Raw genomic sequence first — 57671 nt, 5'->3', positions numbered from 1 at the left:
TTAGTACATTTCTAGATTCTGTCCAATGGTTATCCCATATTAAATTTTCTTGCTGTATAAATTGTGGAATGAGATACGGATGTTTCTTTACGAATTCTCCTTGTTGCTTACCAATTTCATAATAATTTCCTTTTAGTGACGAAAAATACCCCTTTATTTGATACACCTTAAATTCCCCCTCACATTGAATATATCCATATCATACCGAAATCTTTTTGTTCATTCTTGATGTTTTTCGCTCTTTTCCACATACCTTAACAATCCTTTTTCCTTTTCAATCAGGTCAGTTAATAACTATTTGATACCTACTCAAAACATTGTTAAAATTACCGTAAGAACAAGTGTTCGAGAGGTTATTAGGATGAGTACAGTATTTCGAAACTAGTTAAAATAATATCAAATGGAATAAACTCTACATTGAACCTGTTTATTGGCGTTCAACTGATTATGAAAATGCGAAAACTTGTATTTCAAAGGGATGCAAATGGCCATATTGTTCAGTTAAAGAAAGAAAATTTTTTAATCATCCATTTATTATGATAAAGGGAGTAATTGTATATGAGTAAAAGCAAACCCGTTGACGAATTAACCATTGAAGACTTAAAACAAAACCCAATATGGGAATGGGCAATAGATGAAGAGGAAAATGAAGAGTGCAATGAAACGTGGGTAAAACCAGTGGAAACTATAAATCTCACAGAAGAATTAAACGGTTCAATAGTACTGGGCGAATTAATCATACATAATGATGAGAAATCCCCTATGATGTGTAGTATTGATATTGAAAATAACGAGGTATTAATTAGTTCCATTGTTTTTTATAACGAAAAAGAAAATGAGTATATTGCTATAGAAGATATAGTAAAAAAGGTTGAGATGCCAATCTCCATTAATATTTATCTCACAATTAATGGAGAGCCTAGATCTTTAAAATTCTCTGCAAATAAAATTGATATTTATAAAAACACTATAAAAACTAACTTAAATTAAATTCAAATTGAAGTTAGGAGAATACTCATTAAGTAAAAATGGGAAACCATTATAATTAACGGTTTCCCCATATATCCTCCTATTTTCAATGTTTAAATAAATTTATACTAAATAATCCCCTTTTCCACCAATGTCTCTGCGATTTGAACTGAGTTCCAAGCCGCACCTTTTAATAAATTATCAGAAACAATCCAAAGATGGAATCCTTTTGGCGTATCCGGATCTTTGCGTATTCTACCTACAAATGTATCTCTTTTACCCTCTGCATATAATGGCGTTGGATAAATTTGTTCACTAGGATTATCTTGTAAAATAACACCTGGTGCATTCAGTAGTACTTCTTTAATTTCTGCAACGGTCGCTTCTTTTTCAAGTTCAATATAAACCGATTCAGAATGCCCCGATACAACTGGAACTCTGACACAAGTAGCTGCCATTTTCAGATTTGGATCTTCTAAAATTTTCTTCGTCTCTTGAATCATCTTTACTTCTTCGAATGTGAAATCGTTGTCTGTAAATATATCCACTTGCGGCAATACATTAAATGCAATTGGATAATGTTTCTTATCTTTTTTCGCTGGTAATATAGTACTCTTCACTTCTTCACCTGTAAGCATTGACTTAGCCTGTTCTTTTAATTCATGAATCGCATGAATTCCTGAGCCTGATACGGCTTGATACGTTGAAACAATAATTCGTTCTATACCAAATGATTTTCGAATTGGCTGAAGAGCTGTTACCATCTGTAGTGCTGAGCAATTCGGAACTGCAATGATCCCTTTATGTTCCCTTAAAGTATGTGCATTTACTTCTGGAACGACGAGTGGTACATCGTGTGCCATTCGGTATTCACTTGTGTTGTCAATTACGATTGCGCCACTAGAAACTGCATGATTTACATATTGTCTAGAAACTTCTCCTCCAGCACTAAAAAATGCAATGTCTACACCTTCAAAACTAGTTGTTTTTGTCTCTTGTACAATTATCTCTCGTCCTTTAAATTGCACTACCTTACCAGCGGATTGTTTTGATGAAAGTAATATAACTTCAACTATATTAAATTTAGTTTCTTTCTCTAACAGTTCAATAATTTTCTGCCCAACTGCACCTGTAGCTCCAACAACAGCTACATGATAACCTTTTTTGATCATCTTTTCTCCTCCAATATCACTTAAATGAATATTGCTACAATTTCATCTTATAAAGAATTTAATCATTTGGAAAATTGAAATACATGATATAATCATTCACAAATCATGATAATAAAAGAGGGATTGCTTATGGAAATGAGACATGTTAAAACATTTTGTGCCATTGTTAAATATGGCAACTTTTCTAAAGCTGCTCATGCATTAGGTTATGCGCAATCTACAGTGACCGCCCATATTAAATCATTAGAGAGCGATTTAAACATTCCTCTATTCGATCGATTAGGGAAAAAAGTACTTCTTACAAAAGCAGGTTATCAATTTCATCCTTATGCCTTAGAATTACTTGCTATTTATGAAAAAGCGCAAGAAATCCCTCAAAATAATGATAATTTAGAGGGAACATTAACAATTACCTCTAACGAATCATTAGCAGTGTATCGTTTACCACAATTATTACGTACTTACAAACAGGAAAATCCGAAAGTAAATATCGTATTGGAAACAACTACAAACGAACAAGCAATGAATAAGCTGCGTGAAGGAGAAACAGATGTTATTTTCATAATTGGAGAAAGTATGGAACATAATGATTTTATTACGCGTACTTTTTGTAATGAAACATTTGGATGGATTTTACCTACTCATTACTCAACACACTCTAATCCATTTTGTTTATTAAAGGATACCCAGTTTATCTTTACAGAACAAAGCTGCGGCTATAGACCGATGGTAGATCGTTTTTTACGTCAAAGCGGGACTATTCCAGCTAAAACATTTGAAACCTCCAATGTTGAAGTCATTAAACAATCCGTGATGTGTGAGTTAGGAATTTCAATTCTTCCTTACATCGTTGTACAAGAAAGTTGTCAAAAAGAGCAACTCTGTTATCAGCCTATCGAAACTCCAACAGTTATTCAAAGCCATGTAATCTATCATAAATCTAGATGGATTTCACCCGTTTTACAATCGTTTCTTACATTATTAAAAAAGACAAAAATATAATAGAGATAGTAGTTAACTTATATAGTCATTTTCTTTTTATTAGACGTTTCCTTTTCTTTAACTAAAGCATATACGATTGGAAGAACTAGTAAACTAGCAATTGCACACATAATTCCTAAAGAAGAAAACGACAATCCATTACTTACTGCAAGTGAAGCTGCTCCAGAAGCAATGGTCATTCCAATATACATGGCAGAACTATTTAATGCCATCACAGTCCCTCGCACAGCTGGTTTTAATTCTGAAATTAAAGCCGTTAATGATGCTTGACCAAATCCAATAAATAAACTCCAAATTATATGTACAGTAATTGCAATTGCTAGATTTTCTATAGAAAGCGAGAATATCATTACACTAATTGAGGCTAAAATACTGGCAATGGAAACAACATTCCTCTTTCCTACTTTATCAGCTAACTTTCCACCAAAAATATTCCCAGCTAAACTACCAATTCCCGCCAGAAAGATGACCATCCCTATCTCGCCAACAGAAAGTCCAAAGTTACTTCCATAATAAACACCTATGTATGAAAACATTCCGTGTAATCCAATTGTCCATAGGAACGTTGCTAATAATGCAAATAAAACTGATACATTTACTAAAACCATTTTTAACGATGCAATCAACGTCTTCGTTATAGAAACACGCACCTCATCTCTCGGTTTTTCGTTTTCTAATAGCTGATTAACTAGTAATGTAATAAATAAAGTTAATAGTCCTATACAATAAAATGTCCACTGCCAATTTCCTACTTCAGATAAAAATGCGCCTATGGGTACTCCGATGACTGTCGAACCTACCATTGCTCCCATAATCGTTCCCATTGCATTTCCCCTTGACTCATATGTAACTTTATCTCCTACTAATGCAAATATACTTGGCATAATCATTGCACCGGCTAAACCTGTTAGACCACGAAATAATAAAAGTATTTCAAAATTCTTAGCTATTCCTGTACAAAATGTAGAAATGGAGAAGATAACAAACCCCATTATGATCATACGTTTCCTTCCAACTCTATCAGACATTGGGGCCGAATAAAGGTGCCGTTATTCCATAACAAAGCGCATAAATAGTAATTAAAAGTCCTCCACTCCCATCAGGCATACTGATTGTTTCTGTAATAGCTGGTAATAAAGGTGCCACAAGTAATGAATCTAGCCCGACAAAAAAAGCTACAATTGCCAAAATACGTATCATCGACTTTACCTCCATATAAAACTCCCCTTTTATTTCACATATGAAATAAATCCTTATAATTATCTCCCTTCTTTTTTTTGTTGCACTAATTTTTATTTCATATATGAAGTATTTATATAAATAAAAATGTAACAGAATGTTACATTTTTATTATATTTAATTCAAATGCTTCTTCCACTTTAATAATAAAGCGTCTAAATGCTCTTCTTCTTCTTTCGTAAAACAACCACAGTTCTCTTTTAAAAAATCACTATATTGCACATCTACTTGCTTTTTTGTTTCTTCACCTTTTTTAGTTAAATAAACGAGCGTTTCACGTTGGTCATTGGGGTTCTTCTCTGTCATAACGTAACCATCACGCTTCATCCGTTGAATCATTGTTGTCATATTACTTGGAACACACCCCATGTTTTCAATTAACTTTGACATGGATACTTTCCCAGATTTTGCGAGTACTTGAATTACTCCGAATTGAACATAACTTATATCATATTGTTCAATTGCTTTATCTAAATTTCTTTGGAGTAAATGATAAACATCACGAATATTTCCGTAAAGCTCTCTGTTATTCATATGTATATTTAAGCCCCTCTAATTTATTTCACATATGAATCATATTCCCATTTATTTCTTGTGTCAATAAAAACACCTTTGCATTTATACCCACAAAGGTGTTTCAAAATCAATATGTATATTATTTATTAGCTTGTACCTCACCTGCAATTAATTTACTACCTGAATATGTACCTTTTTGTATAAAAACTTGATTAATTAATTCTTGTTGCTCCTTTTCTGACATTACTCCTTTCCCTTCTCCTAAATTCCCACTTTGCAATTTCCAAATCTTGTTGTGGTCCACATCAACCTTTTCATATTTTCCTTGTTTCCATCGTTCTAAAATATCCACATATGTACTTTTTTGTGCAACATCATTACTATTTATAATTTCAAGTAAACTTTCAATTCGTTCTTGTGTAATAAAAATATAGCCCCATTTTTGATCAGCTTTCGTTTTTTGATGTGCCATTTCATGTAGTGCTGTCTGTATGTTCTCATCTGTCCACTTAAAATTTTTATTAAAACCGCTATTCGGTAATGAATGATTGCCATTTTCTAAAAGCTTTGCATCTTCAGCTTTTACATTACTATCAGCTAGCACTTCTACTGCCGGAGCGGCTGGTGATTCCTTTTTCGCAGCTGGTTTACTGTGATTCAAATAATACAATATCCCATATGTTAAACCTACCCCAATTACTACCATCCCCGCGATAATCCCTAATACTTTAAATAGTGTTTTCATCTCGCCTGTTTCCTCCCACATAGCCCTTTTCATAATTTTTATCTATCAAAAACAGATGTAGCTTCTCTTTTTTCGCAACATACTGCAATTCATTTTTTCATACTAATTAACATAAATATAACTATTACTTTCTAGAAATGTAGCAACTCCATCCTCATCATTACTTTTGGCAATAAATTTAGCGACAGATTTTAATTCCTCAACAGCATTGCTCATCGCTACACCAATCCCACACTTTTCTATCATTTCCATATCATTGTAGTCATCTCCAAATGCAATTACTTCTGATACGTCTCGATTTAAGTACTGTAGAACATGCTGAATACTATTCCATTTTGAAACATCCGTATGCATAATTTGGCACAATGTTCCGTTATCTGTAATGACTGCCTTACACTCATCGGGCAATTCCTTAGTGAACTCCTTATTTATTGAGCCATGAGTACAAACAATTAATTTAGAAGCTTTTTCAAAGTTTAACTTTCTTATATCCATGACTTCAGACGGCACATCACCAAAATAATCAGTAACATCAAAATTTGAGTACAGCTTATCATTTATTTCAAGACAAATCTGATGAAGATTATACTTTTTTGCTATTTCTATAATTTCTAAAATATCATTTTTAGAAATCTTCATTTCATATAAAATATCATTACCTTTAAGAACTAGAGCTCCGTTATAACAAATGATAATCTCACTTTTTAACACGTTGGGAATATACTGTTTTATAGCCCTTGGAGGCCTTGCTGTAGCAAAAATCAATTCGTCTCCATTATTTTTACATTCCCTCAAAATATTAATAGATTTCTCTGAAATTGTTTTATCACTTCTTAATAAGGTCCCATCAAGATCTGAAATAATAATCTTTTTCATGCTTATATTTATTCCTCCTTCACAAGTTATAACTCGAAACATCGATTATTCGTTGAGGCAATCGAGCCTTTACGGGTAGTTGACCTCCGCTGAATTTTGAGTCTAATTTCCCGCAAATAGCGGAATTCATTTTCGTTTATTACATATTTTCTATTCCCTGAATCATATATGTATTTCCTTATATTGTATTTCTTTTCTTTATAAATTGAAAGATTATTCCGTCAAAATCCCCCGTCTTTTTCAAATGCAACTCCCCCTCTAAGCATTTCGTTTCAAATTCATAAAAATATATGCTAGCCTAAATATAAAGGAGATGAATAAATATGAGTTTATTGTATAGCGGTTTAACTTTTTTAAACTTTGATAATACATATTTATTACAAAATAAACTTCATTCTTATTCACATGAAGATATTGATTTTAGTCATTTAGAGCACTCAAACCTGTATTGCGAGACTCCTTCTTTAATGCGTATAAAACGGGAGTTATATCGTAGAAAACAAAAAGGAATCACCTTTATCGGTTCTGGAAATTATCATTATGTAACTTATTTGCTACTAAAAGAAATAGATGAACCATTTAGCCTTATTTTATTTGATCATCACACTGACATGAACTTAAAAGAAAAAAATGATCATACTCTTATTTCTTGCGGGTCATGGGTATCATTCGCTCTTCAAAACAACCCGAAATTAAAGAAAGTAATTATTATTGGACCTTCTTCTTTAACAATTCATTCTAATGATTATTCATGCGTAGAAGTGTTCCTGATAAATACATCTAATGAAGTTTCTGCACATACAATACTTTCGCATATTCATACAGAGACTATATATGTAAGCATTGATAAAGATGTTTTAGATTCAAAAGTAACTATTACAAATTGGGATCAAGGACATATGAAACTCTCTACACTTTTAAAATGTATTCATTCTCTTATTAGGAATAAAAATGTCTATGGTATTGATATTTGTGGTGAAATACCGGTTTATCCGTCTCAGCTCTTTCTAGCTAAATATACAAATGCTATTAAAAAAAATGAAAAAGCAAACTTACAAATTTTAAAATCAATATATAATACATAAAAAAACAACGAGTGCCTTATAAGGCACTCGTTGTTTTTATGCACGATGTTCTTTTAACCACTTCGTAATAGCATCTAATCTCGAAACATCAAAACGTCTCTCTTCACACACATTTAAACTGTTTAAACTTTTCACAATTTCTAATTCATTCGATTTTACACTTTCCGCGTCAATCATTTTACAGTACCCGTCTGTAACAGTATTTAAATTTTCGTAATAACGTTGAAGCGATTTTGATATATGTAAATGTTTTTCAAAATTTCTTCTTTTTCTCGTCTCGTCAGATTCTTTCCGTTTTCTAAGTTCTTCATCATTCGTATATAAATAAAAATATTGATCGGGAAAACCAATTTCCTTATGTATCAGTTTTTCTTTATAAAAGTTTTCTATTAAAGATAATGGTTGATTAAATATTTCAAAATGGAAACACCAATTATAACTAAGTGGCTGATAAATGTCTCCATCAAGTATTACTAATTCATATTGCTGCGACTTCTGCACCGCTATATTCCAACGCTCTACTTGTTTTTCAAAATACCATGTTCTATGTTCATTTTTCGGTCTTTCAAATAAAAAATTCACTTCAGGTATAATGTATGCATCATAATTTTTTTCTAGTTCACGACATGTGCTACTCTTACCAACAGCACTAGCTCCCTCAAACGCTATAATCCCCATAGTTTCTCCCACTTTCCTTAACTAAAATCTCGTTGTTTCACTCTTCTCCCCCATAACTGTCTCCATAAAACAATTGAAGCGATAGAAAGCATGATTGTTGTAATAATACTACCTTCAATCCCAAATGAGCCTCCATGAAGGACTTCATTGCCATTTGTTACAGGTTTAAAAAGTGGTGTAGAATACATTGACATTCCACTTACTGCAAAACCAAAGACGTTATATTGTGCCCAATTCCAAATGGAATGCCATGCGCAAATCCCCCAAAGACTACTGTCCTTTAATACGTAAAAAGCTGCAAATACACCAACTAATATTATATTCGATATTGAAAGAATTGTAATACCTGGATTAAGTAAATGAAGAAAACCAAATAAAAAAGAAGTCACAACAATCCCAATCCATATTCGGCTTCTAACAGAGAGAACTGGGAATAACCACCCTCGTACAACAATTTCTTCAGTTGCCCCTTGTATTAAAAATGCAACTAAAGACCCTACAATACCAAATATAGCTGTCATCGTAATTTCTTGCATTTGTAGTTTTACATTTCCTGTTAACACGAGTACAATTACTGGTATCGAAATGAAAATAAACCCTATAAATGCACCTCTCAAATACTTTCTCATCCATTTCTCTTTCCAAAAACCAATAGATGAAAATGACCTTTTCTCTACAAATTTAATCCATAAAAACACAAAAAATATAGCCCCACCAAACGTTAATATCATCTCAATATTACTATAAATTGCCTTCATAAAGGTTGTTTCTGTTTTCGGTAAAAACAGCATAAATAACATAAATAATTCACCTAAAGTCAAAAATACAATAGCAAGTATAACAGCGAAAACAGGATGAACTTTTCTTCTCCCTTCTTTTGCTGCTTCAATTATTTTAAATTGTTTATTTAGCAATATTCTATCCTCCTTATTATTGTGATCATCTGTATTCTTAAAATATATATCGTTTCCCTTAAACATACTTTTTAATATAAATGATTTCTGTTTGGAATATATTCAGATTAGGAATAATATATAAATAAAAGAGATGTCTATGTGCTTTTTACCATTATCACCCAATTCATTCACTGGTATTACCAGCACTTGCTATTTCACACCATTTGTTGTAAGATAGTAATTAAGGTCAATTTAACAATATATTTTCTTTGCATATTATCAAGTATCAATCAGGACCATTTCGTACTCCTTATGGGTTTTTGATAATATGTGAACTTTTATTTTCATTCAAATAAGGCCGATCATATTGTAATCTTTTTAAATTTTAGGAGGCATTACCATGACATTAACAGGTAAAGTAAAATGGTTTAACAGCGAAAAAGGTTTCGGTTTCATCGAAGTTGCAGACGGTAACGACGTATTCGTTCACTTCTCAGCTATCACTGGCGACGGCTTCAAATCTCTTGACGAAGGTCAAGAAGTTAGCTTCGAAGTTGAAGACGGTAACCGTGGACCTCAAGCTAAAAACGTTGTAAAGCTATAATTCAAACAATAAAAAGGTTGTTACCAGCTCGGTTAACAACCTTTTTAATATATAACTAAAAATTTTTACATAAAAGGAGTGGTTACATGTATCGCAATCGAAAGAACGATGTAGCAGAAGTACCACCGGAGCAAACACCTGTTTGGGAATGTGAATCAGAGGATTGTTTAGGATGGATGAGAAAGAACTTTTCATTTGAAGAAGAGCCTAAATGCCCTTTATGTAAAAGTAGCATGAAAAGCGGAGAACGTTTATTACCTAAGTTAGGTTAATTTTTACATGCCCCTCTTATTTTATTAAGAGGGGCTTTTTATTAATAATGATTATCCTCTAGATCTGTTCGCACAACAGAATACATTAATGCATCGTGTTGTTTATTTCCTTGATGAATGTATCCGCGTAACAGTCCTTCCTTTTGAAAACCTAATTTAGATAACATATTACACGAAGTTATATTTTCAGGATATGTAATAGCTCCAATTCTAAATAAACCTAAATCTTGAAATCCATAAGCAATAATTTCTCGAGCAGCTTCTGAAGCAAAACCATTCCCCCAATAACGAGGATGTAAATCATATCCAATCTCAGATCGTTTACTCCAAAGTTGTAAATTATTTAATCCAATTGTTCCTACTAAAGTATTTGTTTCTTTTAATACAATCCCCCAACGTATCGCCTTTTTCTCAAAGTAATTTTTCGAAAAAGATTCAATCATACGTGAAGCTTGTCCAAACTCAGTAAAAGAATTCATACCGTAATAACACGTTACCTCATCTAATGAGAATATTTCATATATTTTTTGACAATAAGATTGTTCTATTTCAACTAAGCGCAAGCGTTCTGTTTCTAACATAGGAAATGCCATAGGATCACTCCTTTCTCTCTACTCATTTATTATAGCAGAAAAAGTATTTATAATTAGGAAAGTCCTCAATGTCCCACAAATCAAATATTTCTAGCGATGTTTATCCTCTTAATAATATATAACTTCGTTGTATTTATTAATTCCCCTCTAAAGACCACCCCTAATTAATACCATCTCATGTTAAAATATAGAAAAACAGTAAATACTTCTGACGGAGGTGCTTAAACTTTATGTATATTTTCATTGGCTTATCCCTCTTGCTCATTTTACTCATTTTTTTATTCGCAAAAAAATTCACACCAAACTCATTCATGATGACTAGTTTTAAAGGAAATAGCTTTAAGACATTTTCAGTTGGTATATTAACGGCTGCCACAATCTCTCTTTCATACGGAATTTATCACGCAGCGACATATCAACCTAGATATTTAAATATTGAATTGCAAAATCAAAATTTTACTGTTTTCGGTAATGTTGGTGAATTGGGTTATTTCTCAGAAGAATTACTAAAAAAAGATGCAGAAGTTAAACTATATTTTGCCTCTTGGGAAACAATACAATTAAGTAATCCAGAAATAGTAGTAGCCTACCCTTCAGGAAAACAGGAAACATGGAAACCTAATATAACAATAATACCTACAAATAAATTACAAGAAGAACATAATATTAAAGAACTTTATCAACTCTCACCGTACTCCTTTAAAGAATCTGGAGAAATAACATTAACTATTAAAAATAATAAAGCCAATCATAAAAAGATTTCAATTAATGTGAAGTAACTACAAATAAAATGTCCCTCCATTATGTTGGAGGGACATTTTTATTTTCATATGTATTCAATATTATTATTTTGACTGCTCATTCAATGTCGCAATTATTTCATTGGCAGTATTCTTTCCGTTTCCAATACAAGCACCAATTCCGACACCGTAATATGAAGCTCCAGCTAAGTATACATTTGGATAAAGAGCCGTCAATTTTTCATTTAATGATTGCACTGCTTGACTATGTTCCAAATGATATTTCGGCATTAAATCTTTCCAATTTGTAACTTCAATTACTTCTGGTTCACCTTGAATTCCAAGGCTCTTTTCAATATCATATAAAGCTACTCGTACCAATTCCTCTTCACTATAACTTTTGATCGTTTCATATACTGGATTAGTGCTCTTATAAAACATTCTTACTAATAGCTTTTGTTTACCCGATGTATGTTTCCACTTCCTGCTTGTCCATGTGCAAGCATCACAATGCAAATCACTGTTTTCCGTTACGATAAAACCTGTTCCGTCAGCCGGTAGTTGTTCATCTAGTATGTCAAAGCCTAAATAAATACTTATAAGCGATGAATTTTTAAATTTATTAAAATTCTCGTTTAGCTCATAAGACTGTAATAAATTTTGTGCGATATCATGCGGAGCCGCTAAAACGACAGAATCAGCTTGTATTGTCTCATGATTTGCAAAAGAAATCTCATATTGATCACCTTTTTTACTTACAGCAGTCGTTACAACACCTTTTTTAATGACAGTCTCAGTCAGCACTTCTTCTAAGCGATTAATAATTGTAGATAGTCCACTTTTAAATGATACAAATTTTTTATTTCCTGCTGATTGAAATTGTTTTTTATTCTCTTCAAAACCTTTAATAATACTTCCGTATTTATTTTTATAATCCACTAAATACGGTAATGTAGATGCCATAGTAAGCTCATTCAATTTACCAGAATATACACCTGAAAGTACAGGCGCAATTTGTCTTTCCACTAACTCTTTCCCTAAAAAGCTTTCTAGAAATACAGCAAGTGATGTATCCTTTGTAAACTCTTTATTTTTCGTAATAAAATCTTTTAAAGCAACAATTTTCCCTTTTTTTGAGACTAGTGTACTGCTAAATAATGATTCAACACTCATAGGAATCCCAAATATAGTGTCAGCAGGAATTGGATGTAATATGTTATCAGAGTATATGTATGAAATACCTGTTTCGTTATATACCATTTCATTTTCTAAATTCAAATCTTTTACAAGCGGCAAAACATGTTCATTACGAGCAACGATAGAATCTGCTCCAGATTCCATAATAAAATTATTTTCTTCCACACTGTGGATTTTACCACCTAAATACTCTTCTTTCTCAATAAGGATTAAATTCATATCTATATTATAATCCTTCTTTAATTTTTCTAAATAAAACATAGTAGAAAGTCCAGTAATACCTCCACCGATGACAACGACTGTTTTCATATTTGCTGCGCTCCTAACCGATACAATTAATAATTCCTTTATTATTATACCCAAAAGTCCCTATATCCGACTAGCAGCTTGCGCATTCTGTAAGAAATTAGACAATATATTCGAATATATTCCCGGTTGATCATTATGCACTAAATGACCGGCAAACGGAATAACGGCAATATGTATATTATTGTTTAATTGTTTAAAAGTTGTAGCGGCTGTAACTTCATCTTCTGAATCTCCCCCAACAATACACAGTGTGGGTATTTGAAGATTAGCTACATCACCCGTTTCATGAAATGGGTACCAATCCTTAACTTGCCACGATTCAAGCAATCCTTTCCAATCACTTTTTACATGAATTTGATTCATATAAGTTACTACTTCTTCATTTTCCATCAACTGTTGATGACACTTTGCTTCATACTCCTGAGACTCTTCCCAATTATCTCGCTTAACTGGAAAAACACCTGAAAAGGTTAATGTCCTCACTTTATCTGGATATTTTTTTGCGAATAATAAAGCGGCTAATCCCCCTAGTGAAACACCCGCTATATGACAACTATTAATTTGCAAATGTTCTAGCGTATCATTTAAATCATCTGCAGAGCAAAGAAAATAATTATCTAATGTACCTCCTGATTCGCCATGTCCTCTTAAATCAGGACGAATTACTTTAAAATGCTTTTCTGTAAAAAATTCTACCTGCTCTTCAAACTCTACTAAACCTGTCATCCCACCAGAATGTAAAAGCACAATTGGTTCCCCTTCGCCTGAAATATGCGTATGTAAAATCATTTATTCTCCTCCTACTATAATGAATATTCTGTTTATTGATTGTATATCGAGTACCTTTCTATTACTAAATAATAAAGAACTATAACATATTCAAATCACGTCATAGTTCTTTCTATTTTAAAAACATAAACCAGTTAATTAATTTGTCAATTTCTTGGCTGAGCTCTATTACTTTTTCATGTTGAAGTCCATAATTTGAGACTAGATTCAATAATTCTTCTTTTTTCAATTCAATTACTTTTTCTAACTTTACTAATTCCATGTCGTCTATATTCGCTCCAATTTCAAAATATATGTATTTTAGTATAGCCTACTTACATAATAAGTAAAAGCCTCATACTCATGTAAAATCTTACATATTTGAAAAAATAATATACTACTAACAAAAAAGAGACTTATACTAAGTCCCTTCTTGCAAATCACACCAATTATCTACCATACTTACTATGCAATACTTCCTTACAATTATCCCATTTAGGAATCGTATCCTGCTTTTTCCCTTTAGACGCATTCTAGTAACAGAAATAAACATATTCTACATCCTCTCACGTAAAATATAATAAGTTATTACCAAAAACTTTCGTATTTTTATAAATATGTTACTGAAGCTCATGAATATGTACCAATTACTATTAATTTAAAGTTAGACACTTTTACTCATTAATAATAAAACAGAAGTTCTCAATTGTTTTATTTTTATATTCCGGAACCCTTGTTAAGTGATCAAAATAACTATATGAAAATTTAAATATGTGCCCAAAATCCCAATTAAATTCACTATAGTCTTTAAGCCAGAATGCATTATCTAGCGGAAGTGTATCAACTTGTTTTGCATTTGTGAGAGGTAAACGATCTACAGGAGAATTCAATATTATTTGAGCATTCGACATTAAATTGCGACTTTCTCTAAGTACATAAACTAGCTTTAATAGTGGTTTTATTCCTCGTTGAAATAATTCTATATGCCCTAAGTCATATAATATATTAACCGCATGTGAAAAGGTAAGCATATGGCCAATTAAATCGTGATGTGATTCCGCCTTATATATAACATGAAATTTTGATAACTCATTTAAAATAAATTTAGATAATTGCTTTGGGTTTTTAATTTCACTTTGAATCTCATCATAATTTATACTTAATTGCTTTACCTCTTTAGTTGTAAAACCAATCCAAGACCTACCGGGAATTGTTTTTTGAAACGATAAGATAAGGTTTGCTATATTATTAATATCTTGATTACTCCCCCAATGACTCAACTCCTTAATGGCTAATAAACTTAAAGAAGCGTAAATTACATTGTGACCAACCCAATGGAGTTCATCAATCGTTTGTTTCAAAGATTTGATTATCGTTTTTTCAGCACTTTGAAAATCGACACCTTGTTTATTATCAATTGTTTCTCCTAACATTTGCTTATGGAGCATCATTTTCGCTTGAGAATAAATGTTACATGTTGTTTCTTCATCAATGCTATTATCTTTAGCAAAAAAATAACTAGCAATTGCAGCTGCTCCAAAATGCGCATGCCAAATATCATTTGTTTCTTTTTTACATTGAGATATAATTGAAAGCCCACCTTTTAATACACTTATATTTTCCATCTCTATTATCCTCTCTAACCCCTAATAAAAATGGATTTTTAGCATCTATAAAGTTGCCAAAAAGTCCGGTAAAAATTCTTGAAACATTTCTTCCTTTACTGTTATAAATTTAAGTTGCCCCTGTCGTTCTACAAGAATTAAATCTGCTTCTAACAATATTTTGAGATGATACGATCGATTTGACTTATTCGTTCCTAATGCACTCTCAATTTTTCCACAAGTATGTTTGTTTTGATTACGAAATAAATAACGAACAATCTCGATTCGTTTCCCCTCTGCCAAAGCCTTAAAAATTTTCACTCTTTCTTCATCTGAATTATTTTGTTTGATAGTCATGGAACTACCATATTTTTGTTTTTTCTTTTGTCAAATCTCTCATCTTATTTAACATAAATAGTGAAAATCAAATGTGTATGTATTTATAGAAAGGCTTTTATTATACGCGCGAATCTTTACGTAATTCATATTTTCTATTATGTTACCACTAAGTATGTATTCTTAAGTTACTCTCTTAGCTTAAGGAAGGTGTTAGCACAAATAAGATATGATTCATCTCATCACTCTTATTCAAAAATCTATGCTTCACATTCGGTGGAATACGCACAACGTCTCCTTCTTCTAAAAAATATTCACGCCCTTCTAATTCCACATACACTTCCCCCTTCATTACAACTGCAATTTCTTCTTTATTTTCGTGAGAATAATGACTTTCTGTTGTATTTGCGTGTTCATTTAAATCCATCATTAGCATTTCAATGCGTGCTTTCATAAAATCTGGTGTTAGCACATCATAAACAATATGATCATTATTTTCTCGATATACTTTTTTTCGATCTTTCTTCTTAGAAATAAGTGAGTCTGTATCAATATCATTAATAAAAAGAGTAAATAGCGGGACATTTAATGCTTTCGCAATTAATTCCAATACATTTAAAGAAGGGTTGGCATTTCCTCTTTCAATTTGACTAATAAGTGAAGTACTAATTCCTGCATAATCAGCAAATTCACGAATTGTCATATTATTTTTCTTACGATAACTTAAAACAGTTTGACCCAGTCGATAATGAATCATTGTTACAACTTCCTTTCGTCCATCATAATACATCTTTTGTTCCTTTTGTGCTGACATACTAAACAGGAGCAATTAATCCTTCCTTATTTCACCTAAGGCTTATATACTAACTCTTGTACATTATATTATATATTATTCATTATAATAAACAACGTAACGGAGGGACAAACTTTGAAATCACCTATTCTTTCATATTTCACCTTATTTTTCGGCGTGTTCGCCTTATCTACTTCAGCTATCTTTGTAAAAATAGCTGATGCCCCTGCAGCAATTACTGCTTTTTATCGATTATTGTTTGCTACGGCAATTCTTTTACCGTTTCTAATATTTAATACAAGTAATCGAACCGAACTTCGCTCATTATCAAAAAAACAATGGGGATTTGGACTCTTATCTGGATTATTTCTAGCAGGTCATTATGTCCTCTGGTTTGAATCATTACAGTATACTTCTGTAGCAAGTTCTACAGTTATCGTAACGTTGCAACCTTTATTTTCAATGGTCGGTGGTTATTTTTTATTTAAGGAACGGTTTACAAAAGGTGCGATTATAGGCTGCCTTATTGCAATTTCAGGAAGTGTCGTGATCGGGTGGCAAGATTTTCAGATTAGCGGAGAAGCTTTATACGGCGATATTTTAGCTTTTATTGCTGCTGGCGTTATAACAGCTTACTTTTTCATTAGTCAACATGTTCGTAAAGACCTCTCCCTAATACCGTACTCGGTAATTAGTTATGGCAGTAGTTCTTTATTTCTCGGCATATTTGCTTACACACAGCAATCATCTTTCTTACATTACACTTCACAAACATGGTGGTCCTTTATAGGTCTGGCATTCATTGCAACGATTTTAGGACAAACAATTTTCAACTGGTTATTAAAATGGATGAGCGCTACGGTTATCTCGATGAGTATTTTAGGAGAAACAATTGGAACTTGCATTCTAGCCTACTTCATTTTAGATGAAACAATTTCTTTACAGCAAGGATTAGGAATTCTACTTATTTTCAGTGGATTAGCATTATTTTTATTACAACCGAAACAATTGGATCACAATTTATAAAGTGAAACTTTAATCAGTAGGTTTTTTGTTCACCTCCCGCTGATTATTAGGCCTCACCAATCGGGCGTTTACAGGCAGTAAAACTCCCACAAATAGTGGGATAAACAAGAAAAGCATGACAAACTAATGTCATGCTTTTCTTGTTTATTTATTATTGCGGAGATTGTTCTACCTGCTTTTGCTTTAGCCTTTGCTCCAATACATGAATCATGAAGAGGAAATGCTCTGCCTCTCTTGTAACATGATCAGCAAGCAACGGATTAATAACATTCCGAATTTGGCATGTCGATATTTCCGTTCAATTTACACCTCTATTTATTATGTACAATCAAACCATTTGGTCTAAAACGACTCATTATGATTTCGTTAACAAATTTCCCATGCGCCTTCAAATTCCCAACCTTTACACCCTCTTCGATAAATCCAAATTTTTCATATAATACTTTGGCTCTAGGATTCGTTTCTAATACACCAAGTTCCACTCGTTCTAACATTAGCCAATTATCAGCTAAATCCAGCATTTTTGTAAGAAGTGCTTTTCCAATTCCCTTATTGTGATATTCACTATCTACTCCGATGAATAAATCACCCGAGTGAGATCTTCGTCCTGGGCTTTGGGTTAAACCGACAAATCCAACAACTTCTCCATCATATTCTGCTACAAATTCAAATTGATTCTGCGCTAAATTTCGAATTCTATTCTCCATTGCATCTACACGCATACTAGGTAGAAAAACCATATATGGTAAAACATCATTTTGAATGCATATACGATGAATTGCTCTAGCATCTTGTATTTCTACTGCTCTAACGTTAATCTCCATCTTTCTCTCCTCCATTCAAGTATCATTATTCTAATATCCAACCGGAAAATCCTGCCTACCCTTATTTCTTTATGTTATTTTTATATAATTATTCCGATATAATATCCATTTTTGAACATCATCTCTTATTCATTATTCATACTCGTTCAAAATAAAAAATCACTTAGAAGACACTAAGTGATTTTTTATTTAACTTTTTACTTGATTATACAATTCAAGCAGCTCTTCTACTGGAATACCGTTTATTTTCATACCAGTTATATTACAATTTTCTATTTCCGCGTTTTCAAGATTACTATTACTTATTATACATCCTTCCAAATCACATCGTTCAAATGAAATAGGCTCCTTTTCAGTTCCAAGATTTGTATTCTTGAATTGCACTCCACCTAATGTCACCAAGTTAAATTCACTACCTGAAAGATTTAAATCTGTATATGAGGAGTTCCTCAAATTTATATTTTTAAACTTTGATTGACTTAAATTACAATTGCTCATATTAATATTCATTACATTGCTATAAACAAATGAACTACCTTTTAAATTCACTTGATAATACTCTGTATTTACCAAATTACAGTTTTCGTATTGCCCATTTTTCATATCATTATTATTAACTAAGTTTTCTTCGCTTGAAGCTTTCTTTATTCTTTTCACATAACAATATTCATCTTCCGTTTCAAAAATTGTTTCAAAGCCCATTTTTTTATAAAAATGGTGGTTATTTATTTGTCTACTAGATGTCTCAAGATCCCAAATTCTTACGCTCGGAAACTCTTCTTCTATAAAATCGATAACCTGTGATCCAATCCCTTTTCCTTGATGTTTGGGATTTACAAAAATACGATCAATTCTGCCGTAAGACTTACCAGAAATCGTAACTATAATTCCACCGACAATTTCTTCGTCCATTATCACTTTAAAATAATCTAATTCTTCGATCGAATATATAGTCATCTCAACTGAAGAATACCCTGGTGGTTGAATGTTATAATCAATTACCCCCTCTTGGTCACACAACCATCGTTTTGCTTCTTCATCGAATGTCCTTTTCATTATTTCTGTTAACTTTTCAGCATCTAAAATTGTAGCTTTTTCAATAGATATTATCGTCATTTTGTTTTCCCCTTAAATGTTATAAACCAATAACTTATATGTACAACAAAGTTATTTATTCACTTTTGTCTTTAATACTTTTCCCATTATTACATAAGGAACATCATCTTTACTTGGATGAAATGGTTCCAATACATTTACCCAATCTAATTTTCCATATAAAGAACGCGCTTTTTCATTGTTTATTTGTGTAGTTAAAACACTTGTTCTATTTGGAATCCCTTCTAATAATTCATTATGTAATTTCGTTCCAAGACCCTCATTTCGATATTCCGGATGAACTGCTAACTCTACAAATTCAAAACAATCTTCTAACCATTGGTCTACTTGTTCCAAATTCAATGATTTTCTCATTAATTGATTATAGTAGTATCCTTCCAAAGAACGATAACCATAAGTAAAACCAATAACTTCATTTTCATCATTTATTGCTAATACTCCTTTAAAATCTGTATATCCCATATGTCTTGTAATTCGTTCTACCATTTCATCAAAATTTCTTTTATCAAACACTTTACAATATAGTTTTTCCATATTAATAATTATGGCCTCATCTTTTCGTATAGGTAATATTGTCATTTCATCACTCCTATTTTTAGTGATTATATTTACTAATACTTATAAATAATTATAAAATAAAGAATATTAAAACGGAATATATATCTTCTTATTCATTTACTAAGTACAATAAAAAGCTCTGGAGCATTTTTATAAAAAAATTCATGCTTCAGAGCTTTTGTATATTTTTTGTTGTTTCTTTGTTATGCACCTTCCGTACCATAATCTTCAATTGTTAACTTTACATTATATTTAATTGGAGTCTTACTAAATACTTTATCCCAATCTTTTTCAACTTTTTTCCATACTTTTGGATACTCGATTTTCAAACTAGTGTTAAAGCCAGCAACGTCAGTTTTATATTCCTTTTGAATTTTTTGCAATGTATGTTTCACTAATCGCCTCACTTCTTGTTGGGCAGATTGCTCCACTCTTTTGAGAAATGCATTTTTAAAAGCTTCCTCTGACTCAGACCAGTTTTCGGATAACCGGCCCACAGACTGAACATTGACATCGAAAGAGAGCTTATCCCCTTTAACATGAGGCGTAATTTTACTTTTCATAGATTTCACTTCATACATAACTAATTTTCCCGTCTTTTTATCATAACTTTTCACCAAGCCACTTTTCCCTTTTGCAGTTATCCACATTAAGCCCTCTAATTCATTCTCGTTCAAAAAGCCACGGAGTTTTTTTGTACTTCCTTTCATAACAGCAGCACCTACATATTTCACTTCTCCGTCTATAGAAATCACGTTTGGCAAAAGAAAACTCGCTCCAGATTTCACCTTTCCTGGTAGTTTTGCAAGTGGCATCGGCGGTAAAATTCGTGAGGATCTATATTGGTTATCTTCGATTTCAATCAAGCGAAATGCTGGAATCTCCCCTGATTCTTTTGATTTTAACACATCACTAGCTACCCCTTTACTAACCATAATAAAGCAACTAGGTCTCATTTCATTATCACGAACATAAATGTCCAATAACTGCGTTAAATTATATGTTCGTGCAATACTTTCACTAACAACTATTACTTTTGTATGGTGAAAAATGATAGGCCTTTGCCTTCTTAATGCAACTTCACGTATTGATTGATGAACAGAATCTCCTGTTTCTGCAACATTCATATAAGCCTTTTGTTGTGATACTCCACCTTTTCCTCCGTCTGATGATGATTGTGCTTTAACAAACTGATAGGTGGTTGTTATTAAATTCTTCTTTTTATATCCGCCGCCCTTTTCTACAATCTCTTTCTCAATCTTAGTTTCTTTTCCTTTATCTATCGCTAAACCTACGGCGAAACCTAACTCCTCGATTTCATGACTACTCCAGCATCCTGTAAGTAATAAGAGAAAAACTATTGACGTTATTCTTATAATAAATTTTTTACCTTTAACATTTTGATTCATGCCTGTTTTTCCTCCCCTTTGCTATCATAAGGAGAAGAAACGGGAGAATACCAAATAATATAATCGCTGCGTTACTAATCAAATTTCCAAGTTCAAATAATTCATTTATGTTTTTAGGAATTGCCGCAACGATATATATTACCGGAAGTAATCCATATAAAAAGGAATGAATATTTTTCTTAAAGAGCTGCGCTAACCCTAAAGCAGCTGCATAATAACAAATTGTATATGTTGCAAAGATTTGCATAATCCATATCACTAGTAACAAAGATTCAAACCGTTCAAAAATTAAGCCTTGAATTTCAAAACTTCTCATAAGGTCAATTGTAGGCCATGTTCTCACCAACACACCATCGATAGAAAACGCTCCTATAACCATTACAACTGTAATGACATAAAAAAGTAAAGGAATCATAGTGCTAATTATTACAACCCTTACACCTTGAGATGGCTTCTTCATAAAGGCTAAAAGTATTAACATAATTTCAGCACCCGAATATGCCATAGTTGTTGTTTTTAAGCCTTTTAATACCGGAACAATCCCTAATCCTAATACAGGACGAAGATTATCCAGTTCAAATATTCCAATACTCATAAAAGATGTCACTAAAAAAATAAAAACTGTAATTGGAAAAATAATTTCAAATAAACGTGCTATCGCATTTATTCCGCCTAGATTTAAATAAAGACTTATCCACATGAATGGTATAAGAATAGCCCAGTCAGGCGTACCTTCTAATAGAAAGAAACTTGTTATACATTCCAACGTTCTAAGTTCAAAGGAAGAAAGTGTTAAAAAGTAACCGATAATCAACAAACTAATTAACACTCCAAGCCATTTCCCTACAAGTTCTTGGCTATATTGATAAAATGTTTTTTCAGGAAATTGTTGACTTAACTTCACGATAATTATACCTGCAACTATCGCAATTAATCCTCCTAAAATAACCGTTATCCAAACATCAGGAGTTTGCACTTTCTCAGCTGCTGTTCTAGGTAAAGTGAGGATTCCGATAGCAAGTATATAATTGATAAGAATCACAGCTGCCTGTGAAGTCGGAATTTTGTCCTTTGAGTTCATAATCATTCCTCTTCACTTCCTTTCCGTACATAGTCTTTTAAATTCAACATTTTCGGACGTCGCTTCATCATCTGAATTGGCATACGAACAATAAAATCCTTCCAATCGGTAACTTGATATAAGACAGCCGGGCTAGCATAAGGTACACCAAAACTTTTAAGCCTTGCAATATGACTGCATATAAATAAGAAAAATAGAATAACTCCATATAATCCGAATATAGAAGCGGAAAACATAGCTACAAAGCGAAGAATACGTAATGGAATTGCTGTACTATAATGAGAAAGTGCAAAAGAAGAAATAGCCGTGGCCGCCACAACAATTACCATGATTGGACTCACAATTCCAGCTGATACAGCTGCTTGCCCAATGATTAATCCTCCTACAATTCCCATCGCTGAACCAATCGGCTTAGGTAGTCGTAGCCCTGCTTCTCGTAAAATTTCAATAGCAATTTCCATAAATAATCCTTCTATAATTGCAGGAAACGGAACGCCTTCTCGCCCTCCTATAATTGAAATGGCTAACTTAGTTGGAATCAGTCCAGGATGGAATGAAATAAATGAAATGTACAGAGCGGGAGCAAATAGAGAAATAATAGCTGTTCCAAAACGCAATAAACGAATCAGTGTACCTGGTATCCAACGCTCATAATAATCTTCAGGCGATTGCATCATCATGCTAAATGTAACTGGAACAATTAATGCAAAAGGTGTTCCATCTAATAAAATTGCAACCCTTCCTTCCATTAATGCAGCGATAACTTTATCAGGACGTTCCGTACTCTGTACTTGGGGGAAAGGACTAAGATAATTATCTTCAATAAGTTGTTCTATATAACCTGACTCTGGCACATTATCAATATTAATTTTCTCAATTCTTTTCTTAACTTCTTCTACTAACTCTGGATCAGCAATCTCTTTCATAAAGGCAACAACCAAGTCTTTCTTAGCCCGTTCTCCTACATGAAATTTCACTAATGATAATCCTTCATTTTCACCGTGTAACCGCAACAAAGCAGTATTGTCCGACAAAACTTCTGTGAAACCTACCCGTGGACCCCTAACCGATCCCTCTGATATTGGCTCTTCAACATTACGTGTTTTTCCTTTTTTTGTATTAAGTATTAATACATCTGATAATCCATCAATTAATAATGCCGTTGAACCCATTAACACTTTTGGCATCATTTTTTGTATGGATTGTACTTCATCGATTCCACTAATAGAAAGAACCTGATTTCTAATATACTCTTTTGAAATACTCTCTTTCGCACTAGATGATTCATCTTTATACTCATCAAAAAAATTACCCATTAATGATTTCAAAATGTGCGTATCAATAAGATCTTTATCTGAAAGCCCTTCTACAAAAACAAGAACTGCCCGGATGCTAGTCCCACCGATATTAAACTCTCGACAATAAACGTCCGAGTTATCAAGAGCTTCTTTTTTTATAACCTCTAGATCTAAGTTGAAATCACCTGTAAAATAATCTTCAGAAACTGTTGTTGCGTTATTCTCATATGTATTTCCTTGTTCTTGGCTTTGGTTAACGATTGAATCCTGCGCTTTCACCTTCATCACTCTTTCTCAAAAAACTTCCTATACTAATCTTCTTAACATATCAATATTTATTCTCACTTAAGTCCTCCGTATGGTTCGTTATATTATTCTTTTTCTAGTGCGCGAATCCAACTAAAAAATCTTGAAATTATATATGGAATGAAAAGTACGAAAAAGGCGTGTATAAAAACTTTCCACTCAGGTACATAAGAAACAATCGTGCCCCACATTTTCATCATCCTATTACAATACATAATTTTAGAAATTCCTCACTCAATTGGAATTTCTTACGAATTATTATGTCTGATAAGAAAAATTTTGATGCACTTAGAACCTCATGTTACATTTCCTCTATATTTTTCGTTGCATATTCAAAATGGTCATTCTTTATCAAGCAAACAAAAAAGAAGGCTGCCTAAAAATCAGTTTTACTGACTTTATCGGCAACCTTCTTTTATAAAGTATCTTCTTTTTGTAATTGCTTTTCTTTTTTCCAAAGCTTTCCTGGCCAAAAAGCAAATCGTCCTAAAACGACCGTAATCGCAGGCACAAGTAGTGGTCTTACAATAAATGTGTCTAGCAATACACCAATTGCTGTCACAATACCGAATTGAACTAAAACTTGAATTGGTAACGTACCTAATACTGCAAATGTTCCTGCTAAAATTAAACCTGCAGATGTAATGACACTACCTGTTTGTATAACACCATTTTTCACTGCATCTAGATGATTTTGTTTCTTTCTGTTTTTCCATATTTCTGAAACCATAAAAATATTATAATCTTCCCCTAAGGCAACTAAAAATACGAATGCATATAACGGTATCGCACCTTGTATTGCTGGAGCTCCCATACCAAAATGAAGTAATATCCATCCAGCTCCTAATGCAGAGAAGAATGATAAAACGACAGTTACAATTAAGTAAATCATCGCAACGATTGAACGTAAATACACAAGTAAAAGTAATGCGATAATACTAATCATAACCGGAATAATAACCGCTTCATCACGTTCAGTAATTTGCTTGGTATCATATAATGACGCTGTTTCTCCGCCAATCCACAATTGATTTTCAGCATTACTAATCCCAGCATCTTTTAGTACTTTTTCTACACTACTTTTCAATTTAGGGATTTGATCTAATGCTTCAATTGAGTAAGGATTCTCCGCTAAAGAAACTTCATACATTTGTATCTGTTTATTGTCTTTTCCCTCTTTTGGCTCTTTCACTGTATTTACAAAAGAAAATTTCTCAATTTCTTGCTTAATAGGAAGCTCTTTTCCTTTCGTATCAACAACAATTTTTACAGGTGCTAGTTCACCAGCCGAAAAATGATCACTAATCAACGTAAACCCTTCACGTGAAGGCATATCTTTTGGAAATGATTCTAATAGGTCATAAGTGTATTGAATGCGCGGTACGAATGAAGCTAATCCACCTAATACAAATACGGTTAGCATTATAATTGTCCACGGTCTTCGTACTACAATATCTCCAAGCTTTTTACTAAATAGGCCTTTTGATTTTTTGACTTTTACTACTTTCTTTTTCTTTCTTGCAAACTCTTCATTCATCGAAGTCGTTCTCGGTATAAACGGGAAGAATGCAACTCTGCCGAAAATTAATAAAAATGCCGGAAGAATTGTTAAAGCAGCAATCCCCATTATGAATACAGCAACACTAAATGGTACTGCAAATCGATGAAAGGCACCATACTGAGCAAGTAATAATGTTCCTAATCCAAGTACAACAGTTAAGGCACTCATTATAATTGCCCCGCCAGATGCTTTAATCGCAAGTTGCAGCGCTTTATATTTACTTTCTTCTTCTAACAAGTAATCTCTATATCTCGAAATTAAAAATAAACAATAGTCCGTTCCAGCACCAAACAATAATACTGTCATGATTGATATCGCTTGGGCATCTACTTTAATCCATCCGTGATCGGCTAAAAAACCAAGTGTAGGACTAATAATACCGTATGCAAAGCCCACAACAAGTAAAGGTAAAATTGCTAAAATTGGTGAACGATACAATAAAATTAATAAACCTAATACGAGTAATACGGTAGCAACTAATAATTTCACATCTGCTTGACTAAATAAACTAACCGCATCCGTTTGAATACCTACAGGTCCAGATAATCGAACATGTAAACCAGAGCTGGTAATCTTTTGTTTAAAAGGATCTCCGTCCACTTTGCTATTCACTATTTTTCGTAACTCTTCTAAATTACCTTTTAATATATCCGTTCCAGCAGATTTATTAAAGAATACCGGTGTAACAAATGATGTACCATCCTTTGATGCGCTTTTTGATAATACTTGCTCTGGAATTGTATCAAATGGTGGTAATGTTGCTTGTTCTTTTAAAGGACTGGCCTTTAATTCTTTATAAACGTCTTGTATGAGTTTATAATCCTTTGACTGTAATCCACCATCTCTATGCCATACTACTAACAACGGATTTCCTGCATTATTAGGAAATTCTTTTTTCATAAGTGCTTCAGCTTGCTGTGACATAGCTGTTTCAGGTAAATTTTTCGGATTCGGTTCTTTCATACTGTTTACTTGTGGCAACGTAAATGAAAGTACCAATGTAATAAGAATCCATACCGATAATGTTATCCATTGCGTATTCTTCCCTGCTACAATCTTCCCTAACATATGTAACGGGTGCTTTTTCATAAAAACCCACCTTCCTTTTCCCTCCAATATTAATTATATATACTGGTCAGTTAATTAATCAAGTATGATTAAAAATTATGTTATAATTATCTCAATCATAAATGTCAGGAGCGAATGTAGTTGGAACAAAAACAACGTCCTCTCGGAAGGCCTCGTCAAAATAAAAATACAAAATCTACAAAAGAAATCATTTTAGAAGTTGCAACTAGGTTATTTCTCACTCAAAATTATCAAGTTGTTTCGATGGATGAGGTCGCGAAAGAATGTGGTGTTACAAAAGCAACCGTCTACTATTACTATTCAACAAAAGCGGATTTATTTACCGCTACTATGATTCAAATGATGGTACGAATAAGAGAAAATATGGAGCAAATCCTCTCTACAAATAAGAATTTGGAAGAAAGATTATTGGACTTTGCTACAGTATACTTACACGCAACGATGGATATTGATATGAAGAACTTTATGAAAGATGCAAAACTATCTTTATCTGCAGAGCAATTAAAGGAACTAAAAAATGCCGAAGATAACATGTATGAAGTATTGGAAAAATCAATTGCTAATACGATGCATATTGAAGAAATACCTAATGGGAATCCAAAATTAGCTGCCCATGCTTTCGTAGCTTTATTATCAATCGGGAATTTTAAAGATGAGAATAACAATCCTATTCTTGCAAATATAGATGAATTAGCAAAAGAAATCGTTTCTTTTTATTGGAATGGGTTAAGTCATTAAAATTAAATTGATTATATTTAATAAAGAGCATGTTTGAAATTTCTTCAAACATGCTCTTTTATAATTTAAGGGTTTTATTTATATACTAGCAATTAGATTGTACGTTAGCACTGATTAACAATACATTCTTGTCTACAGCTTTTGAATTTGTGCATTTATATCTCCCTTACTTAATCCCCCATGGTAACAAACTACTGATTCAATATCTAGATTTGAATACTTCTTCAAAGACTGCTGTGCTTCCTTAACATTTAAAGTTGTTGGGGCATGAATTCCTCCTAACATTCCATTCACACTGTACATTGAATCCCCGGCAACAAGAGTTTTACTTTGTTTCAAAAATAAACTGATATGACCCGGAGTGTGCCCTGGGGTATGGAGAATACGAATGCCACCGCAATACGGAAGTTCTTGACCGTCAATCAAAGTATCACTCACCTTTCCTTTCGGAGGATTCTGTACTTGTGCATCCTTCAATAAAGGTAACTCCCCCTCGATATATGGCTTATCTAGTTCGTGAGCATAAACTTTTATATTACTTCCAAGGTTTTGTAATATTTCAGGAAGACTACCTATATGATCTATATCCTGATGCGTCAAAATTAGGACTTTTAGCTTATCAAATGATACCCCAACCCTCTCCATCTCTACTTGTATATCTTCAAATTGTCCAGGGAAACCAGTATCTATTAAAACTGCCATTTCATCATCCCATAAAAGAATTGGGTGAATAATAAATTCTTGAAATTCAAGGTGTAGCATTTCTACTCCTTTAGCAATCTCCATACAGCAATTCTCCTTTATAATGAAGTTTGAAAATATGTACGAGTACACAGAAAATATAAAGCCCGGCTATCTTATAATATGTTTTGTCATTCCAATAGAGAATGCCTCAAACCCTATAGATTCATAGTAAGATTGCAGATTTTCTACACACATAAGTTGGGGAATAACTTTGTTTTGTTCACAGTGCTGGATTAATCGTCCCACTATTTCTTTTCCAATGCCAATGGACTGATATTCTTGCAATACACATACACCGCAAATAACCCCCGTTATTACACCATCGGATATAACACGCCCCATACCTATTAATTGGTTCTCTTTAAAAACATATATTACATACCAACTTTGTTTACACATTTGTTCCAATTCATTAACCGTTAATTTTAGAGAATTCCATCCTAAAGATTCATATAAAGCTAATAATTCATTGAATTTTGTTGGATGTTCAATTGTGTAGCTTATTTTAGTTTTCATAAACCCTCCCTATTCTCCTATTTATTTGTATCTTCTTTTACATTACTCTATTAAAAATTTCAGACCGTCATCAACTTAACTTGAACAAACTTCAATAACAAAAATAGAATTCCTTCTTAACATAAAAAAAAGTTACCTCACCTGAGATAACTTCTTTTATATAAAACTATCATTATATTATCAACCAAAAATCATACAGCTACATACGATAAGAATAAATAAAACTAATAAACTATTTGAGAAATAACCCATAGTATACTACCCCTTTATTTAATTATGTAAAAGATTTTACCATAAAATTATTAATAGTATAATGACTGAAAAAGACATTGGCTTCATTAGTTTTTTATGTATAAAGTAATATTTTATAATCTTTCTATTCACCTCTCATAAAAAAACTTTAATTTTTTCTCTACTGTATCTCTCACGATTTAAATAACATTGATATTAGTAAATGAATATTTACTAATATCAATGTTATTATTTGATTTTAAGTGAAAATAGTAATAAAATAATTACTAAATCGATAAAGGACGCCGAAAATAATGACTAATAAAGAATTAATAAACGAATACATGAATTTATTATTAAATATGTCAGGTACTTTCAAATTATTATCAGAGAAATCCACTGAATTTACACATTTAGAGCAACACATAGTTGAGTATATTGCCCAGCAAAAAGTCGCTGTAAATTTAAAAATGATTGCTAGTTATTTAAACATACCTAAACAACAATTAAGTGTAACCGTTCGTAATTTAGAGCAAAACGGATACATTATAAAAAAACAAGATACAGTAGATAAACGAGCTGTTTTAATCTCCCTAACAGATAAAGCTGAAAAAGCACATTATGAAAGATGGAAACAAATTTATAATAATTTCACTAGTAATCTTGAAAAACTCAATGAAGAAGATCAACGTGATTTAACTTACGGACTGTATAAAACAAATAAAATGCTATCAAAAATGCTAAATAACGACTAATCATATATAAAAATATTTTTTATTATTAAACGGAGGACATTTCATGGTTAAAGAAATAGATTTCCAATCAGTTCAAGGTACTATGCTTATCCCCCTATGGGGACGAGCATATGGTAGTGAGAAAAATAAGGATATTTTAAATGATACGGAAGCAATTCGTATTATTAATGAATGCGACTTTGATTTCTCTAAAATAGCAGATACATTTGGCGAATACGGATGTATCACTTACATTACCCGTGCAAGAAAAATAGACGATACTATTAAACAATTTATTATAAAATATCCGAATGCTACTATAGTAAATATCGGTTCTGGACTAGACACTACTTTTTCAAGAGTTGATAACGGTACAATACAGTGGTATAACCTTGATTTGCCTGATGCGATCGCTTTTCGCAAAACATTAATTGAAGATACACCACGAAATATAAGCATTGCCAAATCATTTTTTGATACTTCTTGGTTTGACGATATTAAGTTTAACGAAATGAATGGTATCCTTTTTATATCAGCCGGTGTTTTTTATTACTTTAAAGAAGAAGATCTGAAGGAGATAATTGTCGCTATGGCAAAACGTTTTCCTGGAGGAGAGTTATATTTTGATGCTGAATCAAAGTTCGCGCTGACACTTTCGAATGCTACTGTAAAAAAATCTGGTAATAACGGCGCTATGATGTATTTTCACGTAAATAATCCAAAGGCAATAGAAAAGTGGTCTTCTAACATAAAAATATTAAGCTGCTCCCCTTTCTTTAAACATATACCTACAAATAAAGATTGGGATGGAAGTACACGAATTATGATGCGGATTGTAAATTTAATAAAGATGTTGAAATTCGTTCATTTGCGGTTTGAAAAATGATAAATCTATAGCTTATACGTGAGCGGAAAACATATCAACAAAACCACAGCCTAGATGCATAGTGCTCTCCTTTCAAATTTGATAGGTTCTTCTCTTATCTATTTTACTTTTTACACATTAAAAAAGAGCGAATCTACATTCGCTCTTTTCCACATATTTATGGCGTAAAGCTTATCATCCAACCTAACATAAATCCAAATACAGCAAACAGTATCATAAAAACAAATAAACTACATGCCCACAATGCATATTTTCGACTTTTGCTTTTTGTGAGCATGCCTACGACTGAACACATCAATCCAGCTCCAACTATTTCTCGAAAACCTTCGCCAATAAATATTTCTTGAATAAGCAATGTAATGTTCAAATACAATAACGCTAGAAAGGCAATAATTAATGAAATAATCCCCATCCACGTTTCCTGTTTATAAATATGACTCTTTCTTTTTTTTAAGAATGCCAATTCCATAATCTCGCTTCACCTACTTTCAAGTTTCTAACTTTTTCATGGCTCATCAATTTTTCAACTTCTCCTTTAGGTCCAGTTACAACTGCCCCGTATGTTTTTACCCCATTTTTTTCAAGGAAAGAAATACGCTTTGACAACTCTAATGTTTTCGCTCTAGATAGCTTCGCCGCTAAATCTTCATGCTTCCGTAATGACTTTAACACATCAATAAATTGTTCCTCATGAGGTGAGTCACTTAAAAAAGGACCACTTAGACTTGAAATCAGATCTGCTGGAAAGCCAATTGGGGCAACATACTGACCCTCATCATTCTTTTGCTTCTCCTCTAATCCTGTATTCACGGCATACCAAACAATATCAATAGTAGGAAACATGTTCTTTACCTCTTGTACACTTAATAATTCTCTAAAAGATACAAATGCTTCTACAACAGATTCTTGTGGAAGACCTTTTAATACCTGAGCTTCCTCGCTACTATTATAAGACACATTATAATTATTAGGATGAGATAATACTTCATTATCTATATATAGGACTTCTGGAATTTTTTCATCTATTGTATATTCACGGCTTACTTTCGTTGCTTTACTTAATAAATAATATGTTTTCTCTTCGCCTATTCGAATATCTTTCTTTCCTACCCTTTTATACAAATCAAAATGCAATTGTAAACTAAGCGGTAACAATGTTTGCTCCATGTCCCTTTCTTTCATAAATACATTTGGTTCCGTTACACTTAACGTTTGTTTTACTACATTCCGTATCTCCATTGCGTTTGTAGGTGCAAATGCATAGTATGCGAGTGTAGATACATATAAAATAGGTTGGATAAGTAATAAAAAAGTAACTACAATCAAAACATTCGTGATACGTGCTCTTTTTTTTCCTATTTTCAACACTTGCTCCTGTTTTCCATCAGGAAGAGAAGCAGGCCTTTGATGAAGAGCTTCTTGTAACAATTCTTTATAACCTTCTTCTTCAGAATGAGGTTTATCATTTGTCATTTTGACTCTTTTCCTCCTTTAACAATTGTTTTAATCTCTTTCTCCCACGAAGTATGTGACTTTTATATGTGTTTAACTTTAAATCTAATACAGAAGCACCCTCTTCGTACGTTAATTGATGTACGTCATATAATAAAATAGCTTGTGCCTCTACCTCAGGTAAAGTATGAATAATCTGAATTAATTTTTCGTAACTATTTTTTGCGACTACGTACTCTTCTGTAGATTCACCTGCTTGTATTTTCTCTAATTCCTCCGTTCCTACAAAAGCTACTTTTTTCTCTTTCCTAACAAAATCAATAAACGTATGATATGCCACTTTAAAAAGCCATGATTTTACCTTTTGGTTTTCATAGTCTTCTAGATAAAGATACGCCCGATAAAAAGTCTCCTGCATCAAGTCCTCCGCTACGTGATGGCTACGAGAAAGGGAAAATAAATACCGGTACACATCGTTTATATAAACCTTATATATTTCTTCAATTTCCATCCCCCTCCTCCTTTCATATATAACACGAATAAGCGCGTTATAAAGTTGCATTATTTTTCCTTTTTATATTTTTTATTTATTAAAAAAGAAATAACATTTATACATCTTGATAACTATTTACAATTATAAACAAAATATGAGATGTTATAACTGTAAATTCCTTAAAAAAGAAAAACGACCGCGAAGTTAAAGATATAAAACTACAATTAAGTATTATAAGTAAAAGCCTCTATCGAAAATTACTAAGTAACTTTCGATAGAGGCTCCTATTATTTAGGTCGCTCTATATTCATCAAAAAAATTGAATACTACTTTACAGGGTTCATCCAGTATTTAGGGGAAAATCCACGCTAAGAGCATGCAAGATTTTATACATTTTTACGGCTCATTCAGTAACAAACGAGAACCCTAAAACCGCACCATGATAGGAATGTATAAAAAGATGAATAGGGTTATAGAAAAAGAAAAAGGCGAATTCCTCTTGAAAGTAGGGATTCGCCTTTTTCTTGCTACCGATAATGTTGCGTTATGTTAACCTTATATGAATACTATATTCATGGGTAAGAACAAATGTTTGTCATTCGTTTAGAAAATTTAGTAAACTTGTTTATGAGGCTAAGTGAGAGGAGAAATATAAATGAATACAATTGATTTATTGTTATTAAACTTAACAGAAGTTAGAAGACGGAGTATAAAAATATGGAAAACGATTCCTAGCGATAAATTGGATTGGAAACCAGATGAAAAAGCTATGACTTGTTTAGAGATGATTCGGCATGTACTGGAATCAGAGCATTATTATCATCTGGCTATTGAAAATAGGGGAAGTCTGAAAGAGTATAATTCTCCATTTGAAAACAGACCTTTTTTATCTGTCGAAGATGAACTGGATTTTGCTGAGATATATCACAAACAATTTTTAGATACTGTTCGTTCTTTTTCTAATGAAGATCTAAATACAATTAAAATTGATCGTTCAAATGTAGGGTATATTCGTTCTTTAGGGGATATGTTAATGCGTATAGCATATCATGAGGGTGTTCATACAGGACAAATGTTAGATTATATGAGAACAATGAAAATTGAACGACCAAATATATGGGATTAATAATTTCACTACCAATAACGATAATTATGTAAATAAGCTGTCCATACGGACAGCTTATTGTATTTTTGTCTTAGCGAAGAGGTTTTCAATCGCCTCTTGTTTCTTAACAAATTGTAGGTCTGGAATATTTGACGCTTACGCTTATACAAATAAGATCTCATATAAAAAAGGGCTTTTTGTTCCTATTTTTTAACTAAGCTGCTTGCTAACTCACGTTTGTATCGAATAGATGTGAAATCTTCGTTTACAGGAAGCCCATATGAAGGTCTTTCATTTCATCTTGATATATAAAACCAACTGCTTCATAAAGTGAAACTTTAATCAGTGGGGGTTTTGTTCATCCCCCACTGATTATTAGTTGAACCAATCGGGCGTTTACGGGCAGTTGATCTCCCACCTAACTTCTTTGTTCCAGCCGAATTTTGAGGTGGGAGTTTTACTGCCCGTTAATGCGGGATAAAACGGGATTCCCATAAAATTATCTTTTGCAACTGAAACCCATTGTTCCTTTGCACCCCGTTCAATTTGATCATTTGTAATAATAGAAAGTAATTCTGTGCCAATACCTTCTCTTTTTCTATTTGGATTTAAATATATTACAAATAACTCTGCTGTTTCTTTACCAGTGAAGCCACCTCCACCAGCACCTAGTATTTCTCCATTATCACTTGCAACAAACCTGGGTATGTATTTCTATAGCCATCTGAACACACTTTAATAATCCCCTGCATATCTTCTAGTCTTGCTTTTCTATATTCAATCATATTGCATCCTCCCCATCTATAAATAATTCACACCTTATATAACTCAATATTCCAATAATTAATCCTCTCTTTGTTTTTATACTATATTTCTAAAAACTCTATAATCGCTTCACATACATTATCTGTTTCTTCGATATCTGGAAAATGTGCACTATTTTCAAATATAATAAGTTTACTATTTTTCATATGACTCGTTATCCTTTTACTCATTTCCACACCAGTATTATAGTCATACGCTCCAACAATGACACGTGTACTGAATCACTTATTTTCTCTCCTTATCGCTCATTTACTACTATCTAAATGTATATGTTCTAATTATTAACACCTATTTCCTTTAAATTCTTTAGGCCCTATCCTCACTTATAGTACTAACTTTCTTATCCGAAAAAAGATTTTTAAAAATTCCAACCCCTACAATTAATAGACCTATACCAATTAATTTATTTTTTTGTATAGGTACTCTCTCCATTCCAAACAATCCTAATGTATCAATGCATAACGCAACAACTAATTGAGTAATAAGGCTAATGAGCACCGTATAAGCTGGACCTAAACTCTTTATTGCACCCATTATACAAATAATTAATCCGATACCAAACAATCCACTTATATAAAATAAATAATTTGTAGTATAAAAGTTAACTCTTATACTTTTCTCTGTAATGATATAAAATAAAACAGAACTTATGAGACCTATTCCAAGAACACATGTAGTTGTTAACCACTGTCCTACATTTTCATTCACTTTCGTATTAAAAACAGATTGTAAGCTAATTAATATTCCAGCTAATATAGCTAAACTAAATCCAATCATAATCCTTCTCTCCCCTTCATTACTCATATATATTATCTTTAGCAACTTCCTTCATTCTAGAAAAATCTTTAATTACAATAACTCCATTATTCTTTTCAATTAATTTTTCACTATAAAATTTTTGTAAAACTCGAATTACATGCCTATAACTTACCCCTATAAAATCTGCAATACTTGATACAGAAGTTGAATCTAAATCCTCTTTATACATATTCCCATTACTATCCGTTGAAATCGAAAGTAAATAACTAGCTACACGTACTTCTACCGGATAAAGTAAATTTAGAGCTGTAAAACGAGTCGATATTTTTAACGTGTTCGCAATGTTTTCAAGCAAGAACATCATAAATATAGGATCATGTAATAACTTATTTCTAATAACTGTATTAGTAATGGAGATTGCTACAACATCTGAACAAGCTTCAACAACATTATGTGCTTTGCTATTTTGTATTAATTCAATATCACCAACAATTGCTAATGGATTGATAAAGCGAAGGATTAGTTTCTTTCCTTCTGGTGTAATCGTGTAAACTTTTACTTTGCCTTTAACAACAAAATATAAACGATTAATTTCATCATCTTTATCGCAAATAAGCTTGCCTTTTTCAAAATGATTTACTTGAAAATTGTCAGTACTTATTCCTGAAAAAATTCCAAGCATATTATAAGCTTTCAAATATTGAATTATTAAGTCTAATTTATTATCCACTTACAGTCCCTTCTTTCCTTACATATTAAACACAACAATACCTAAAATCATTACTATTGTTCCCACAATATGGTGTCTCTCCATTTGTATCTTTTTTATATGAAATAATCCTTTCATTTCAATAACAGTAGCTGTTAATAATTGAGCAACCATAAGTGTTCCAGCTGTTAATGTAACTCCCATTGAATATATCGCCATTGTTTCTGCACAAATAATCAAGCCACCTAGTGCACCAGCTGCTAAATATACTTTTTTTACACTCTTTAAATCCGTTACTTTCTCTTCTTTCTTTAGCAAAAATATAGTTGTTGCAATGAAAAATCCAATTAAATGCGTCATAATACTCGTCGACCATATACCTATATCTGAACTAAGTTTCGCATTAAAGGTTCCTTGAAGTGTTATAAATACACCCGCAAAAACAGCAAATATAATACCTTTCAAAAAATCATCTCCTAATCTTTTATTTCTGACTTAATTAAAAGCTATAATCCTATAAAGGCAAAAGGACAAATGTCACATCAGTTTGAAAATAACTAGAATCAACAAGAAAAAACACATCTCAAAATATGTGAGATGTATTAAAACGTTTTATTTATATATTATATTTTAATAATTAAAACTATGCTACATTAACACCTTTATTCTTCAAAACAAACTTTCCAAATAAGAAACGCACAAGTGGCCCCATAATCATTAATTGTAATGGATACGCTACAATAAAGTTCCTCATAAAGATTGAAAAATAAATGGAAACAAACGAATCTCCGTGTAGTCCACCATGTAAATACATCATAGCCATTCCGTAAAATGACATAAAGAAAACCATCCCAATTACCATTACTGTCGCCATCGCAACGATAATATTTATTTTCTTTGATTTATCAAACGGTAACGCGAATACAATTTTTTTCGCACAGGGCCCAACAATACATATTTCAATTAATAGCGCAATAATAAATCCAATAATTAGTTCTAATGCGATCTCCTTAAAATGAATTGGCCCTCCTGCTCCATTCATTAATAAATTGTAAAATGTCATTACGATAACCATCCCTAGACACATCATCATGCCAAATTGGAGGTTTTCCTTTCTTGTTGTTGGCAATTTTCATCATCCCTTCTCTTCGAGTCTTTGTCATTATATCGATATTGGAAACCTCTTCGTAAGTGAACATTTTGTGAACTTTTTTAAAACGCTCCTATGTACTTTTTTCACTCTTCACTCAAATCCCCCTACTTTATAGCTCTTTACTTATAAAGGTTTTATATATTTCAATGTTGAATTACTAAATTTAACATTACAATATTCGATAATTACTACTAGGAGGATACCCATGAATGAATCAGAATTTTACGCATATCACATCGTTACAAGGAAAGAAATGAAAATCGGACAAATCATTCAATTCGATACAAATCAAACTAATACTCTATATCACTTCTTTTTTGAAAGAGAACAATTAAATTCTAACGGTGAAGATGGCATAAAAATTTTAAATAATCATTATAAAAGTGACGGATTACATATAAATAATGAAAATGCTCAAGTAGTTATGAATTATATGGATCAAACAATAAGAGCGGTTAGAGAAACGATTGTAGAAATGGTTAGGCTGCAAGAATATCCTGAATACCCTTCAAGGTTGTCTTGCTTATATGCTTCCAAAAGCTATGAAGATGCTTTGAAATGGAAAGCATTATTTGATTCTTACAATCGAGAAGTTTTACAGATTGTTAAACTACGAGTGATTGGTAGTTCTTTTGAAGGTGACGGAACTCTTTTACCGAAGGAAGATGGTATCTCTTTCTCTCAAAAAATCGAACAAGCTAAAGAGTATTGGAAAGGAAATGTTAAAAATGATCTTCCTGAACTACTCATTAATGGGGAGATTGAAGTGGTGGAAATTATTGATGATTTTTCATCAATTAAAATTTAAAGAATGGAGATTAAAATGATGAAAAAAGTGTACTTCAATCATGATGGTGGTGTAGATGATTTAATTTCATTATTTTTATTACTTCAAATGGAAAACATTGCACTTACTGGTGTATCTGTTATCCCAGCAGATTGCTATTTAGAACCAGCAATGTCTGCAAGTCGTAAAATTATCGATCGCTTCGGCAAAAGTAATATTGAAGTAGCGGCATCAAACTCTCGTGGGAAAAATCCATTTCCAAAAGACTGGCGGATGCATGCATTTTATGTTGATGCTTTACCCATTTTAAATGAGTCTGGAAAAGTTGTAACACCTGCAGCTGCTAAACCTGCACATCATCATATAATAGAAACTCTTCTACAAACTGATGGAAAAACAACTTTATTATTTACAGGGCCCCTAACTGATCTTGCTCGTGCATTGTATGAAGCTCCCATAATCGAAGATAAAATTGAACGTCTCGTTTGGATGGGCGGTACATTTCGTACTGCAGGCAATGTACACGAGCCGGAACATGACGGAACAGCCGAGTGGAATTCATTTTGGGATCCCGAAGCAGTAGCTCGTGTTTGGAATGCTAATATAATCATTGATTTAGTAACTCTAGAAAGTACAAACCAGGTTCCGCTAACTATAGACATACGTGAACAATGGGCAAAAGAGCGTAAGTATATTGGTGTTGATTTCCTTGGTCAATGCTATGCAATGGTTCCTCCTCTTGTTCACTTTTCAACTAATTCTACTTACTATTTGTGGGATGTATTAACTGCTGCATTTGTTGGGAAAGCTGATCTTGCAAAGGTACAAACGATTAATAGTATTGTTCATACATACGGACCTAGCCAAGGGCGTACAGTGGAAACTGATGATGGGCGACCTGTAAATGTCGTTTATGATGTAAACCACAATAGTTTTTTCAACTATATAACTGAATTAGCAAAGAAAGCTTCTACTTGAAATTCTATCTATACGAAAAATAAATAAAGTCGAATAACTTCAGATGATGGGCCTACAAAAAAGCTTCAAATTGGCTGCGGCTTAATATTTACTTATTAAAAAGAGTATTGAAGTAAACTTCAATACTCTTTTTGTGCAGTTTAATGCTATTTGATTAGAGTTGCGTTTTACAGGTTAATCATTTCATAACCGTTTACAAAAAACGTTATTGTTTCTAGTTCCTCCTCATTTAATTCTCTATCTAGCTCTCTTTTATACGCTACCTTTATCTTCTCTTCATCGCCTTTATGAGCTTCTGTATAAGTTCCAATTGTTTTTAGTAAATGAATTTCTTGTAAAAATTCAGCCCGGTCTATAGCTTCTCCATGAGAAAGAATATAAGTTTCAGCATCAAATTTCTCTAATTCTTTTATTAATGTAAACGTTCGTTTTGTCGTATAGTTCCATTTCGAAGAAAAAATATCTGCATATATACAGTCTCCTAAAAATAAAATCTTTTCTTCTTTAACGTACATAACAACGGAATCATGTGCATGATCTCCGCCCACATGCTTTAACACACATGTCACTTCACCAAGGTCTAATTCAAGTTGGTCCTGGAACGTTAAGGTCGGAGGAATAATTTTAATATTTCTTGGTTTTTCACTGAACTCTTTTTTGATACATTCCGCACAAAATTCAATTTCAGTACCTTCTTTTACTCGTGCATCCAATGCGTCATCTGTCCATTCATATGAAACTAGTGTCTGCATCTCTTTTTTCGTTTCAGAATGTGCAATAGTTAATGTATTTTGTAGTACAGGCAATCCAAAAATATGATCCCAGTGCCAATGCGTTAATGCTACAAAATCAGGATTTGATACATTCTGTTCTTTTAGCATTTCTAAAAACAATTGTGCATGTTCTTCTGAATTCCCTGCATCAATCATTAAAGTTTTTTCTTTTCCAACGACCATTCCTAATATTGGTCTATCTGTTTCAGAAACAGGTGTCATATACCAAAATGAGTTTCCTATTTTTTTAATTTGCTGCATAATCAATTCCCCTTTTCATCTTTCCACTTGAATTCAATATATAAATTATAACGAATTGCTAGTTTTTTCTCTATAACCAAACACAATTACTTGGACTAATCTAACTTTCCTTTTCGTAAGCTAAAAATAAGTGGAAGAATCGGAGTGTGATACGATGGAACGATTATGGATTCCAATGATTGTTACGTTTTTTTCATTCGGCGGGTTACTATTAGGAGGCGCTGTTGGAGTTGCAACACGTCAACTAATTGAAGAAAAGATGCATCACTTATACGCATTATGTGGTGGGATTTTACTTGGTTTATTATCACTTGAAATTATTCCTGAAACATTTTCAAGCTATGAAATAATAGGTCCTATACTTGGGATAGCTATCGGTATTTTAGTTATGAGCTTATTAGATAACTATTGCCATCATCCGAATATACATAAGAAAGATCAACAAGCATGGCAGACTTTCCTTTTTCTCTCTTTCGCTATATTTATTCATAATATACCGAGTGGATTTGCGCTAGGAACAGCTTTTATAAATCATAATGACTCTGCCATTCCCTTTTTAATAGCAATTGTCGTTCACCATATTCCAGAAGGATTAGCTTTAATTATCCCCTTCCTCTTTACAAAGCATAAATATATTTCATTTCTATTAACAACTTTATTACTTTCTCTTATTCTCGGGACCGGTACGGTTTTTGGAATTTTGATGGAAGGAAAAGCTCTTCATTTACAAGGACTCATTATGGGAAGCGCTATCGGTTCACTTGGTTATGTCACAATTCACGAAATGCTTTGGAAAGCTAAGAAACAGCTCTCTTTCCTTACATTTCTAACGTGGGCAGTTAGTGGATTTTTACTAATAACAGTATTTACACTATTCGCCGGTCATCATTAAAGATAAAAATTTTATCATTTGTATATTTTTCCTTTTTCTCCAAAACATAATGTTATCTACCTATTATAAGGAGGAACAATTATGTTTGGAAAAACAGCCGGTGAAGCATTAGTTGATTTATTAATTGACTGGGGAGTAGAACACATATATGGTATGCCTGGAGATTCCATCAATTCAATAATTGAGGCTTTAAGAAAAAAACAAGATAAAATTAAATTTATTCAAGTTCGCCATGAAGAAGCTGGTGCGTTAGCAGCGGCAGCCTATGCGAAATTAACAGGAAAACTTGGTGTTTGTATGGCTATTGCAGGACCTGGGGCTATCCATTTATTAAACGGTTTATATGATGCAAAACTCGATCAAGCTCCTGTACTAGCAATTTCAGGACAAGTAGAAACCGATTTACTCGGAACGGATTTTTTCCAAGAAGTAAACTTAGAAAGAATGTTTGATGATGTTGCGGTTTATAACCAACGAATAATGTCAGCTGAACAACTACCTGCTGTAGTGAATCAAGCGATTCGTATGGCATATACGAAAAAAGGTGTATCCGTTCTTACTATTCCAGATGATGTTCCGAAATTCGAAGTAAAAAATGGTGCTCGTGTTACAAACACTTCTTTTACATTGCCTGAGCTATTTCCGCAAAAAGAAGATTTAGATGCAGCGAAACTCGCAATAAATGAAGCGACAAAACCTGTTATTTTAGCTGGAAAAGGAGCTAAACATGCGAGAGAATCTTTACTTGCATTCGCAGAACATATTGGCGCTCCAATCGTACTTACATTACCAGCTAAAGGAATTGTTCCTGATGAACACCCTCTTTGTATCGGTGGATTGGGATTAATCGGGACGAAACCTTCTTATGAAGCGATGAAGCATGCAGATACTTTAATTATGGTCGGTACTTCTTATCCGTTTACTGGTTTCTTACCCGAAAAAGCAAAAACACTTCATATTGATACAGACCCCGCACAAATCGGGAAACGTTATACGACAGATATCGGCTTAGCTGGTGATGCTGATAAAACATTAAAATGGTTAATTGAAAATGTAGAAAAACACGAGGACCATTCCTTCTTAGAGCACCATCAAGAAATGATGAAAAAGTGGGAGGAAAAATTACACACCCAAGAAGAAGACTCTTCTACTCCAATTAAACCACAACGAGTTATGCATGCACTGCAGAAAGTAGCAGAAGATGATGCAATTCTTTCAGTAGATGTTGGAAATGTAACAGTATGGACGGCAAGGCACTTCCGTATGACAAACCAGAAATTTATCATTTCTAGCTGGCTTGCAACACTTGGCTGCGGTTTACCTGGTGCACTTGCTGGACAAATTGCTTTCCCGGATAAACAAGTGTTTGCAGTTTGTGGTGACGGCGGATTCGGAATGACAATGAATGATTTCGTAACAGCTGTTAAATATAAACTACCAATCGTTGTTGTTGTATTAAACAATAATAAAATTGCTATGATTAAATTCGAACAAGAAGTTATGGGGAATATTGAATTTGGTACAGACTTAACGAATCCTGATTTCGCAAAATACGCAGAGGCGTGCGGTGGTATTGGATACCGCGTCGAACAGTTAGATGACTTACTTCCTGCCTTTGAAAATGCGGTAAAACAAAGTAAACCATGCATTATTGATGTAGTTGTAGATGTAAATGAAGCACCAATGCCAGCAAAAATCACATTTGGTCAAGCAGCTGGTTATACGAAACATATGATAAAAGAATTATTTGAAGAAGGTAAGATTGATTTACCACCACTTTAAACAAAAAAGATAGCTGAAAACAATTTGTCTTCAGCTATCTTTCTTTATTTTTGTACCTCTTTATAGAAAGAAAAATCATTTATAGTAGGTTGTACTTGCTTCTCTACTTTCACTTCTTTATCCTTCCTCTTCGGCATTCTTACATTTCCTAGCTTAATCGCATCTTGCATACTATTACTAATCAGATTTCCTGACAAAATTGTCATACTATAGAAAGCGATTGGTATAAGTACAATCCATGTATGAGTAGTTAAGTGACGGAAGTTTTGACCAATTAGGCCAGTCCATTCCTTTGTTACACTATCTGCATCTGTACCAAAAATTATTGTTCCGCCAAAAAATAATTCTAACAAACCAAGGTGCAAGAGGAGTAATAAAGTACTTACAAATTGCTGGGCTACTAATAAAAGAAATGATGGTAGCATATGCGGCCATACATGGCGTTTCAACCTCTGCCATTTACTCCCGCCGAGCACAGTGGCCGCCAACATAAATTCTTCATTCTTAATACGTTTTACTTCTTGCGCTACATACAACATAACAGTTGGTACAGCAAGACAAGCAAGAACTATAATTTGAAACGCAACCCGCAAATGTAACGGAGCAGCCTCCTCTCCGCTTTCAAACATTAAAACTTCATTTAACATAAAATAGGAAATCATAATCATCGGTACAATACTAAACGGATCAAAAAAAGATGAGATAACTGGAAATGAACGTTTACTGTACATACCAAGTAATAAACCAATAGTTCCGCCAATTACTACACGTAAAATTGCGATAACGATACTGGCACCAACTGTCCATTTCGCTCCTTCAATTATTAACTGGAACAGGTCACGGCCTTTCTCATCAGTTCCAAACCAAAATTTACTCGACGGTGAAAACGGAGCAGCCTCTAATTCTCCTTTTTCGTTATACATCATCGTTAGTTCACGAATATTCCCATCGAAAAACAGCGTATTTCCAATACTAACAATCATTAGTACACTCAAAAAAGTAACACCTAGCCAAAATCTCACATCTCTTTTTACAAGTTGCCACATGTTACACACGCTCCTTTATAATATTTTGTAAAAGCGTATGTAATAAACGAAATAGTATAAAAAGCGGTACGTATAATATAACTAAACTAACTGTAAATATTTCTAATTTTGGATTTTCTTTCACGAAAACGAACATACCGTACGTATTAAACAGCCATTCAATAATATATAAGTTTGATAACATAAATAAAATATTCGTTTTTGCATAATAGACTGTTGTTAACAAGACGTTTCTTGAAATATGGTGCGTCAAAACATGTCTTAAACTTAGTCCTTTGCTCTTTGCAAATATACTATAATCTTTCTCTAATTCTTCTCTGAAACGTAATAGTAGTAACTTAATAAATAATAATGTTGTAGGTAAAGTAAGGCATATTATTGGTAACAGGCGAGCCCTTTCCTCTCCAAGTCCTGCAAATTTCACTGGCATAAAACCTGTCTTTTGAAAGATTATTACTACTAGAAGTTGAGATAGTAAGATTAATAAAATGTCCGGAATACTTTCAAGTGCGACGAAAACCCCATTCCACATACGTTGCTTTGATTGAGAGCGCTGTAATACCCACACAACGATAAGATACGCAATGAGTAAAGATAGTATAAATGCCGAAATAAATACAAACATTGTCTCTACATAATGAATCCATATTTGTGGAAATAACTTTCTTGAATTCCGAAATCCATACGTAATTTCACCTGGTTGAAGTAACTTCTCTCCAAGAAACACAACTGTGTTCCAAAAACCAATTAAATCAATTTGTAATCCCTTAAATAAACGCGGTAGTGCCCCTAGGCAGATTATACATAAGATTGCAGCTAGTAGTTGTAAACAAGTAATCCCACACCATTTAGCAACTCGCATCACTATCACTCTATCCCCCCTTACAATCCGAAAGAATATTCAGAAATAAAAACCTACATATGTTACATCTCTTCAGCTATACCCTGCACTTGCTTCTTCCCACTAGGTAAAATAGCTTGATATAAACACGTAACAAATAATAATAAACCAAATAAAATAATATACAATGTATCTGCACCAATCCATTTTGGGAACAACATTGCTATCGCACCGAGAGATAGCAGCTGGAATCCTGTCGTTAATGGACTAAGTAAACTTTGAACACGTCCCATGAATGACTCTTCTACAATTTCATACATCCAGCCCGATATTGCAACATTAATAAACGGTAAAAAGAAAGTCGCAAAAGCGATACATACATAGAAAGACCATACGTGATTTACAAAGTAACACATACCGAAGAAGACCCCAGAGCCCGCCATCCCAAATACAATAATAGATTTTGGTGCATATTTCTTACCTATACTCGTTGCTACTATACTTCCAATTAGTAGTGAGATTCCTCCAACTACTCCACCAACCATTGCTAAGCTTTCATATGTTGCTGGCGCTAATTTGTATTTTAATATGTAAGTAGTGGATACGCTTAAAATACCATTTAGTAGTCCAAATACGATAAATCCTAAAAGTAATTTTTTTAAAGTTTCATTTTGGTATATATATCTAATCCCCTCTTTAAACTCTGTTATTAACATCTTCAAATTAACTTCTTTCCATTTTGTTCTACCGTTTGGCAAACGAACTTTTTCTGGAATTGAGATCGTTTGAATCAAAATACCACTCGCAATAAAGGTGAACGTATTTACTAAAATGCTCCCGTAAATTCCAAATGTCCAATATACCATCGTCGCAATCCCTACACCAAATAAAGCATATAAACTATTTACCATTTGATTAATACCTGCCGCTGCACCGTATTGGTCTGATTCTACTACTCCCTGTATCATTGCCTGTTCTGATGGAGAAAAAAATTGGATACATGCATTTTCCAAAAATAAAAATATAAAGACTAGTATGATCATCCCGTAATAAAGCGAAATTAGAATTCCGATATTGCAAATTGAACAACATATATTACTTACCGTACAAATACGTTGTCTATCAAATCGATCCACTACTGTCCCTACTAATAAAAAAAAGATTAGTGCAGGTAATGCAATCATAATTTGCGTCATCGTTGCGTAAACTGGTTGTTTTCCGTATTGATCTAACAAGTAAAACATTAAAGAAATTCCGGCAATCATAGAACCTAGTCTCTCTAAAATATTTGCTAGAAAAAAACGTGCATACACTTTGTTTCGAAATAACTGTAGCATTTCTTTCATACGTAATATCCTTTCTATCGACAAAATAGTATTATTTCAGTCATTTCTCGGAAGTCTTATTATATTTTTTTCGACCATTATCCAATCTTTTCCTTCTTTATAAAGAACATCCTATTGAAAAAGCCCTTGTTTTCATACAAGGACTTTTCCATTAAACTATTTTATTTCGCTACTTCTTCTTTCGGCATTACCATACCTTTATAAAGTTGAACAGTAATCCAGTAATAAATGAAATAAATGACTAAGAAAATCCCAATTGGCACCCACACTTTCACAAACGGGTCAACTAATATAAAGCTGAATAAGTTAAGCCCTACTAACACGTGGGAAATACCAATGATCGCTGGGAAGATAAATAAATATGAGATTTCTTTATATATACTTTTTGTTAACATACTACGTCTCACACCGATTTTTCGTAGCATTTCATAACGGCGTACATCACGAGAAGCGCCTGTTAATATTTTGAACATTAGAGAACTCGCCATCATTGCTAAAAACGCAATTCCGAGGAAAAATCCCATAAACATTGTTCCACTCATGAAACTGTTCATAAACTGATAAATTGTCATTTTTGTATATAGTTCTACTTTTGCGCCTGTTGTTTTTTCAATTAATTCTTTTTGTCTCTTATCTATATCGAGCAACAATGGTTTATATTTTTTCATATCATCTACTTTTGCTAATGTTACAGTATGTTCTGTTCCTTGAATTCCTTTATAACGCTCTTCATCTGCAATTCTTACAGGTTTTCCGTTAAATTGATTATGTGTAATTTGTATCTCTCTTACAACCACATCTTCCCAATCTTTTGGCATACGAGGAAGCTTATTCGCTACTTCAGGAGCGTCCAAAGCAGAATAGACAGGTTCAGTTAAAGGTTCAGCCACACGTTTACGAGCAGGTTCTTTCAAAGTCTTTGTATCAAAGTGATCAGAAACAAGTGGCGGTTTCGCAGTTAAATCGTTACGTAAATAATAAACTGCTTCACCATCTACTTTATACTTATACTTACTTTCTTCAACAATTTCCATTTCTTTTAATGCTGCTTTATCTTGTTCATTTGGATCATGAATTACGACATCATATACACGTGAGAAGTCTGTCATAATGCCTACGTTCTTTTGAAACGCCATACCTGCTGTCATTGCACCTGCACCTAATGCAATTAACATCGCTACAGTGCCTAGTACTCTCGATAAACTAGTTACTCGAAAACGTAACTGTGCATAAGTAAAACTATTTAATCCCGTTTCATTCCGTTTTTTATTCCCCTTAATTTTCATCACGAAAAATGGGAGCAATGAGCTAAAAATGAAATACGTCCCTAATGTTGTAACGATTGTCGCTATTATAAATCCTAGTTCAGCAAACATTTTTATATTTATCATAAAATAATATCCTATACTTACAAGTAACACACCTAGTACTGTCATAATAACAATTCGAGTTTTACTTTTCTTCACTTCATCTTGCGTTTCATCTTCACGTATTAACTCTAATTCTGTTTTACGTAATAATCGGAAACTATTCATTAAACCAGTAATGAAAAATAATATTAAGAAGAATATAGATGTAACTAATATAGCTGGTGTGTATACAGATGCATAATTACCTTTTGCTGAAATTTCCATTCCATTCATTAAAAAATTTCCTGCTACACTAGCGAGTACTATTCCTACTAAAATACCGATAATAATACTGACAATCCCCATACCAAAAGTCTCAATAAATAATAATTGTGCTACTTTTTTCTTTTTTGCTCCAAGCATCATGTACATACCTAGTTCTTTTCTTCTTAATGTAAGTAAAAAAGAATTGGCATATATGATGTAAAAAACTGTAATAAAAGAAAGCAATATTGCACCAACCCAGAAGACAAGCCTAATACTACTAATGAGACTATTATCTTTCGTAAATTCACTATTCATCGCCATCGTTTGGAACATGTAGAAAATACTAATACTAATAACGAGACCAATAAGTAAAACCATATAATCTTTTAACATCTTTTTCATACTATGACGTGATAATTTGAATAACATAGTCTCGCCCCCTACTTAGACTCAGCAGCTGAGCCCATATGAGCGAGCACACCTAAAATGTCTTGATAGAAATTTTCTCGCGTTCCTTGACGCTTTAACTCTTTATAAAGAAGACCGTCTTGAATGAATAAAATACGCTCACAGTAACTTGCACTAAACGCATCATGTGTGACCATTAAAATACTTACATTGTGATTTTCATGTAAATCTTGCATCGCTTCTAATAAACTTTTTGCATTTTTACTATCAAGTGCTCCTGTCGGTTCATCTGCTAATACGATTGCCGGATTATGTACTAAAGCTCGTGCTGCCGCTGTTCTTTGTTTTTGTCCACCAGAAACAGCAGTCGGATATTTTGTTAAAATTTCAGTAATCCCTAATTTCTTTGCTACTCCATTTACCTTCCCCGTAATCTCACTTGACGGTACCCCTTGCAAGGAAAGTGGTAAAGCGATATTTTCATAAATTGATAAGTTTTCTAGTAAGTTAAAATCTTGAAAAATGAACCCTAATTTTTGAGATCGAAAATCTGATAATGCATTACCCTTCATAGAAGTAATATTTGTGCCAGCTATTGTTACACTGCCACCTGTCGCTTGATCAAGTGTACTAATTACATTAAGTAATGTCGTTTTTCCAGATCCGGAAGGACCCATAATCCCTACAAACTCTCCTTCTTTAATACTTAATGAAACACCCCTTAATGCTTTTGACTGATTCTCATTTCTTTTCCCATACGTTTTTTCTACACTTTCTACAGTAACTACATTTGTTGACATTTCTTTCACTCCATCCCTTTTGTATAAAATTAATTTCTCACATATTTCTTATCTTTTTCTCATGTAAACCCTTAATATTTTTTTAATTTTTCTAACAAAATTAGATATATAAGTAGAATGAACCTATTTCCTATTTCCTCTTTCATATTCTCACTTTTCTAAAAATCGTTCCTTCGATTTCCCTTACATTTACCTTACATTTTTGTAAGGTAAACAAGAAAACACACAACTTCATAAAAGCATTTCTTTGTAAAGAGAAATGCTCTTTCTTTTTGTCAAAATTAAAAGCTCATCTTAATAAAAGTTAAAACAATATAATTTTATTGTAAAACGATAAATCTTATGATAAAATCATGTTGTTATTACATAAGCGAGGTGCTTTTTATGAAACAAGTTACAACACTCTTTTTAAAGCTAGCTATTATTTGTATAGGAATCCCAGTTCTTGCATTGTGTATATTTTTGGTGCCTAAGATCGGGAGTTTTGCTGGAGAATTGTATCCAGATATTGCTTATATGAAATCTCTCGTTTTAATCGATATGTACGCGTCAGCGATACCTTTTTACTTTGCTCTGTATCAAGCTTTTAAACTTTTAAGCTATATTGATAAGAACCAAGCGTTCTCGGAATTATCGGTAAAGGCATTAAAGAATATAAAATACTGTGCCATCACGATCAGTACCTTGTACTTGCTAGGTATGCCACTCTACTATCTCATGGCGAAAAAAATTGACCCTCCAAGTTTCATACCAATCGGATTGACCATCATTTTCGCCTCTATGGTGATCGCCGTTTTTGCTGCTGTTCTCCAAAGACTTTTACAAGAAGCTATTAATATAAAATCAGAAAATGATTTAACGGTCTGAGGTGGAGGATATGGCAATTATTATTAATATTGATGTGATGTTAGCAAAACGAAAAATGAGCGTAACGGAGCTTTCGGAGAGGGTCGGGATTACGATGGCGAATCTTTCCATTCTGAAAAATGGGAAAGCAAAAGCGGTTCGTCTTTCAACATTAGAAGCGATATGTAAGGCTTTGGATTGTCAACCGGGTGATATTTTGGAGTACAAAAGTGACGAATACACTCAATAAAACATACAACAACTTTCTTCAACCAATGGGATTAGATAGTGAAATTAAGATGAAGGGATAGCGATTAAGCTATCCCTTCTCTACGTTTATTATTGTTATTTAATATATCTTTAATTACTTTAAATTCAGTATTACATATTAATGTTGTGTTTTATTATCAATCTCTATTTCCTATTTTTCATTTCCTCTTTCATACTTTCCACAAACGCATCTAGTTCAACAATTTTTGACTCCTCTTCACCATATTTTCGTACATTTACAGCTTCGCTTTCCATTTCCTTATCCCCAATAACAAGAACATATGGAACTTTTTGCATTTGTGCTTCTCTAATTTTATACCCCAATTTTTCATCACGTATATCTTCTTCAACACGAATCCCAGCTTGTGCTAATTTATGTGCAACTTCATTTGCATATTGTACATGTACTGCATTTGAAACAGGAATTACTTTCACTTGAACTGGTGCCACCCATACTGGGAATGCGCCTCCAAAGTGCTCAATTAATATTGCTAAAAAGCGGTCTAAAGATCCTAAAACTGCTCGGTGAATGACAACTGGTCTTCTCTTTTCATTCTTCTCATCTATATAGTTTAGGTCAAACTTCTCTGGCATTTGGAAATCAAGCTGGATTGTACCGCACTGGTGACTTCTATTTAAAGCATCTTTAATGTGGAAATCAATTTTCGGTCCGTAAAATGCACCGTCACCTTCATTTAGTCGATATTTATAATTTAATGATTGTAATACATTCGCTAATGCTGCTTCTGCTTGCTCCCATAACTTATCATCACCCATTGAATCTTCTGGACGAGTAGAAAGTTCTACTTCATACTGGAATCCAAAAGTTTTATATACGTAATCAATTTGCGCCATTACGGATTTAATTTCATCTTCAATTTGTTCTGGTGTTACAAATAAATGAGCATCATCTTGGCAGAAAGTACGAACTCTTAATAATCCGTTTAATGCCCCGCTAAATTCATGTCGATGTACTTGACCGAATTCACACATGCGAATCGGTAATTCGCGATAGGAATGCAATTTATTTTTAAACATAAGCATATGGCCAGGGCAGTTCATTGGCTTTAATGCAAAACTTTTATTGTCTACTTCTGAGAAATACATGTTGTCCTTGTAATGTCCCCAGTGTCCTGATTTCTCCCATAATTCTTGGTTCATCATAAACGGAGTGCGTACTTCTTGATAATTGTACTCTTTTTGAATTTCTCTTAAAAATGCTTCTAATTCATTGCGAATAATCTGTCCTTTCGGCAAGTAAAACGGCATTCCTGGTGCCTCTTCTGAAAACATAAATAACTCAAGTTCACTACCTAACTTACGATGGTTTCTCTTCGCAGCCTCTTCAACAAAATGCAAATACTCTTCTAATTCTTTTTGAGAAGCAAATGCAACGCCATATATACGCTGAAGCACTTGATTATTACTATCACCTCGCCAATATGCACCTGAAACGTGAGTTAATTGAAATGCTTTTAAATAGCCTGTTGACGGTAAATGTGGCCCCCTACATAAATCTACAAATTCACCTTGTTTATATAGTGTTACACTTTCTCCATTAGGGATTGCTTCTAAAAGTTCTAATTTCAGGTGATCGTTCATTTCTTTAAACAGTTTTTTTGCCTCTTCTCGTGAGACCTCAACTCGTTCTATTCTTACATTTTCATTTATAATCTTTTTCATTTCTTTTTCGATTTTCGGTAAATCTTCTACGTTTACACTACTCGGAAGATCCATATCATAATAAAATCCATTTTCAATAACCGGCCCTACACCGAGGTTTACATTACCATAAATTCTTTTCACAGCTTGTGCTAATATATGTGCAGCAGAATGTCTTGCAATTTTTACCCCTTCATCTGAATCCATAGTAACGATTTCAACTTTCGCACTTTCTTCAATGTTTCGTCGTAAATCAAAAGACTGATCATTAACTTTTCCTGCGACTGCTTTCTTTTTTAAACTACTGCTAATGGATCCTGCAATTTCTTCTAAAGTAATTCCTTTTACAAATTCTTTAACGCTACCATCTGGAAATTTAATTTCAATCATCTGTTCTTTCATTTTTCATCTCTCCATTTCATAATAAAAAGCACACTCATCCCTAAAATAGGGACGAGTGTGCTTATACCCGTGGTTCCACCCAGATTCCCATCGTAAACATACAATGGCTTCTTTTACGGTAACGTCGTTTACACGGCACTAGATACTTCATTTCCCTAGTGCAGCTCTAAGGTGGTAAGTTATTTTTCTGCGTTAGGAAGTTCTCAGCTTTCCTTCCTTCTCTGTATAACCGGGTAAAATAACTCGTGTCCTTTTCTTCGCTTATTATAAAATTGAATGCAAAAAAGCATATTCATCCCTAGTAAATAGGGACGAATATGCTTATATTCGTGGTTCCACCCAGATTCCCATTACAAAAAACATAATGGCTTCTTTTGCGGTAACGTCGCTTACACGGCACTAGATACTTCATTTCCCTAGTGCAGCTCTAAGGTGGTAAGTTATTTTTCTGCGTTAGGAAGTTCTCAGCTTTCCTTCCTTCTCTGTATAACCGGGTAAAATAACTCGTGTCCTTTTCTTTGCTTTTATAAAACATCCATTTATTGTTATTTAATATATCTTATTCATTTTATTTTTGCAAGTGTTAAATAATATTATTTATTTTATTTAAAAAAGTGAAACCAAAAAAATTTGGTTTCACTTCTCAATTTTACCAATCTTGTGGTTCGTAATTTAAGTCTGAAAATAGACGTCGTTTCTCTTTCTTCGATAAATCTCTCCACTGTCCGACAGGTAAATTATTCAATTCAATATTCATAATTCTCGTACGTTTTAACGTATATACTTGATAACCTAAAGCTTCACACATACGACGAATTTGGCGATTTAGCCCTTGTGTTAAAATAATTTTGAATTCATATTTTGATAACTGTGTGATCTCACAAGGAAGAGTTTTTGTATCTAAAATTTTAACACCCGCTGCCATTTTTTCTAAAAATTCCGGTGTAATCGGCTTATCTACTGAAACGATATATTCTTTCTCATGCTTGTTTTCAGCACGTAAAATCTCATTAACAATATCGCCATCATTCGTTAACAAAATTAAACCGTCTGAGTCTTTATCGAGACGCCCGATGTGATTAATTCGTAAAGGATGATTCACTAAATCGATAATATTACCTTTTACTGCTTTTTCACTTGTACATGTAATACCTACTGGTTTATTTAAAGCGATATATACGTGATCTCGAGCGATACGAAGTTGCTCTCCATTTACGCGCACATCATCACCTGGATTTACTTGGTCACCAATTTTTGCAACCTTACCGTTAATAATTACTCTTCTCTCATTAATTAATTTATCTGCTCCACGTCGAGACGCTTTTCCAGCTTCACTAATAAATTTATTGATACGCAAATTAGGCACATCCTTTTCTAAAAAAAATTTCAAGCTCACACTGCTTCTACCGTACAATACAAAAGGGTAAGCCTCCTATTATAACTTAAATATATTAACATGAAAGGGTATATAACGTCTTCTATTAATTACTCATTTATAAGAAAATATCTTAATTATACATTCATTTATGCACGTTTTGTACACTTAATATACAAGCCACTCTTCCTTACATACAGCTTGTTTTCCTTTTATCTCTTCTATATCTTCATGAACATTAGCTGATTTATTTAACTCAGGAAAAATCTCTTCCACATAATTTTGATGCATCTTTTCATCTTTCCAATAAGTTAACACGATGTAACGATTTTCATTTTTTAAAGACTTCCCAACTACCCCACCTAACATCCCTTTTGCTTTTTCCATTCCTTTATTCCAAATTGTTTCTTGCTTATGTAAGAATTGCTTTTCTTTTTCTTCCTTTACATCACATATGGCAACTCTTACGAATGATCCTTCTGTAACTACGTTTTTCAAAGGCTTATCATTTATATCATACAACATTTGAAATAGTTCAATTTCACATGAAAGAAACGTACCCTCTTGATTACTATTTAAATAAATTGTATCGTGAGCACCATTCATAAATGATTGATATGCATTTCTATCTGCCCATAAAGTAAATACACATGCTTCCTCTTCACTCCATCCACCAAATTGTCCATTAAATCCATCTAAATGCTGTATATCACGCCATTTTTCTTGAGCATCCGAAAACATCTCCCTTTTCTCTTCTTCCACTTTGCAAAATATTGTTTTTAGTAACATTTCTAGTTCCCCCTTATAATACAATCCATTTCCCGGCCGCAGCCTCTTCTGGTATACCAAAATAATCTGCAGAATCACGAGCATCAAAATTATACATTTCTATTGCTATAAACTGCATTTCCCCACTCGAAATTTGATGATAAATCATAAATACCGCAAGTTGATTCTCTGTATATTACCTTGTGAAAGGACATCTACAATATAAAAATCCACAGTCCTTGCCTATCTTACTTCATTCAAAATATCAGTTTACATAAAAAAATTATAAATAACTAGAATTCCCCTCTGCCCTTTCTATCAACCATTCACCAAACGTATTTAAAAATAATAAAATTTCATTTATATCATTTATCGGTTCAATTACATATTGTAATGCCTTTCTCATATTTTTTTCTTGTTCGGGAAAATACTTACTAAATAACACATATGCAGGATATAAGTCTCTGGAGTAGACCCCTTCTCTATCAATGGTTAATGCAAGACCTGCTCTAATTATTATCTTCATAATCCAACGACAACAATCCGCTATATCTTCTACGCCTTTATTATGTATTAACTCTTTGCGTGCTTGTCCAATTTGTTTCCGCAATTGAATAAGGTGTTCATAAGCTAACTCCTGACTTACTTTATATTTAGGTAAAGACAATTTTACGTCTTCACCAAATATGCATATACCATGCGTCCGTATCATAAAGCCTATAAAAGAAAAACTTTTGGAATTCACTACCTCTTTTTCACTGTGGAAACTTAACTCCACTCCCGATATACAATTAAACTGTTGTAAACTTTGAACTTCTAACTTCTTTCGCCAGCTTAAGTCTATTAAGTTAGGATCCTTGCGCACTAATATAATCACATCTATATCTGCAATCCCTTCAATTCCAATCCCTCTTGGAATTGAACCTCTTATATAAATACTGTGCAAATCATCCTGTAACATTTCACAGCAAGTATTTTTTATTTCTTGTATTACCTCCATAAATATAGGTTGAATTTTATCAATGTGTGCATCATTTATAATATATCCTTCATCATCTATAGGACAAAAACGCCCTATTTTTTTTATTCTTGGCAATTTATCAACTCATTTCTACATAAAATATTATTTTATTCCCACACATCATAATTATAATTCAAATAATTCAGAATCAAAAACCTGAAAGTTCTCTTTCTACGTATATTTTCTTCTACATTTTAATTATAAAATCGTAATTCAAATCAATTTTAGTCAATTTACTCTACTTAAAATAGCACAATTATTATATATTATAATTATAAGTTTTAAATTTTGGAGGCGTTACATATTGAAGAAGTTATTTTTTAATAAATGGACGGTTGTTTTTTCTATTCTTATCATTGCTAGCACAATTTTCTACACAATTAAAGATAGAAATAATAAAGAAAGCGCAACTGTAGAAACAGTGGATACAAAAACTTTCAAAACTAAATTACAACCTAAAATCAATGAATTAACTACTAATTATAATGACATAATTGAGAAAGATTGGTTGCCTGCATGGGAAGAGATTAACACTAACGGAGATTCAGTAGATAGAAATAAATTATTAGTTACAATGAGTGCAGTTTCTAAACAATATGAAACAATTATGAAAGAAATAGACACAATGAAAATTGAAGAAAACATAACAGATATACATATACAAGAACAACTAATCCAATTCACAACTCAGTTTAAAGCTGCATCAAACTTCATGAAAAATGCAGCAGATTTAATTATAGACGGATACAACAATTCTACTCCAACCAATGAAACAATTGAAAATACAAAGCATGCTTTAGGGCTTGCAGATCAACATATTGTAATCGCTTTGTCTACTTTAAATGAAATAGAAGATAAATTAGGAATATCAAAAAAATGAATTTATTTACTATTTCAAAATAAAAAATGATTGCAATTCAATTATTGTATATCTATAATATTTTTATTGATTATGTATTTTTATTTACGATCAATGCGTTTATGTTTTGAATTTTATAATTCGGATGAACCATTCAGGAGAAGGTCTATCGATCTACCGACGGGGCAAAAAGTTGCTGAACCAACTTTGAAACTCTCAGGTCTTGTTTACAAGTAGAACTGCATGGGGACGAATCTCTGGAGAGACTCCCTCTCGCTTTATATAGCGCGGAGGAAAACGAGCACCGAAGGAGCAAATCCGCTAATCTAGCGGATAATCTCTCAGGTAAAAGGACAGAGACAAGCGAAAGAAAATGCCGATTTGTATCGGTTTATTTTTCTATCCCTTGTTTCTCCAGAGACCATTTCATTTCCTTGAAGTGGTTTTTATTTTTTCTAAAAAAGGAGAATACAGATGGAGACAGTAAGTAAAGTATTAGAACAAATTAATCAGTATGTGTGGGGGTTGCCAACTTTATTGCTACTCGTTGGAACTGGTATCATTCTCACAGTGCGCTTAAAAGGTTTACAGTTTAGTAAACTAATATACGCTCACAAACTAGCTTTTAAAAAATCTGAGGATACATCATCTTCTGGAGATATTAGTCACTTCCAAGCACTGATGACGGCTATGGCTGCAACGATTGGTATGGGAAATATAGCAGGTGTCGCAACTGCTGTGACGATCGGTGGACCCGGTGCGATCTTTTGGATGTGGATTACCGCGTTGTTCGGTATGGCAACAAAGTATGCTGAAGCAATTCTTGCGGTGAAATACCGTGTTAGTAATGAAAATGGAGAATACTCTGGTGGACCAATGTATTATTTAGAACGTGGTTTAGGGAAAAAGTGGCTGGCTGTTTTATTCGCTATATTTGGCACAGCTGCTTCTTTCGGTATCGGTAATATGGTTCAATCTAATTCAGTTGCAGAGGCAATGCGAATCAACTTCTCTTTCCCTCCTGCATTAACTGGTATATTCATGTCATTCTTAATCGCTATCGTTATTTTAGGCGGCGTTAAAAAAATCGGGAAAGTGACAGGATATATCGTTCCTATTAAAGCTTTCTTTTATATCATTGCTGGTCTTATTATTATTTTCTATCACTACGATCAAATTCCAGAAGCATTTTCACTTATTTTTTCTGGTGCATTTAATGGTACTGCAGCTGCTGGTGGTTTTATTGGCGCAACAGTTGCATCAGCTATTCAAATCGGAATGGCGCGTGGTGTATTTGCGAACGAAGCTGGTTTAGGTAGTGCGCCTATTGCAGCTGCTGCAGCAAAAACAGATTCACCTGCAAAGCAAGCATTAGTTTCTATGACTGGTACTTTTCTCGATACATTTATTGTATGTACAATTACTGGTCTTGTATTAATTACTACAGGTGCATGGAAATCTGGTAAAACTGGCGTTGAAGCTACAACATTAGCATTCCAATCTGTTTTTGGTACTGCTGGTAGTATGATTCTCGGTATCGCCATTATATTATTCGCCTACTCTACTATTTTAGGCTGGTCGTATTACGGCGAGAAATGCGTGGCTTATTTATTTGGAGAAGGTGCTGTAAAATATTATAAAGCAATCTTTATCGTTATGATTGCTATTGGAGCTAATTTAAAGTTAGGTGTTGTATGGACATTTGCCGATATCGCAAATGGGCTTATGGCGATTCCAAACTTAATTGGCCTAATTGGATTAAGTGGTGTAGTTGTCGCTGAAACAAATCGGTTTTTACAAGCAGAGAAATTAAAAGAAAGTCATAAAAAACAGGCAAGTTAATCACTAAAAAAAGGAATGGCTCATTTATAATAAGCCATTCCTTTTTTCTCTATTTCAATTCCTTTCCCTCCTGAACCATATGTAAATAA

Annotated in this window: 59 protein-coding genes, 5 pseudogenes, 1 riboswitch and 2 other annotated features (2 of these 67 cut by a window edge); of the genes and pseudogenes, 19 read left to right on the top strand and 45 right to left on the bottom strand. The window is 33.0% G+C overall.

The window, feature by feature from the left end; genetic code table 11:
- Nucleotides 1-166 (bottom strand): annotated as a pseudogene (locus Q3V31_RS27565) (C45 family autoproteolytic acyltransferase/hydrolase) (its annotated part extends 650 nt beyond the left edge of the window); the annotation flags it as partial.
- Nucleotides 167-558: 392 nt separating this feature from the next.
- On the opposite strand from Q3V31_RS27565, the gene Q3V31_RS27560 reads away from it, so the two are divergent.
- Nucleotides 559-990 carry a hypothetical protein gene (locus Q3V31_RS27560; protein WP_071734199.1) on the top strand — a complete coding sequence of 144 codons (432 nt, stop codon included), beginning with the start codon at nucleotides 559-561 and terminating at the stop codon, nucleotides 988-990.
- Nucleotides 991-1097: 107 nt separating this feature from the next.
- Here Q3V31_RS27560 and Q3V31_RS27555 read toward each other — a convergent pair whose 3' ends face one another.
- On the bottom strand, nucleotides 1098-2141 hold the full coding sequence (locus tag Q3V31_RS27555) for an aspartate-semialdehyde dehydrogenase (RefSeq protein ID WP_000591695.1): 1044 nt from the start codon (nucleotides 2139-2141) through the stop codon (nucleotides 1098-1100).
- A 105-nt stretch (nucleotides 2142-2246) separates the two neighbouring features.
- Between Q3V31_RS27555 and Q3V31_RS27550 the strand changes: the two genes are divergently transcribed.
- Nucleotides 2247-3143 carry a LysR family transcriptional regulator gene (locus Q3V31_RS27550; protein ID WP_139265917.1) on the top strand — a complete coding sequence of 299 codons (897 nt, stop codon included), beginning with the start codon at nucleotides 2247-2249 and terminating at the stop codon, nucleotides 3141-3143.
- Between the two features lie 17 nt (nucleotides 3144-3160).
- Here the strand turns inward: Q3V31_RS27550 and Q3V31_RS27545 are convergent.
- From Q3V31_RS27545 to Q3V31_RS27530, 4 genes and pseudogenes are all read right to left on the bottom strand, one after another.
- Nucleotides 3161-4358: pseudogene (locus tag Q3V31_RS27545) on the bottom strand (MFS transporter).
- A gap of 141 nt (nucleotides 4359-4499) precedes the next feature.
- On the bottom strand, nucleotides 4500-4916 hold the full coding sequence (locus Q3V31_RS27540) for a MarR family winged helix-turn-helix transcriptional regulator (RefSeq protein WP_001065037.1): 417 nt from the start codon (nucleotides 4914-4916) through the stop codon (nucleotides 4500-4502).
- A gap of 121 nt (nucleotides 4917-5037) precedes the next feature.
- Nucleotides 5038-5643, bottom strand: a complete 606-nt coding sequence (locus Q3V31_RS27535; RefSeq protein ID WP_000853604.1) for a PRK06770 family protein — start codon at nucleotides 5641-5643, stop codon at nucleotides 5038-5040.
- Nucleotides 5644-5745: 102 nt separating this feature from the next.
- Nucleotides 5746-6519 (bottom strand): Cof-type HAD-IIB family hydrolase, encoded by a 774-nt coding sequence (locus tag Q3V31_RS27530; protein WP_000720252.1) that lies wholly within the window; start codon nucleotides 6517-6519, stop codon nucleotides 5746-5748.
- A 323-nt stretch (nucleotides 6520-6842) separates the two neighbouring features.
- Between Q3V31_RS27530 and Q3V31_RS27525 the strand changes: the two genes are divergently transcribed.
- Nucleotides 6843-7604, top strand: coding sequence for an arginase family protein (locus Q3V31_RS27525; RefSeq protein ID WP_097871977.1), 762 nt, complete (start codon nucleotides 6843-6845; stop codon nucleotides 7602-7604).
- 36 nt (nucleotides 7605-7640) lie between these two features.
- Here the strand turns inward: Q3V31_RS27525 and Q3V31_RS27520 are convergent, their stop codons facing one another.
- Nucleotides 7641-8282 carry an AAA family ATPase gene (locus Q3V31_RS27520; RefSeq protein WP_000511262.1) on the bottom strand — a complete coding sequence of 214 codons (642 nt, stop codon included), beginning with the start codon at nucleotides 8280-8282 and terminating at the stop codon, nucleotides 7641-7643.
- A 17-nt stretch (nucleotides 8283-8299) separates the two neighbouring features.
- Entirely contained in the window at nucleotides 8300-9196 is an 897-nt protein-coding gene (locus Q3V31_RS27515) for a CPBP family intramembrane glutamic endopeptidase (RefSeq protein WP_000932895.1), read from the bottom strand.
- A gap of 382 nt (nucleotides 9197-9578) precedes the next feature.
- On the opposite strand from Q3V31_RS27515, the gene cspD reads away from it, so the two are divergent.
- Nucleotides 9579-9782, top strand: a complete 204-nt coding sequence (gene cspD / locus Q3V31_RS27510; protein ID WP_000176365.1) for a cold-shock protein CspD — start codon at nucleotides 9579-9581, stop codon at nucleotides 9780-9782.
- An 86-nt stretch (nucleotides 9783-9868) separates the two neighbouring features.
- Complete coding sequence (locus tag Q3V31_RS27505) at nucleotides 9869-10054, top strand: cold-shock protein (RefSeq protein ID WP_000286203.1); 186 nt, start codon at nucleotides 9869-9871, stop codon at nucleotides 10052-10054.
- Between the two features lie 41 nt (nucleotides 10055-10095).
- Here Q3V31_RS27505 and Q3V31_RS27500 read toward each other — a convergent pair whose 3' ends face one another.
- Entirely contained in the window at nucleotides 10096-10647 is a 552-nt protein-coding gene (locus Q3V31_RS27500) for a GNAT family N-acetyltransferase (RefSeq protein ID WP_090813375.1), read from the bottom strand.
- 230 nt (nucleotides 10648-10877) lie between these two features.
- Between Q3V31_RS27500 and Q3V31_RS27495 the strand changes: the two genes are divergently transcribed.
- Nucleotides 10878-11426 carry a hypothetical protein gene (locus Q3V31_RS27495; RefSeq protein WP_000275246.1) on the top strand — a complete coding sequence of 183 codons (549 nt, stop codon included), beginning with the start codon at nucleotides 10878-10880 and terminating at the stop codon, nucleotides 11424-11426.
- Between the two features lie 66 nt (nucleotides 11427-11492).
- On the opposite strand, the gene Q3V31_RS27490 is transcribed toward Q3V31_RS27495, so the two are convergent.
- The 6 genes from Q3V31_RS27490 to Q3V31_RS27465 form a co-directional block, all read right to left on the bottom strand.
- Nucleotides 11493-12893 carry a protoporphyrinogen oxidase gene (locus tag Q3V31_RS27490; protein ID WP_000860386.1) on the bottom strand — a complete coding sequence of 467 codons (1401 nt, stop codon included), beginning with the start codon at nucleotides 12891-12893 and terminating at the stop codon, nucleotides 11493-11495.
- 60 nt (nucleotides 12894-12953) lie between these two features.
- A complete protein-coding gene (locus Q3V31_RS27485) occupies nucleotides 12954-13682 on the bottom strand; it encodes an alpha/beta fold hydrolase (protein ID WP_071734191.1) in 729 nt (242 codons plus the stop codon).
- A gap of 112 nt (nucleotides 13683-13794) precedes the next feature.
- Nucleotides 13795-13944, bottom strand: a complete 150-nt coding sequence (locus Q3V31_RS27480) for an aspartyl-phosphate phosphatase Spo0E family protein (RefSeq protein ID WP_000424364.1) — start codon at nucleotides 13942-13944, stop codon at nucleotides 13795-13797.
- A gap of 391 nt (nucleotides 13945-14335) precedes the next feature.
- On the bottom strand, nucleotides 14336-15286 hold the full coding sequence (locus Q3V31_RS27475) for a hypothetical protein (RefSeq protein ID WP_000428043.1): 951 nt from the start codon (nucleotides 15284-15286) through the stop codon (nucleotides 14336-14338).
- Nucleotides 15287-15331: 45 nt separating this feature from the next.
- Nucleotides 15332-15622 (bottom strand): ArsR/SmtB family transcription factor, encoded by a 291-nt coding sequence (locus Q3V31_RS27470; protein WP_000153203.1) that lies wholly within the window; start codon nucleotides 15620-15622, stop codon nucleotides 15332-15334.
- A 175-nt stretch (nucleotides 15623-15797) separates the two neighbouring features.
- Nucleotides 15798-16415 carry a helix-turn-helix domain-containing protein gene (locus tag Q3V31_RS27465; protein ID WP_001275930.1) on the bottom strand — a complete coding sequence of 206 codons (618 nt, stop codon included), beginning with the start codon at nucleotides 16413-16415 and terminating at the stop codon, nucleotides 15798-15800.
- A gap of 114 nt (nucleotides 16416-16529) precedes the next feature.
- Here Q3V31_RS27465 and Q3V31_RS27460 point away from each other — a divergent pair, with 114 nt between their 5' ends.
- Entirely contained in the window at nucleotides 16530-17420 is an 891-nt protein-coding gene (locus tag Q3V31_RS27460; protein WP_000841817.1) for a DMT family transporter, read from the top strand.
- A 151-nt stretch (nucleotides 17421-17571) separates the two neighbouring features.
- Here Q3V31_RS27460 and Q3V31_RS27455 read toward each other — a convergent pair.
- The 8 genes and pseudogenes from Q3V31_RS27455 to Q3V31_RS27420 all read right to left on the bottom strand — a co-directional run.
- Nucleotides 17572-17712 (bottom strand): annotated as a pseudogene (locus Q3V31_RS27455) (DUF2935 domain-containing protein); the annotation flags it as partial.
- Between the two features lie 19 nt (nucleotides 17713-17731).
- A complete protein-coding gene (locus Q3V31_RS27450) occupies nucleotides 17732-18244 on the bottom strand; it encodes a GNAT family N-acetyltransferase (RefSeq protein ID WP_000405227.1) in 513 nt (170 codons plus the stop codon).
- Between the two features lie 189 nt (nucleotides 18245-18433).
- The gene (locus tag Q3V31_RS27445; RefSeq protein WP_090813373.1) at nucleotides 18434-19360 is read right to left on the bottom strand and encodes a GNAT family N-acetyltransferase; all 927 of its coding nucleotides are present in this window, start codon (nucleotides 19358-19360) and stop codon (nucleotides 18434-18436) included.
- A gap of 51 nt (nucleotides 19361-19411) precedes the next feature.
- On the bottom strand, nucleotides 19412-19939 hold the full coding sequence (locus Q3V31_RS27440; RefSeq protein ID WP_090813372.1) for a GNAT family N-acetyltransferase: 528 nt from the start codon (nucleotides 19937-19939) through the stop codon (nucleotides 19412-19414).
- Between the two features lie 182 nt (nucleotides 19940-20121).
- The gene (locus Q3V31_RS27435) at nucleotides 20122-21327 is read right to left on the bottom strand and encodes a Ger(x)C family spore germination protein (protein WP_001075384.1); all 1206 of its coding nucleotides are present in this window, start codon (nucleotides 21325-21327) and stop codon (nucleotides 20122-20124) included.
- Nucleotides 21311-22414 (bottom strand): spore germination protein, encoded by a 1104-nt coding sequence (locus tag Q3V31_RS27430; protein ID WP_329767538.1) that lies wholly within the window; start codon nucleotides 22412-22414, stop codon nucleotides 21311-21313. The genes Q3V31_RS27435 and Q3V31_RS27430 overlap by 17 nt, the downstream gene beginning before the upstream one ends.
- A complete protein-coding gene (locus Q3V31_RS27425) occupies nucleotides 22411-23991 on the bottom strand; it encodes a spore germination protein (RefSeq protein ID WP_016129395.1) in 1581 nt (526 codons plus the stop codon). The genes Q3V31_RS27430 and Q3V31_RS27425 overlap by 4 nt, the downstream gene beginning before the upstream one ends.
- A 436-nt stretch (nucleotides 23992-24427) precedes the next feature.
- Entirely contained in the window at nucleotides 24428-26662 is a 2235-nt protein-coding gene (locus tag Q3V31_RS27420) for an MMPL family transporter (protein ID WP_329767537.1), read from the bottom strand.
- A 120-nt stretch (nucleotides 26663-26782) separates the two neighbouring features.
- On the opposite strand from Q3V31_RS27420, the gene Q3V31_RS27415 reads away from it, so the two are divergent.
- Nucleotides 26783-27400 (top strand): TetR/AcrR family transcriptional regulator, encoded by a 618-nt coding sequence (locus Q3V31_RS27415; protein ID WP_329767536.1) that lies wholly within the window; start codon nucleotides 26783-26785, stop codon nucleotides 27398-27400.
- Nucleotides 27401-27532: 132 nt separating this feature from the next.
- Here the strand turns inward: Q3V31_RS27415 and Q3V31_RS27410 are convergent, their stop codons facing one another.
- Together Q3V31_RS27410 and Q3V31_RS27405 are read right to left on the bottom strand one after the other, a co-directional pair.
- Nucleotides 27533-28186, bottom strand: coding sequence for an MBL fold metallo-hydrolase (locus Q3V31_RS27410; protein WP_000401483.1), 654 nt, complete (start codon nucleotides 28184-28186; stop codon nucleotides 27533-27535).
- Between the two features lie 66 nt (nucleotides 28187-28252).
- Nucleotides 28253-28660 carry a GNAT family N-acetyltransferase gene (locus Q3V31_RS27405; RefSeq protein WP_000850343.1) on the bottom strand — a complete coding sequence of 136 codons (408 nt, stop codon included), beginning with the start codon at nucleotides 28658-28660 and terminating at the stop codon, nucleotides 28253-28255.
- A 545-nt stretch (nucleotides 28661-29205) separates the two neighbouring features.
- On the opposite strand from Q3V31_RS27405, the gene Q3V31_RS27400 reads away from it, so the two are divergent.
- On the top strand, nucleotides 29206-29646 hold the full coding sequence (locus Q3V31_RS27400; RefSeq protein WP_000182278.1) for a MarR family winged helix-turn-helix transcriptional regulator: 441 nt from the start codon (nucleotides 29206-29208) through the stop codon (nucleotides 29644-29646).
- 43 nt (nucleotides 29647-29689) lie between these two features.
- Nucleotides 29690-30511 (top strand): class I SAM-dependent methyltransferase, encoded by an 822-nt coding sequence (locus tag Q3V31_RS27395; RefSeq protein ID WP_071734179.1) that lies wholly within the window; start codon nucleotides 29690-29692, stop codon nucleotides 30509-30511.
- Between the two features lie 157 nt (nucleotides 30512-30668).
- Here the strand turns inward: Q3V31_RS27395 and Q3V31_RS27390 are convergent, their stop codons facing one another.
- Genes Q3V31_RS27390 through Q3V31_RS27380 form a run of 3 tightly spaced genes read right to left on the bottom strand, consistent with a single transcriptional unit; the run spans nucleotide 30669 to nucleotide 32474 of the window.
- Entirely contained in the window at nucleotides 30669-30980 is a 312-nt protein-coding gene (locus Q3V31_RS27390; RefSeq protein WP_071734177.1) for a hypothetical protein, read from the bottom strand.
- Nucleotides 30962-31984: an anti-sigma factor gene (locus Q3V31_RS27385; protein WP_071734175.1), complete on the bottom strand. Its 1023-nt coding sequence runs from the start codon at nucleotides 31982-31984 to the stop codon at nucleotides 30962-30964. Before Q3V31_RS27385 ends, Q3V31_RS27390 begins: the two co-directional genes overlap by 19 nt.
- Complete coding sequence (locus Q3V31_RS27380) at nucleotides 31974-32474, bottom strand: sigma-70 family RNA polymerase sigma factor (RefSeq protein ID WP_033670161.1); 501 nt, start codon at nucleotides 32472-32474, stop codon at nucleotides 31974-31976. The genes Q3V31_RS27385 and Q3V31_RS27380 overlap by 11 nt, the downstream gene beginning before the upstream one ends.
- Nucleotides 32475-33111: 637 nt before the next feature.
- Between Q3V31_RS27380 and Q3V31_RS27375 the strand changes: the two genes are divergently transcribed.
- Nucleotides 33112-33582 carry a DinB family protein gene (locus Q3V31_RS27375; RefSeq protein ID WP_001091989.1) on the top strand — a complete coding sequence of 157 codons (471 nt, stop codon included), beginning with the start codon at nucleotides 33112-33114 and terminating at the stop codon, nucleotides 33580-33582.
- A 447-nt stretch (nucleotides 33583-34029) separates the two neighbouring features.
- On the opposite strand, the pseudogene Q3V31_RS27370 reads toward Q3V31_RS27375, so the two are convergent.
- The 6 genes and pseudogenes from Q3V31_RS27370 to Q3V31_RS27345 form a co-directional block, all read right to left on the bottom strand.
- A pseudogene (locus tag Q3V31_RS27370) lies at nucleotides 34030-34346 on the bottom strand (GNAT family N-acetyltransferase); the annotation flags it as partial.
- A gap of 81 nt (nucleotides 34347-34427) precedes the next feature.
- A pseudogene (locus tag Q3V31_RS27365) lies at nucleotides 34428-34601 on the bottom strand (alpha/beta fold hydrolase); the annotation flags it as partial.
- Nucleotides 34602-34692: 91 nt separating this feature from the next.
- Nucleotides 34693-35163: a DMT family transporter gene (locus Q3V31_RS27360; RefSeq protein ID WP_329767535.1), complete on the bottom strand. Its 471-nt coding sequence runs from the start codon at nucleotides 35161-35163 to the stop codon at nucleotides 34693-34695.
- A 19-nt stretch (nucleotides 35164-35182) separates the two neighbouring features.
- Nucleotides 35183-35875 (bottom strand): Crp/Fnr family transcriptional regulator, encoded by a 693-nt coding sequence (locus Q3V31_RS27355; protein ID WP_000369001.1) that lies wholly within the window; start codon nucleotides 35873-35875, stop codon nucleotides 35183-35185.
- A gap of 18 nt (nucleotides 35876-35893) precedes the next feature.
- Entirely contained in the window at nucleotides 35894-36319 is a 426-nt protein-coding gene (locus Q3V31_RS27350; RefSeq protein ID WP_329767534.1) for a DMT family transporter, read from the bottom strand.
- A 178-nt stretch (nucleotides 36320-36497) separates the two neighbouring features.
- A complete protein-coding gene (locus Q3V31_RS27345; RefSeq protein WP_001143408.1) occupies nucleotides 36498-36983 on the bottom strand; it encodes a DUF2798 domain-containing protein in 486 nt (161 codons plus the stop codon).
- Between the two features lie 229 nt (nucleotides 36984-37212).
- Here Q3V31_RS27345 and Q3V31_RS27340 point away from each other — a divergent pair, with 229 nt between their 5' ends.
- A complete protein-coding gene (locus tag Q3V31_RS27340; protein WP_001005799.1) occupies nucleotides 37213-37815 on the top strand; it encodes a DUF2441 domain-containing protein in 603 nt (200 codons plus the stop codon).
- 15 nt (nucleotides 37816-37830) lie between these two features.
- The gene (locus tag Q3V31_RS27335; RefSeq protein WP_033656579.1) at nucleotides 37831-38772 is read left to right on the top strand and encodes a nucleoside hydrolase; all 942 of its coding nucleotides are present in this window, start codon (nucleotides 37831-37833) and stop codon (nucleotides 38770-38772) included.
- 167 nt (nucleotides 38773-38939) lie between these two features.
- On the opposite strand, the gene Q3V31_RS27330 is transcribed toward Q3V31_RS27335, so the two are convergent.
- The gene (locus Q3V31_RS27330) at nucleotides 38940-39806 is read right to left on the bottom strand and encodes an MBL fold metallo-hydrolase (RefSeq protein WP_001184094.1); all 867 of its coding nucleotides are present in this window, start codon (nucleotides 39804-39806) and stop codon (nucleotides 38940-38942) included.
- A gap of 154 nt (nucleotides 39807-39960) precedes the next feature.
- On the opposite strand from Q3V31_RS27330, the gene Q3V31_RS27325 reads away from it, so the two are divergent.
- Both Q3V31_RS27325 and Q3V31_RS27320 read left to right on the top strand, forming a co-directional pair.
- The gene (locus tag Q3V31_RS27325; RefSeq protein ID WP_329767533.1) at nucleotides 39961-40698 is read left to right on the top strand and encodes a ZIP family metal transporter; all 738 of its coding nucleotides are present in this window, start codon (nucleotides 39961-39963) and stop codon (nucleotides 40696-40698) included.
- A gap of 81 nt (nucleotides 40699-40779) precedes the next feature.
- Nucleotides 40780-42480, top strand: coding sequence for a pyruvate oxidase (locus Q3V31_RS27320; protein ID WP_016129386.1), 1701 nt, complete (start codon nucleotides 40780-40782; stop codon nucleotides 42478-42480).
- Nucleotides 42481-42524: 44 nt separating this feature from the next.
- Here the strand turns inward: Q3V31_RS27320 and Q3V31_RS27315 are convergent, their stop codons facing one another.
- The 5 genes from Q3V31_RS27315 to Q3V31_RS27295 form a co-directional block, all read right to left on the bottom strand.
- Entirely contained in the window at nucleotides 42525-43526 is a 1002-nt protein-coding gene (locus Q3V31_RS27315; RefSeq protein ID WP_090813369.1) for an ABC transporter permease, read from the bottom strand.
- Nucleotide 43527: 1 nt separating this feature from the next.
- The gene (locus Q3V31_RS27310) at nucleotides 43528-44394 is read right to left on the bottom strand and encodes an ABC transporter permease subunit (protein WP_033656737.1); all 867 of its coding nucleotides are present in this window, start codon (nucleotides 44392-44394) and stop codon (nucleotides 43528-43530) included.
- A 56-nt stretch (nucleotides 44395-44450) separates the two neighbouring features.
- Complete coding sequence (locus Q3V31_RS27305; protein ID WP_088009906.1) at nucleotides 44451-45713, bottom strand: MFS transporter; 1263 nt, start codon at nucleotides 45711-45713, stop codon at nucleotides 44451-44453.
- 161 nt (nucleotides 45714-45874) lie between these two features.
- A complete protein-coding gene (locus Q3V31_RS27300) occupies nucleotides 45875-47758 on the bottom strand; it encodes an ABC transporter permease (RefSeq protein WP_090813368.1) in 1884 nt (627 codons plus the stop codon).
- An 11-nt stretch (nucleotides 47759-47769) separates the two neighbouring features.
- Nucleotides 47770-48537, bottom strand: a complete 768-nt coding sequence (locus tag Q3V31_RS27295) for an ABC transporter ATP-binding protein (protein WP_000106431.1) — start codon at nucleotides 48535-48537, stop codon at nucleotides 47770-47772.
- Between the two features lie 384 nt (nucleotides 48538-48921).
- Here Q3V31_RS27295 and Q3V31_RS27290 point away from each other — a divergent pair, with 384 nt between their 5' ends.
- Entirely contained in the window at nucleotides 48922-49404 is a 483-nt protein-coding gene (locus Q3V31_RS27290; protein WP_000815885.1) for a DUF2975 domain-containing protein, read from the top strand.
- A gap of 10 nt (nucleotides 49405-49414) precedes the next feature.
- Complete coding sequence (locus Q3V31_RS27285; protein ID WP_000974631.1) at nucleotides 49415-49633, top strand: helix-turn-helix domain-containing protein; 219 nt, start codon at nucleotides 49415-49417, stop codon at nucleotides 49631-49633.
- A 164-nt stretch (nucleotides 49634-49797) separates the two neighbouring features.
- Here Q3V31_RS27285 and thrS read toward each other — a convergent pair whose 3' ends face one another.
- The 4 genes from thrS to Q3V31_RS27265 all read right to left on the bottom strand — a co-directional run bounded on the left by thrS (nucleotide 49798) and on the right by Q3V31_RS27265 (nucleotide 54956).
- Nucleotides 49798-51717, bottom strand: a complete 1920-nt coding sequence (thrS, locus tag Q3V31_RS27280) for a threonine--tRNA ligase (RefSeq protein ID WP_000663072.1) — start codon at nucleotides 51715-51717, stop codon at nucleotides 49798-49800.
- A gap of 44 nt (nucleotides 51718-51761) precedes the next feature.
- Nucleotides 51762-51984 (bottom strand) — a binding site (T-box leader).
- A gap of 37 nt (nucleotides 51985-52021) precedes the next feature.
- Nucleotides 52022-52245 (bottom strand) — a binding site (T-box leader).
- Between the two features lie 121 nt (nucleotides 52246-52366).
- Nucleotides 52367-53074 (bottom strand): pseudouridine synthase, encoded by a 708-nt coding sequence (locus Q3V31_RS27275; RefSeq protein WP_001222156.1) that lies wholly within the window; start codon nucleotides 53072-53074, stop codon nucleotides 52367-52369.
- Between the two features lie 186 nt (nucleotides 53075-53260).
- The gene (locus tag Q3V31_RS27270) at nucleotides 53261-53881 is read right to left on the bottom strand and encodes a YdbC family protein (RefSeq protein ID WP_000925132.1); all 621 of its coding nucleotides are present in this window, start codon (nucleotides 53879-53881) and stop codon (nucleotides 53261-53263) included.
- Nucleotides 53882-54143: 262 nt separating this feature from the next.
- A complete protein-coding gene (locus Q3V31_RS27265) occupies nucleotides 54144-54956 on the bottom strand; it encodes a hypothetical protein (RefSeq protein WP_001137354.1) in 813 nt (270 codons plus the stop codon).
- A gap of 229 nt (nucleotides 54957-55185) precedes the next feature.
- Here Q3V31_RS27265 and Q3V31_RS27260 point away from each other — a divergent pair, with 229 nt between their 5' ends.
- Both Q3V31_RS27260 and Q3V31_RS27255 read left to right on the top strand, forming a co-directional pair.
- On the top strand, nucleotides 55186-55761 hold the full coding sequence (locus tag Q3V31_RS27260; RefSeq protein WP_071734161.1) for a hypothetical protein: 576 nt from the start codon (nucleotides 55186-55188) through the stop codon (nucleotides 55759-55761).
- Nucleotides 55762-55987: 226 nt separating this feature from the next.
- Nucleotides 55988-56107, top strand: a riboswitch (glycine riboswitch).
- A gap of 107 nt (nucleotides 56108-56214) precedes the next feature.
- Nucleotides 56215-57582 (top strand): alanine/glycine:cation symporter family protein, encoded by a 1368-nt coding sequence (locus Q3V31_RS27255; RefSeq protein WP_000451031.1) that lies wholly within the window; start codon nucleotides 56215-56217, stop codon nucleotides 57580-57582.
- A gap of 49 nt (nucleotides 57583-57631) precedes the next feature.
- On the opposite strand, the gene Q3V31_RS27250 is transcribed toward Q3V31_RS27255, so the two are convergent.
- Nucleotides 57632-57671: the final stretch of a DinB family protein gene (locus Q3V31_RS27250; RefSeq protein ID WP_000656392.1), read on the bottom strand. Its footprint extends 491 nt past the window's final position; 40 of the gene's 531 nt are visible here — the last part of the coding sequence; the start codon falls outside the window, past its right edge; the stop codon is at nucleotides 57632-57634.

Origin of the sequence: Bacillus nitratireducens, from assembly GCF_036320425.1 — a bacterium.
GTDB classification, from domain to species: Bacteria; Bacillota; Bacilli; order Bacillales; family Bacillaceae_G; genus Bacillus_A; species Bacillus_A nitratireducens.
Note: the sequence above shows the minus strand (reverse complement) of the source record. Positions and strands in the feature narration are given on the sequence as shown.

What these genes read in the sequence shown, in the direction of transcription:
- Q3V31_RS27560 (WP_071734199.1), top strand. Translation starts at nt 559, where the DNA reads ATGAGTAAAAGCAAACCCGTTGACGAATTAACCATTGAAGACTTAAAA.
- Q3V31_RS27555 (WP_000591695.1), bottom strand. Translation starts at nt 2,141, where the DNA reads ATGATCAAAAAAGGTTATCATGTAGCTGTTGTTGGAGCTACAGGTGCA.
- Q3V31_RS27550 (WP_139265917.1), top strand. Translation starts at nt 2,247, where the DNA reads ATGATAATAAAAGAGGGATTGCTTATGGAAATGAGACATGTTAAAACA.
- Q3V31_RS27540 (WP_001065037.1), bottom strand. Translation starts at nt 4,916, where the DNA reads ATGAATAACAGAGAGCTTTACGGAAATATTCGTGATGTTTATCATTTA.
- Q3V31_RS27535 (WP_000853604.1), bottom strand. Translation starts at nt 5,643, where the DNA reads ATGAAAACACTATTTAAAGTATTAGGGATTATCGCGGGGATGGTAGTA.
- Q3V31_RS27530 (WP_000720252.1), bottom strand. Translation starts at nt 6,519, where the DNA reads ATGAAAAAGATTATTATTTCAGATCTTGATGGGACCTTATTAAGAAGT.
- Q3V31_RS27525 (WP_097871977.1), top strand. Translation starts at nt 6,843, where the DNA reads ATGAGTTTATTGTATAGCGGTTTAACTTTTTTAAACTTTGATAATACA.
- Q3V31_RS27520 (WP_000511262.1), bottom strand. Translation starts at nt 8,282, where the DNA reads ATGGGGATTATAGCGTTTGAGGGAGCTAGTGCTGTTGGTAAGAGTAGC.
- cspD (WP_000176365.1), top strand. Translation starts at nt 9,579, where the DNA reads ATGACATTAACAGGTAAAGTAAAATGGTTTAACAGCGAAAAAGGTTTC.
- Q3V31_RS27505 (WP_000286203.1), top strand. Translation starts at nt 9,869, where the DNA reads ATGTATCGCAATCGAAAGAACGATGTAGCAGAAGTACCACCGGAGCAA.
- Q3V31_RS27500 (WP_090813375.1), bottom strand. Translation starts at nt 10,647, where the DNA reads ATGGCATTTCCTATGTTAGAAACAGAACGCTTGCGCTTAGTTGAAATA.
- Q3V31_RS27495 (WP_000275246.1), top strand. Translation starts at nt 10,878, where the DNA reads ATGTATATTTTCATTGGCTTATCCCTCTTGCTCATTTTACTCATTTTT.
- Q3V31_RS27490 (WP_000860386.1), bottom strand. Translation starts at nt 12,893, where the DNA reads ATGAAAACAGTCGTTGTCATCGGTGGAGGTATTACTGGACTTTCTACT.
- Q3V31_RS27485 (WP_071734191.1), bottom strand. Translation starts at nt 13,682, where the DNA reads ATGATTTTACATACGCATATTTCAGGCGAAGGGGAACCAATTGTGCTT.
- Q3V31_RS27480 (WP_000424364.1), bottom strand. Translation starts at nt 13,944, where the DNA reads ATGGAATTAGTAAAGTTAGAAAAAGTAATTGAATTGAAAAAAGAAGAA.
- Q3V31_RS27475 (WP_000428043.1), bottom strand. Translation starts at nt 15,286, where the DNA reads ATGGAAAATATAAGTGTATTAAAAGGTGGGCTTTCAATTATATCTCAA.
- Q3V31_RS27470 (WP_000153203.1), bottom strand. Translation starts at nt 15,622, where the DNA reads ATGACTATCAAACAAAATAATTCAGATGAAGAAAGAGTGAAAATTTTT.
- Q3V31_RS27465 (WP_001275930.1), bottom strand. Translation starts at nt 16,415, where the DNA reads ATGTCAGCACAAAAGGAACAAAAGATGTATTATGATGGACGAAAGGAA.
- Q3V31_RS27450 (WP_000405227.1), bottom strand. Translation starts at nt 18,244, where the DNA reads ATGGAGATTAACGTTAGAGCAGTAGAAATACAAGATGCTAGAGCAATT.
- Q3V31_RS27445 (WP_090813373.1), bottom strand. Translation starts at nt 19,360, where the DNA reads ATGACGATAATATCTATTGAAAAAGCTACAATTTTAGATGCTGAAAAG.
- Q3V31_RS27440 (WP_090813372.1), bottom strand. Translation starts at nt 19,939, where the DNA reads ATGACAATATTACCTATACGAAAAGATGAGGCCATAATTATTAATATG.
- Q3V31_RS27435 (WP_001075384.1), bottom strand. Translation starts at nt 21,327, where the DNA reads ATGAATCAAAATGTTAAAGGTAAAAAATTTATTATAAGAATAACGTCA.
- Q3V31_RS27430 (WP_329767538.1), bottom strand. Translation starts at nt 22,414, where the DNA reads ATGATTATGAACTCAAAGGACAAAATTCCGACTTCACAGGCAGCTGTG.
- Q3V31_RS27425 (WP_016129395.1), bottom strand. Translation starts at nt 23,991, where the DNA reads ATGAAGGTGAAAGCGCAGGATTCAATCGTTAACCAAAGCCAAGAACAA.
- Q3V31_RS27420 (WP_329767537.1), bottom strand. Translation starts at nt 26,662, where the DNA reads ATGAAAAAGCACCCGTTACATATGTTAGGGAAGATTGTAGCAGGGAAG.
- Q3V31_RS27410 (WP_000401483.1), bottom strand. Translation starts at nt 28,186, where the DNA reads ATGGAGATTGCTAAAGGAGTAGAAATGCTACACCTTGAATTTCAAGAA.
- Q3V31_RS27405 (WP_000850343.1), bottom strand. Translation starts at nt 28,660, where the DNA reads ATGAAAACTAAAATAAGCTACACAATTGAACATCCAACAAAATTCAAT.
- Q3V31_RS27400 (WP_000182278.1), top strand. Translation starts at nt 29,206, where the DNA reads ATGACTAATAAAGAATTAATAAACGAATACATGAATTTATTATTAAAT.
- Q3V31_RS27395 (WP_071734179.1), top strand. Translation starts at nt 29,690, where the DNA reads ATGGTTAAAGAAATAGATTTCCAATCAGTTCAAGGTACTATGCTTATC.
- Q3V31_RS27390 (WP_071734177.1), bottom strand. Translation starts at nt 30,980, where the DNA reads ATGGAATTGGCATTCTTAAAAAAAAGAAAGAGTCATATTTATAAACAG.
- Q3V31_RS27385 (WP_071734175.1), bottom strand. Translation starts at nt 31,984, where the DNA reads ATGACAAATGATAAACCTCATTCTGAAGAAGAAGGTTATAAAGAATTG.
- Q3V31_RS27380 (WP_033670161.1), bottom strand. Translation starts at nt 32,474, where the DNA reads ATGGAAATTGAAGAAATATATAAGGTTTATATAAACGATGTGTACCGG.
- Q3V31_RS27375 (WP_001091989.1), top strand. Translation starts at nt 33,112, where the DNA reads ATGAATACAATTGATTTATTGTTATTAAACTTAACAGAAGTTAGAAGA.
- Q3V31_RS27360 (WP_329767535.1), bottom strand. Translation starts at nt 35,163, where the DNA reads ATGATTGGATTTAGTTTAGCTATATTAGCTGGAATATTAATTAGCTTA.
- Q3V31_RS27340 (WP_001005799.1), top strand. Translation starts at nt 37,213, where the DNA reads ATGAATGAATCAGAATTTTACGCATATCACATCGTTACAAGGAAAGAA.
- Q3V31_RS27335 (WP_033656579.1), top strand. Translation starts at nt 37,831, where the DNA reads ATGATGAAAAAAGTGTACTTCAATCATGATGGTGGTGTAGATGATTTA.
- Q3V31_RS27330 (WP_001184094.1), bottom strand. Translation starts at nt 39,806, where the DNA reads ATGCAGCAAATTAAAAAAATAGGAAACTCATTTTGGTATATGACACCT.
- Q3V31_RS27325 (WP_329767533.1), top strand. Translation starts at nt 39,961, where the DNA reads ATGGAACGATTATGGATTCCAATGATTGTTACGTTTTTTTCATTCGGC.
- Q3V31_RS27320 (WP_016129386.1), top strand. Translation starts at nt 40,780, where the DNA reads ATGTTTGGAAAAACAGCCGGTGAAGCATTAGTTGATTTATTAATTGAC.
- Q3V31_RS27315 (WP_090813369.1), bottom strand. Translation starts at nt 43,526, where the DNA reads ATGTGGCAACTTGTAAAAAGAGATGTGAGATTTTGGCTAGGTGTTACT.
- Q3V31_RS27305 (WP_088009906.1), bottom strand. Translation starts at nt 45,713, where the DNA reads ATGAAAGAAATGCTACAGTTATTTCGAAACAAAGTGTATGCACGTTTT.
- Q3V31_RS27300 (WP_090813368.1), bottom strand. Translation starts at nt 47,758, where the DNA reads ATGTTATTCAAATTATCACGTCATAGTATGAAAAAGATGTTAAAAGAT.
- Q3V31_RS27295 (WP_000106431.1), bottom strand. Translation starts at nt 48,537, where the DNA reads ATGTCAACAAATGTAGTTACTGTAGAAAGTGTAGAAAAAACGTATGGG.
- Q3V31_RS27290 (WP_000815885.1), top strand. Translation starts at nt 48,922, where the DNA reads ATGAAACAAGTTACAACACTCTTTTTAAAGCTAGCTATTATTTGTATA.
- Q3V31_RS27285 (WP_000974631.1), top strand. Translation starts at nt 49,415, where the DNA reads ATGGCAATTATTATTAATATTGATGTGATGTTAGCAAAACGAAAAATG.
- thrS (WP_000663072.1), bottom strand. Translation starts at nt 51,717, where the DNA reads ATGAAAGAACAGATGATTGAAATTAAATTTCCAGATGGTAGCGTTAAA.
- Q3V31_RS27270 (WP_000925132.1), bottom strand. Translation starts at nt 53,881, where the DNA reads ATGTTACTAAAAACAATATTTTGCAAAGTGGAAGAAGAGAAAAGGGAG.
- Q3V31_RS27255 (WP_000451031.1), top strand. Translation starts at nt 56,215, where the DNA reads ATGGAGACAGTAAGTAAAGTATTAGAACAAATTAATCAGTATGTGTGG.